This is a genomic window from Anaerobiospirillum sp. NML120448, assembly GCF_023050945.1.
Classification (GTDB): domain Bacteria; phylum Pseudomonadota; class Gammaproteobacteria; order Enterobacterales; family Succinivibrionaceae; genus Anaerobiospirillum.
In genome coordinates, this window is sequence record NZ_JALKIM010000003.1 from 1 (window position 1) to 57,671 (window position 57,671).

A 57,671-nucleotide genomic window follows, 5' to 3' on the forward strand; every position below is an offset into this window, starting at 1 on the left:
ATAATGAGCTATTCCTATATTTAAGCCAAATAATTAGAAAAACCATTTACTTAATTAAGTTTTGCTAATAGATAATTTCATGCAACTTTTGCAAAGTTTACTCCCCAATCATCATCCTCAGCCTCAAAAAATACCAAGGCTCAATCAAACTCCCATCATCCATAACCTACGCTTTTGGCGCTTCGCTTTTGGGGCTTCGCTCTTGGAGCTATGCTCTTGCACCACCAGCCTAAAAATGATCCCGCATCTGCTATGCAGCAAAGCTATAAAGGTACAATCCAACAGTAGGGTAAAGATGTAATACCAGCTTAGCTGTTGCTACAGCAGCTACTAAGCATTAAAGGTTCAATCCAACAGTAGAGCAAAGATGTAATACCAGCTTAACTGTTGCTACAGCAGCTACTAAGCATTAAAGGTACAATCCAAAAGCGTGGTAAAGATGTAAAGTCTGCTTAGCAGTTGCTATAGAGGCTGCAAGTTGCAATCTAAGAGAGCTGCTCAGGCTGTAATGTCTAAATGCTGCAATAAAATATTTATCTTAGGAGTATCTAAACTGAGCTTCATAGGTGGCTAGTGCTGGTAAGGGGGTGTTAGCTTATAGGGTAGTGCAAATTGTTAGGGCTTAGAGCTAATAGTTAAGCTATTGGGCGTAGTAGGGGTGTTGGTAGGTTGGCAGATTGGGTTTGTCATAGGGAGAGGCGGCTGGTGTTGAGGTTGCTGTGGTGGTATTTGGTTCTGGGAGTTTGGGATAAATAATAGAATTTAACAAAATATTGTGTTTTGATATCTAGTAAAAAAGCGGGATTTGTTAAATAGCTAAGATTATTTGTTATAAAAAATAAGGCACTCGTTATGAGTGCCTGTGAAAGGATTATAAGGTTTTAGCAATGTTCTTGATAAATTCTGCTACTTGAGGGCCAATGTCTGGGTGACGTAAAGCAACCTCAATAAAGGTTTGAGTATAGCCAAGCTTATTGCCACAGTCATGGCTATGACCTACAGCCGCATAGGCATGAACATTTTCAATGTTCATAAGCAAATCAATAGTATCAGTAAGTTGGAACTCGCCGCCTGCGCCTAAAGGAGTACGTCTAAATAGTGGCCAAATTTCAGCAGGTAAGACATATCTGCCCACTACAGCATAATCAGAAGGAGCTTCCTCAACCTCTGGCTTTTCAACAATGCTATTGATAGGAAGATCTTCGCCTGGGGCTAACTCCTTGCCACCTACATCAACAATACCATAGGCAAAAACATCCTCGTGAGGGATCTTTTCGACCATAATCTGCGCAACGCCTGTCTCTTCAAAGCGCTTAACCATAGCGGCTAAGTTTTCTTTCTGTAAGTCAGCATGAATAGGATCAAGGATCACATCTGGCAAGAGCACAGCAAAAGGATTTTTGCCCACAATAGGGTAGGCGCACATAATGGCATGAGCCAGACCTTTTGCCTCACCTTGACGAACGTGCATAATGGTTACGTCTTTAGGAATAATGTTTTGTACCTCAGAGAGGAGCTGTCTTTTAACACGCTTCTCTAAAGTAGCTTCCAGCTCAAATGAGGTATCAAAGTGGTTTTCAATGGCGTTTTTAGAGGAGTGGGTTACTAATACAATATTCTTAATACCAGCAGCTACCGCCTCATTAACCACAAATTGGATCAAAGGACGGTCAACTAGCGGCATCATCTCTTTTGGAATAGCCTTAGTAGCTGGAAGTAATCTGGTTCCTAAACCTGCAACTGGGATAATGGCATACTTGATGTTGCCGTAGTTCATGTCAGGCATAAATCCATCCTTTAATTACAAATATCTATCTTCCTACATTATGCCACAATGATATGGCTAATATCATTAAAAAGGCCCTTGAGGGGCCTTTAGTGATTAATGAGAAATAAAAATAAATTTAATTGCTGCGCTCTTTATTGTTATTAGCTGCTGCATCAGAGTTGTTAACAATAGGAGCATTAGCATCAAACTCTGCTGGATTGTTGGTAGTAGCGCTATTTTGAGCAGCGGCTGTTTTAGCCTTATGAACATCCTTAAAAGCTGCTAAAGCCTCAGGATGACGGCGCATAATTACCATAAAGACAAAGAGAGTAAAGGTAACATTAATAATGGTGCTACCAAAGGTCTTATAGTCTACCCAATAAGATTCAGCGGTCTTGGCATCAATATTAAAGATTTGTGGTAAGTGGAATGCAATTACCATGTTAAGCAAGCCAGCAAAAACAAAGTACACCATAAAGTAGGTACCAAGTTTAAACCAGATGTGCTCAGGTATTGGCATTTCACGACCAAATAAGTAAGCAAATGGATTACGATGTAGGATAAATTGGCAGACAAAAATAGTAACAGCTAAAATCCAGTTAACAATACTTGGCTTCCACATAATAATGGCTGGATCTTTTAGCAAAATAGTAGGCAGACCAAAGAGTAATACTGCAATGGTTAAAAAGACCTGCATACGTGAGGCTTTACGCCACAAAATGTATTGAGTTAAAAATGATAGTAAACAGCAGGCGATGATCACGCTGGTGGCTAAAACCAGATCTCCAGACCAACGGTAAGTGACAAAAAAGGCAATTGCAGGTGCAAAATCTAAGATCTTAGCGAGCATTGGTTTTCCAGGGTTTAAAGAAAATTAAAAAAGAAAAATATCGTAGCATTATCGCAAATTATTGCTAAAAAATGCCAATTAAAAGCATTTTTTTTGAGCTAAGCCAAAATATTTAAGCAAAAATTCTCATAGGTTCTAGCACAGTATACTAGCGCTAATTAGTTAGCTAAAGCTTAGGTAATAGCCATGCCTCTTATTTACTGCTCTTTAAATAGAGACAAAATCAAAACCTAGTGAAATTTTCCCAAAGTTCGTTAACAACTATACCTGCCTTGGAGCAGGCATTATCTTTAATGATGTTGTTTTAGACAGTAAACGAACTTTCGGAAACTTTCGCTAGCTGTTTAGTTGCTTGGTTAATCGTAAAGCTTTGTTCCCATGCCTTTGCTGGTGAGCCAGCGTCTCAAACTTCAAACCTAAAAGTAGCCTAGCCATACTATATGGCACTTTTAAGTAGGCAACAGCTTAATCTTAGCTGCCTGTTAATACCTAAAGTTATGTCAATTTTGGACAAAGAGGGCATCCAAGCTGTAGGTGCGGGCGCTAAGCATGCTGTGCGGTGGCTATGCACAGGGCGTATTGTGCTATTCCCTTGGTGCAGGCGCTAAGCACGTAGTGCTAGGAGAGGTGGGTTGAGGCAAGAGGCAAGAGAGAAAAAAGTTCAGGACTAGCAAGTGGTGCTTGGTAGTCCTGAGCGTATGGGATAAAGAGTAGGGTAGCTCTGCTATAGGTATTAGCTCTGCCTCTGCCTCTGCCTCAGCGCCTGGTTCTAGGATAGAACCAGGTGCTGGGGCTAGGGCTGAGCAGAGGCCCTCTCTTTGGCTTGGTTTAGATGAGCATTAGGTTCTTGTAGGTCACTAAGGTGTTCTCTAAGAAGGTCTGGGCGAGGTTAGTGGCACTTTCAATGATTTGGTCTTCGCTGACAGTACCGTCTTGAGAGTTAATAGAAATAACACCTTGTACATTGAGGGTAAGGAGGCCTTCAACAATGTGGAGGTAGTTGCAATTTGGATTGGCAATTACCATTCTTAACATGTAGGCATCCATAGGATCAATGGTTACAAGATCTTGAAGTAAAGGAGAACATAAGTTAATAGTTTCCTTTTCTTGGAAGTTATTGATGGTATTGATGTTAAGCATTAAGCACTGGTTTAAGGTCTCTTCACTAATAGTGCGAGGATCTTGAGCTAAAGAGCAAACGCCTGCAAAGATTAAAGTATTAATAGCTTCAATAATGTCAGTAACATTAAGCTCAGCATTGTGCTGGAGCATGGCATCAATCATAGCGCCGATATTCTTAGGGCTATTATCAGATAAGATAGCTAATAAAGGCTCATAAATACTCTTATCAAGCTCAACTGGGCCTTGATTGCCCTCTAATACATAGTCAAAGCCACTAATATCAATCATAAGAGTGATAAAGTGGGAGGACACTTCTGCTAAGTACTCATTAGGATTTAAAGGTACAGCTCCTTTAATATAAATATCAAAGCGAGAGCGCTGGTTGACCATAAAGTCACGAGTTTCTTCATATAAGTTGGTGCCTAATAAAGGCTCTAAGAAATCACGCTGCTCTTTAGTTAAATTAATGTTATCTAAGTTATCAATACTGTTAGCAGAGCAAACATAGCCTACATCAGCACGCTCTAAGCGCTTAGATACCTCACTAAAGTGATCCATAGACCAATAGGTGTTTAAGCTTTCAGATAAAAATGGCTTTGGATTATGGTTGGCCTCAATTAAGCGATCAGAAAAATCAGGTTGAGAGCACACAAAAATTGCGTTTTTCTCCACTACAGGGAATAAGAACTTGCTTAAGCTCATCATTCTTTCCTGGTCGTTTAAAGAATCAATGTGATGGGTAGTGTCATAGAGCTTAAGTAATTCACGCACTGACTCGTAGTTAATCATACCTACAGTACAGTTGTAGGACATAAATAACACACCACCATCGTTTAAGTGCTTGGAAATAATATCAATTAAGCGCTCTTGATCTTCTTTGGCAATCCAAGACCATACAGCAGGTACGCAGATAAGATCAAACTTTGGCAAATCATCTCGTTGGGCCAATGCTTCCAAATCGTCAGCGCATAAATCAATAGCAATATGGCATTGCTTAGCACGTCTCTTGGCTGAGTTAACTGAAACAGGGTTAAACTCAATGCCTTTCCAATGAGAGCTATTGCAGGCAGTGTGCATGCTTAAAGATAAACCATTACCACAGCCGATAAATAAGGTATTACCCTCTTTAAAATCAGGACAAGCAAAGCCTTTTGAAGATAGTACATAGTGCAAGTAAAGAGGATTTATTTCTTTGCTGCTAGCAAAAGTAGAAGGTAAATCGTACTTGTATTTTTGGTTCCAGTTAGACATGCAACGATCTCTCTATAATGGTAAAACGATTAGAAAAATTCTTTGACTTTAGATGATCTTGAGACTTTTAAATAAAGGTAAATTAAACTTAAGGAAAGTCTGAGCAAACTCATCTAAAGTATCGGTAATGGCTTGGGTATCAAGATCGAGATCTTGATTGTCACTATTTTGTTTCAAGCTTTCTTTCATAAGCTCAATTAGCTGAGGTTTAGTAAGGTTCTCATTGAGCATAAAAGCATGTAATAGTTTTTGAGTTAGGTTGTCGGCAAAAACACCTCCACCAGTAATAGGTGAGGCTAAAACTTCAATACTACTTTGGCTATTGTGTTCAGTTAAGAACAAATTGAGCTTACGACAACTATCAATAGTAGCCTCATCAATCTCTTGAGGATTAATGGCTACATCAAGAATACTGGCAGCAGTGGCATAAACTATTAAATCAGTCAGCTCACTAGTGCTCATAATAGGGTTGCTTTCCTGGCACAGGGCTTGACGCAACTCCTTATAAGAATGCACTTGATAATCTGACATTAGGTCAAGAATAGGCTTAAATGCCTCAAGATTAACTTTAGTATTGTTACCAACTCTACAGTTAACGGTCTTAGGCTCTTTACTGCTTAGATTGTGTATTAGGATAAAGTAGGTATCATCAAGCTGCTCTAATTGCTGCTTAGCACTAAGTTTGACTATACCCTTAGTATAAACATCAGTACGGAAAGATGCCTGACGGAAGTAATCTTTAAGCTGCAGTTGTACACCCAGATCACTTTGCTCTTTAAATAAGGCAATCTCATCAGGGCTAAATTGCAAGTTATCCATGTTCTCTAAAGGCAAGGCCTGACAAACATAGCTTAATTTAGCACTCTCAAGCTTTTTAGCTACCTTAGCAAAACTTTCTAATTGCCATGAATTATTAAGGTACTCATGAGCAATATAGTTGTGATCTCTAGAGTACATTTTGTTTTGGAAGAGGTCGCTAGCGTGAGGATTGTGCTTGATATATTGCGGCTTAAGCTTAATAAGTTCACTTACAAAGTTAAAAGCAGCAGGCAAATTTTGGACATTGGTTAAGTTAGGGGAGCCTTTAGTGTCAATGTAGCTTTTCAATAGAAAGCGTATTGGCTCTATAGTTTCGTTAACAGCAGTGACGTTGTAGGAAATGTAAAGTACACCACCTACTTTGAGTTTTTTCTTGATAAATTCAACAATTACGTCTTGGTTAGACTTGGAGATCCAAGACCAAATGCCATGTAGACAAATATAGTCAAACATAGGCAAGTCATCACGCTTTAAAAACTCATCAAAGGCATCATCACTAAGATTAACCTTAACCTCTCCTTGCTTTGCTAAATGGTTAGCAAAGAGCACTTGGGAAGGCATAAAGTCATTGCCATACCACTGTACTTTAGTAGCAGCACCATGGAGTACTACGCTAAGCCCCTGACCAAAACCTAGTTCACAGGCTGTAGTTTGAGCCCCTAGTTTAGGAAAAGCTAAACCCTGAGATAAAAAGAGTAGGCGCAATAAATAAGGATTGAGCATACCAAAATACTTAGCCTCGTAGCTTGTATCCGTGGTATAGCCCATGCTCCAACTACTCATAGAAAACAATCCTTGCGTTTAGTAGACAAATATTCAAAAGCTGCTATCAGCAAGCTAGCTTATATCTGTAAGCTAGCTTACTTAGGTGTTGGATTAAATTAAACCAACATCAAGGTGCGATAAAGAGGCATCTTAAAGTTCAAGAAATTGGTAGCGTAAATAATGGCTTGCTCTTCAATTTTTGCCTGTTCGCTTTCGTTACTATTCTTATCAATGAGAATATCTTTAATAGCAAACGCTAATACCTCAGGAGTGATGTCTTGAAGCTTAAGGGTTAAGTTCATAAGCACCTTATCAACATCATCAATAGAGATACCACCACCTAAGACAGGTGAGGCTAAAGCCATAATAGACTCGTTTTGATTGCCGTTGAGAATGTACTTATTGAGCTTAATGCAGCGCTCAACCATTTGCTCGTTAATAAATTCTGGATTAGTAGCAGGGAAAATCATACCGCAAGCAGTTGCATATACTACTTGTGAAAAGAGCTCGCCTTCGCTGATTACTGGGGCATTCTTCCCTTTAGTATTAGACTCTGAGCATAAGGTTTCTCTTAGTTCCTTGTAAGAGTGACACTTATTGTCCTTAAAAATGTTTATGATAGGCTCAATGCGCTTTAAATCAATCTTATGATCACGGCCTCTAAATTTACATTGGTAATCATTACCATCAATTGGGCGAGTGCAGATGAAATAAGTATCATCAAGCTCTTTTAACTGTTGCTTGGTGCTAAGCTTTACGGCACCCTTAACGTAGATGTCAGAGCGGAAGCTATTTTCGCTAATAAAATCTAATACCTCGTTGGCAAGTGGGGTATTAACATATTGTTTATAGAGTGCTTTTTGCTCATCAGAAAGGAAGTAGTCAGTAAGATTATCAGGCAAGTGAGCTTGGCAAACGTAGGAAAGCTTAGCTTGTTCAAATTTGGCAGCCACCTGCTCAAAGTTTTGTAAAAGCCAATAACCATTAGCATACTCGTGGCCAACATATTCTTGATCTTGCTTGATAACATTGTTGGTATAGCGATCTAGTGCCCATGGGGTATGCTTAGTGTAGCCAGGTTTAGTGGCAACAAGTTTGTTAACAAAGGCAAGAGCATCTGGAATGCTTTGTACATTGTTCTTGGCTGGATCTCCTAAGTTTTGGATATAGGAGTTAATGATGCAGCGGAAAGGCTCAATGCTAGAGTAAACCTGCTTGTTATTGTAAGAAATATAAAGAATACCGCCTACTTTGAGTTTGTTTTTAACAAATTCAACAATGACATCTTGGTTTTCAGGTGAGATCCATGACCAAATACCATGTAGACAAATATAGTCAAACATAGGTAGGTCATCACGCTTTAAAAACTCATCAAAGGCATCATCGCTAAGATTAGCGTTCACATCACCATGTTTGGCTAATTGCTTAGCATAATTAACCTGAGATGGGTTAAAGTCATTGCCATACCAACTTTCAATAGAAGCTGCGCTATGCAAAATAATGCTTAGGCCATTACCAAAACCTAATTCACAAGCATTAAAGTTTTGATCTATTTTAGGAAAGGCTAAGCCTTGAGAAATGAAGTTAAAACGAATGCGGTGAGGATTTAACTGACCAAAATATAAATAATTATAGTTGGTCTCAGTGTCGTAACCCATATTCCAACTGTGCACAGCTATCTCTCCTAAAAAATGTCTGGCGTTATTATGACTAATAGTAAATTCTGTGCCTCTTAAGTATTTGCTCTTAAAAGGCTAGTTCGTAATTTAGTAAGTTAACAATGTAGATGTTTAAGCCAAAGGGCGCAATTATCTTATGATAAAAACATGATCACCTACTTAAAGTATAGCTTTAGTAAGCAATTATGGTGCCCTTAATGTTAAATGACCATCAATGTGCGATACAAAGGTAAAGAAAATTGCATAAATTCCTGAGCATACTTTTGCGCTAAATCATAAGACTCTTGTGAAGTGATGCTGCTATCAGGATTAGAACTAGTACGTATTTCTAAAATAATATCAGTAATCAGTTCAGTGCTGAGATCTTTACGCTTAAGAGCAATGCTAAGTAGTACCTTATCCAAATCGCTAACAAATACGCCGCCACCTAATACAGGAGATACTAAGGCTCTAATATCTTCATTCTGGTTGCCACCTAATAAGTGGTAGTTGAGCTTTAAGCAGCGCTCTACTAGCTCCTTAGTAATTTGCTCAGGAGGCACAGCTACTTGTAGCATGCCATGGGATACAGCATAGACCATCTTACAAAAGAGCTCTTCCTCTGTAAGAGTGGTGGTGCCATTATCTTGCTCAGAGCATAAGGTAGTTCTTAGCTCTTGGTAAGAGTGGCACTTGTTGTCCTTAAAAATGCCTAAGATAGGCTCAATTTCTTTCAGGTCAACTTTCTTGTCAAAGCCATGAATCATAGCAGTAAAGTTCTCGTGCTTAAGATTCTTATCACAGATAAAGTAGGTAGCATCGAGCTCTTTATCTTGCTGCTTAGTGCTTAGTTTGACTGCGCCTTTTACATAAACATCTGAGCGGAAATTATTGCGGCTAATAAAATCACGCAATTGCTCGTACATAGGGGTGCCAATAAAAGGTTTTAAGGCCTCAAACTGCTTAGGTTCAAGGTAGTAGCTATTTAAATTATTGACCAATTTTGCCTGGCAAACATAGCTAAGCTTGGCCTGCTCAAATTTATGAGCCACCTTATCAAAGTTTTCTAAGAACCAATAATCATTGGTGTACTCATGAGAAACATAGCGCTGGTCTTTTTGGCAAATCAAGTTCTTATAGCTCTCTTGTGCCCAAGGAGCCTTTTTAATATAAGCAGGCTTGGTTGCAAGTAGTTTGTCAATAAAAGCTAAAGCATCAGGCAATTGCTCTTCACTATTCTTATTAGGATCGCCTAAGGTTTGGATATAGGAGTTTAGTATGGTTCTAAATGGTCTTAGATTGTCAAAATAGCCTGTAGTATTGTAAGAAACATACAAAATACCGCCCACTTTGAGCTTATTTTTGACAAATTCAACAATTACATCTTGGTTTTGAGGAGAAATCCATGACCAAATACCATGTAAACAGATATAGTCAAACATAGGTAGGTCGTCACGTCCTAAAAACTCATCAAAGGCATCATCACTAAGATGAACCTTGATTGCTCCATGTTGAGCTAATAAGTCAGCATAGTTTACCTGAGAGGGATTAAAGTCATTGCCATACCATTGAGCCTGAGTGGCTGCTTGGTTCATGATAATGCTCAGGCCATTGCCAAAACCAAGTTCACAGGCTGTAAAGTTATGGTCAATTTTAGGAAAGGCTAAACCTTGAGATAAAAAGTTAAATCTCAGACCATAGGGATTAAGTTGGCTAAAAAAATGGTAGGTATAATTAGTGCCTGTATCGTATCCCATGTTCCAACTATGCACGATTCTCTCCTAAATATGACGACAACCAAAGAAACATAAACTCTTAAGAGGGTAAAAAAGAAGACAAAAAAGCAGCCCTAGTTAATCACGAGTTGCTAGAAACAATTAATACAACCTCTGTAAGCTAAATAATAGCACGTACCAGACTACTACTCATTAGTAAATCATAGGCCTACCTCATAATATTTCCTAAAAAGTAATAAACTCCATAAGTCTAAAGCAGGCTAATAGCCACAGCCCAAGGCCACACCCCTTGAGGCTTAAACCTGGGCCTAGCCCTCTGGGCTTGTGCCCTTAGGCCCTTATATTAGTTTAGGCAAGTCATCCCAAGAGGTAGTGTAACTTGGGGAGAGGGAGTTTTTGTTGGAAAAGGCTTCGGCCTTTTGTGGGCCTTGGGAGGCAATAAAGATGTTTTGCTCGTGGCCTTGGTGGTTGATTTGGTCAATAGCTTTCATTAGTTGATCGGACTTTTCTTGCTCTTGTGGGGTTTTAGCCTTGGTAAAGAGATCACTTTGGAAGCTGCGAGTAGCGGTGAGATTGCCTAAGATTATTCCTGCCTTATTGTATTTATAGCCAGGGGCAAAAATCATTTTTAAAAGCTGGGTGGCTACATACAAAATTTCTCTGGTATCACTGGTTGGAACCTTTAAGTTGGCTGTTTTATCGGCAGCAAATTTTGGATCATTGCCAAAGTAAGAGGTTCTAATAAAGACAGTGATTTGAGAGCAGTACTTATTTTGATTACGTAATTTGTGACAGGCAGAGGCTACAAAGTTAGCCAAGGCCTGGTGAAGCTCATCAAGAGTGGTAAGTCTTTTGGTAAAGGAGCGAGACCACATAATTTGCATAGTGTGGTTGATATCAGACTCATCCTCAATTACATCTAAATCATTGAGCTCTTGTACCGTACGCATCAGGACAATGTTGTATTCTTTTTTAATGGCTTCATAATTTTGCACCGATAGCTGGTAGGCAGTATGAATGCCTTGTTCATTTAAGCGTTCGTTAAGGCGACGGCCTATGCCCCATACCTCTGAGATAGGATTGTTTTTTAGTAAATTAATCCTAGGCATATCTTGCAAAATGGAGTACAAGCCGTAAGTTTCTTGACGATGCTTTTTAGCATGATGGTTAGCCAGCTTAGCTAAGGTCTTGGTATGGGCAATACCAACACCGACATTAATGCCTATGAGGTTAAATACGGCATTGCGCACTAAGATTGCTTTATCTAAAGCTTCTTTTTCGCTGATGTGTTTAAAGCATAAAAAGGCCTCGTCAACCGAGTAAACTTGGGTATCATCGCAAAGATGCTCTAAAACCTCCATAACACGTCTTGAGATATCCAAATACAAAGAGAAGTTGGAGGAAAAAGTTACAATATGATGTCGTCTAATCAGATTTTTAATCTTAAAGACAGCTATGCCCATAGGAATGCCTAAATCTTTCGCCTCTTGAGAGCGAGCGATAACACAACCATCATTATTGGATAGAACTAGGAGCGGGCGACCCTCTAAATCAGGGCGAAATAAGCGTTCGCAACTGCAAAAAAAATTATTGCAATCTACTAATAAATAGACCTTGTCATAGCAATATGTAACAGGATCACGAAACTCAAAGCTCATAAGAACGAAACTTGCCCTACAAAAAAGAAATGCCCAACACTTTAATATGATACGAAAAAAGTAGGGGCTATGGGTTAACTTAGTAGTGCTTATTATGCTAGACAAGCCAATATTGGTATTAAACCAACTTTTATCATACTTGATAGGTCACTGATTGATTGATTATAGCGATGATTAAGATCAAAAGCCTATCATGCCTCAAACGTCTGTCCTTGGCGTAGAGCCATTAAGAGTGGCGCATATAATTAGCCATTTAAAGGGCGAGTTGCTATAATGATAATAAGACACCTTACATCTTTTACTAAGCAAGGACTACACAATGTCCTGAGACTGAGAGCTAATTTAGCTCAAAATTTGTTTGTTTTAGAAGCTTTTATTAGTCGCAAACACTAGGGGAGACAAGCTATTTTAGTGCTGTTGGATTGTGTTGTCCGTCCAAAGTAGCCAAGGCACAAGGTTAAAGTCTTGAGCAGTAATTTAGTTAAAATAGGTGTAAGCCGTTTTATAGTTGTTTTATTAAGCCTAATCAAAGGCTTAGAGCCTTAGTTTCGTAGCTAAAATTATTTTTGTAACAAAGCTACCCTACCAATGCTAGCAGAGGAGAGCGTCATGGCTGACTCACAAAATCGCTCTAAAATTGTTGATGATAAAGGAGCTAACTTTGCCAGTAGTGTGTCTGGCAAGGTCGATACTTGTGAGCGCTCAAAAAATAATATAGACGAGCCATTGCCTGACTTGTTAAAGCCTTCTGCACGCAATGTTTTAAAACATAATGCACAGTCATTGATGATTTTGCATCATACCAAGGCTTTTCAAGGTGCCCAGCATCCGAAAGTAGAGCAAAATATTGAGATTGTTTTAAAAGAAGAACCACTAACCACGCATGCTACCGTAAGTGAGCCTCTTACCCCTAAGAAAGTAGAGCTATCAACTTTAGATCAAGATATTAAAGAAAATATTGCTGAGTCTTGTGATAATTTTGAGTTCGATCCTTTTGCTGAGCACTCTAAAGATGAAATTCAAAATGCTATTGAGCAAGCTCGTATTAATGCCATGAAAAAGCACGAGCTGATTGAAGATAGTGAATTTCAATTTAAGAACAATGCCCAACCTCAAGATCGCAAGGATGCTTTGTTTGAAAATGCCAAAGCTATAGCTGACTTAGCTATGAAAGATGGCATTGATAAGCAGTCTATTGCCCAAAATAACGAAGCTGCTACTAAAGATATTACGTGCCAAGTTGATGACAGTAAGGCTCCAATTAGTATAAGTTCCCAAGGTGCTTACCAATTTAATAGCACCAAGTCGCCTTTTTCCTATATCAAAACCTCTTTAGAGCGTGTTGTGCCTAAAGATCGTTTTTATATTGATTCAGTTCATGGCGACACTAGGGCTGGCTTTACCTCTCATGCTAATAGCTATACAAATAAAGACCTCAGCTCCACCCAAGAAAACCAAGGCTTAGCAACTAAGAGTAAGGACACTGGGGCGGCTTTAGGCGCTAGCGCTGCTGGAGCAGACGCTAGCGTTAGCGTTAGCAGCGCTAGCTCTGGCGTTAGCGCTGGTGCTAATGGCAATAGTGTGGTTGGGGTAACACAGCGCCACTCTGCTTATGATGATGTATTTGGTGGCGATAACCATCATTTGCCTGTAGAGCATCATGACGAGAGACTGGATCCGAGCAAAATTGACACCCCATTTGACCCACTAGCAGCGCTGGTAGATACACCAAAGTCTGATTTAGAGCAGGATGTTAATGAAAGCCAAGTACGCCATGATGATCCTAGCTATTGGGCTCAAGGTGGTGTCGAGGCTCATGAGGAAAGCACTCTGCCAGCTAGTGCCTTTTCTAGTGATGGCCCTGAAGACGGGGTGGTGCTAAACAATAACTCTAGCCAAGTAAAATGCCTTGGCGTGCCTGGCATTAAGCCTAAGAGCCATAATGAGCATAACATTCCATTTAAAATGCATAAACATGTGGATGTTGCTGAGGTTGGCGTTAGTGCTCATGAGCGCTTGGGAGTACAAGGATTAGTTTCCCATCATAGGATAGTAGACAATAGTATGTCCCACTATCGTGGTGGCTATATGCCTTGCTACTTCTTATATGATAATGGTGAAGATCGCTATTTGCTTGATCAGGGTAGTTGCCGTCTCATTGGTATTACTTACACTGGAGATTGGATCCCGAGCTCTTATATTAATAATCAATTGTCCTTAATTGATGAAGAGCAGCTGTTTAGTGTCTTTTTCAATCCATCAGAGGGTAATAAGATCTTTTCCCATGTAAAGATTCAACAAGGCCCTCATAAAGGCGAGCGTCTTTATATTTCAGGCTCTGTGATTCAGCGAGATGATACTGGCATTGCTATGTTGGTTTCAGGTTACTTTACTCAAGTACAATCTAAGTATATGGAGTGCTTGTGTAAGTTTATGAATCACTCCTCTTCTTTTGATATTGATACCTTTACTGGTGAAGTTCAGTACGGCGCTGCATATCATGTCATGCTAGGTTTAGAAGATAATGACTGCATGCCAAGAACAGTAAAACAGTTTGAAGAAAACTTTATTCACCCTGAAGATCTCATGGTATATCGTAAGCAAAACGATATTATCTACAACCCAAATTTAGGTGATTATTACGAAAGTATTTATCGTATTAAACACAGTGGTGGTTATTATATTTGGTGTATCGATAGAGGCTTAGTAATTGAGCGTAAGAGCTCAGGTATGGCATCTCGTATTATTGGTACCACTACCAACATTGATGTGGTGCGCTCTAATTTTGAGCGCTTAAAGCGTTCTATCTACCAAGACCCATTAACTGGCTTACATAATCGCTTCTACCTTAATACTCGTTATAAGTACTTTACTATGGAGGAAAGTCAGCCTTTATCCTTAGTATATGTAGATATTTCTGGTCTTAAGGTTATTAATGATTATTTAGGCCACGCTAAGGGTGATGAGCTGGTTAAGTTATCAGCCCAAATCCTCTCTAATGATGTTTATTTGGATCATGAGGTAGTACGCTTATCTGGTGATGAGTTCTTATTGATCTTTACTAATTGCTCTGACGAGCAGTGTAAGAGCTTTATCAATAAGTTTGCCTGTACCTTAGATGAACGTAATCGCAATCGTGAGTTCCCTTTACCAATTTATTTTGGTTTTGGTATTGCTACTTTAAATGAAATTGATGATGGCGATACTTTCTTGCGCTGTGAGGCTCGTGCTGACGTGCGCTTGCAAGAATATAAGACTGCCCATAGAACACGCATTTATACTGAGTTGCAATCTTTCATTGAAAATGCTCTTGGTCAAAAGGTTGTATTTAATGATAACCGTCGTTTAGAGTACTTAGATAAGGACGAGAACGATCAGCCTGATGTAGTGCCTAGCAATCAGCTTAAGGATGAGGACAAGCAAGAGCGTAAGCTTAATGCCCCAAATACTGAAACTATAGGTTTAGTGCCTTCTTTTGGCTCATCAGGTAAAGTACCGCATTATCAGGGCTCTCCTTATGGAGTTAGATTTAATAGTGTTCACCCATCACTAATTGCTAGTGCAGCCAAAGTAGAGCAATCACTAGAGGCAAGAAATAAACTTGCTGAGCAACAGCTCAAGGCTATGAAGGCTTACGAACTAAAGTTTGCTAAGCATAGTAATATTGATACTATTCAAAATAATAAGGTAGCTAGTGAGTCTTCTTATATCAATAATACTTTCCATAAGCAGTCACCTCTAGCGGCTATGTCTCGCATGCAATATCAGCCAGGACATGCAGAGGCCTCAGCTGAGGTGTTTATGGCGGCTGGCCTACAAAAGATTGAGCTTGATTTTGCTCAAGAGCTAGCCCAGGCTCAAAAACAAATTGATGCTCGTAATGATGCTCAAGAAAAGGTAGGTCTAGTAGATAGTGCTAGTGCTATTAAAGAGCCGCTCAAGGAAAACTCTGCCTTTGACATTAAATCAGAGGGAGCTCAAGGCTCTTATGGCTCAGGTGATGTCTATCAGGTTGCTAAAAGCTCTGTCCCTGATGAGTTGGTCAATAAAAATAGCCTTACTATGTCTTGGGATCAAGATAATGCTAATACCAGCTCTATGAGCGCTCAATCTAAGATTAGTGCTGAGCAAGAGCGCTTATTAATTTTAGCAGCAGAGCAAGCTGCCTTGGATGATATGAGATATGCTCAAAACTCAGTTACCATGCCTGATGACTTAATAGCTGGCTTTGGTTCTTTAGAGGTGGGAGCCTCCGATCTCAACAAAGAGAGTAAGATCTTAGATAAAGCCCATAAGATTGCTAAAGCTGCTCGTCTGCAAGATGGCGATCAAATCGATAATGGCCCTAATCTTAGAGATAGTGCTACGCTAGAAGTTGGTGAGCAGGTTTCCTCTTATGAGGCAAAAAGTGCTTTACATGAGGCCCAAGCCTTCTTAAATAAGCTTCAGGATGCTAAACCCCAATAGCTCTATAAGTTGTAAGCCACAAGCTATAAGCCCCTAAAAAATGCTCATCATTTATGAGCCCAATGATTGTTTATTTAGACAAATTATGAGGTTGCCATGAACAATAGTCAGAATACAAAGCCAAACTTACTTGATGGCAGGCAGGTTCCTGGCTATTGGATTTTTAGGGGTGACACTAGAGAGTTTATGCTGGATGAAAACTGCGCTGCTAGTTTCGGCATAAATAAAATCAATGTTTGGATTTCTCAAGATGAAATCTTAGAGCACATTACTCTGCGTAATATGGAGCGCTTCTTTAGAGTAATGGACACTCATGATTTAGGTAGCATTATTTTTGAGGATGTTTTAATTACTCGTGGCCCTAATGCAGGAAAGGCCTATGTGATTAATGGATCGGTGTTAGCACGTTTTTCTGATGGTAAAGTAAAACATGCTACAGGCTATATGGTTAATGCTCAAAGTACCTTCTCTGAGTTTATTGCTCGTGAAATTGCTGGAGATGATTTCTTTTCCTGGGATTTTGAAACCAACCGTTTTAGATTTTCAGCAAACTATTGCCATTTATTAGGCTATGATGAACAGGAATTTCCTCAAACTTGGGAACAGTGGGCTAATATTGTTCATCCTGACGATAGAGATATGATGGCTGTAGAGCGCCATATTATGGAATCTCCTCGTTATGGCGATAGTTTTGAATTTTGCCTGCGTTTACGTCATTATGATGGCCACTATATTTGGACTATAGGTAGGGGTATTGTTTTAGCCCGTAATGAGCAGGGCTATGCCCTCAGTTTGATTGGTAGCTTTTCTGATATTAATCTGGTGCAAGATAATTTCGATAATATCAAGCAAATGCTCTATACCGATACTCTAACAGGTCTGAAAAACCGCTCTTATTTCCAAAACAATAGCGCTAAGTGGCAAGATGAAAAGGTTAAGCCTATAGGTGTAATTTATGCTGACGTTACAGGCTTAAAAATCACTAACGATGTATTAGGCCATGCCGATGGTGATATTTTGCTCCTGACCGTAACAGAGGCTTTAACCACTGTTATTACCCGTCCATGCGATATTATGCGTTTAGCTGGTGACGAGTTTGTGGTTATTATGACCAATTGTGACGAGCATGAATGTAAGGCCTTAATGCAAGAGTTGATTGACTATATAGACCGCCATAACAGTTCACAAAATGTGATGCCAACATTTGTGGGCTTTGGCTGTGCTTGGCTGGGCGAATTAGAACAAGACACCTTACATGCTACTATTGAGCGTGCTGATGTGCGTATGCAGGCTTATAAAGATGCCCATCGTAAAGAAAACTATGCTCAGCTAAAAGTTTATTTAGAAAAACGTAAGGGTCGCCCTGTTTCTATGCGTGATGGCCGCCGCTTAGAGTACTATTCTCAACAAGAGCGCGATCAAATGCACAAATCAACCCAAGAGACAGAGCAAAAAGAGGTCGAGGTTTCACCAACCTCAGCTCTAGAGCAAGCTCAAGACTTGAAGTTTAACCCATCTCAACTCCCAGACTACAACAAAGAGCTCTCTGCTGCGCAAGCTCAAGCAATTACTAAAACCAACAGCGCCACAGAAGCTAAAACAAGCCCAGATCCTGCCACTGTCGTTACCCACAGTGCTAAGGACGCTGCCTCTGTGTTTAGCGCAGCTCTATCACCAGCTCAAGCTAACAGGCCGTCCCAAGAGCCAGAACAGCTGCCAGCGCAGGAGCAGGCGCAAGCTCAAGCGCAGGCGCAAGCTCAGGAGCCTAAGAGCAGTGCAAGCTCAAACTCAGAGCAAGAGGCTAATACTACTGGCCTAAGCGCTCCAAGCATTGATATCAACAATGTCTTTAAAAAGCCGTATTAGAAGTTACCAAAGGCTGAAAAAAGCTATTAGTACTTTATAAGGCCCAATACCATTGGGTCTTATTAGGTAAAAATAGTATCTTTAGCAAAGATCATGGCAAGCTCTTAGTGCCATAGCTGCCTATTACTATTGCGGCAAGCTGTTGTTTCACCACGGCGATAAAAAAACGACATCCATCTAACTAACAACATTTGCAAATAAGTTTATTTGGCGCATATTTCTACAGTATCATATAAGCGTATATATAAAGGAAAGGTGATGTAGTAGGTTCAATTACTAGATCACATGCAATTTGCGCATCAAGATTTGTGCCTCGTGAATTATTGGTCATGAGCACTCTTTTTCGATGCTAGCAAACATAGCCCCCATGATAGGTATAAGACTATTAGTTTAACTATTAGTTAACAGTAGGGGGCTAGTGTATATAGAGGAAATAAATGTTGTTTATTGGAAAACAAAGAGTGCATCTCTTTAAGGATGCGCTATGAGTACTATTTGCCCTATTGAACGGTCGCAGCCTAAAGTTTTGGTGCTAGGCGCAAGTGCTGAGTTTGTACCATTTTTAGATAGGCTTATGGAAGAAGGCTTATCGGTAGTTTGTTTTGATAAAAATATTGCGCTACCTAATGATTACGTTGAGCTGCACAAAGACCAGCTTACTTGCTATCCTATTGATTTTTCTGATACGCAAAAAGTAATAGAGATAGTGGCTAAAGAACATATCTCTCATTCTATCGCTCTTCCAGTAGGGCGTGCTCTAGTTCACTTAGGAACCATTAATGAGCAATGCCATATTGCTGGCCCTTCTTTTAAAGCAATTGATACTTTAACTGATAAAAACAAATTTCATGAATTTTGTAGTCAGTATAAGCTCAATGATTGCCCTTATGTATTGCTAGAAGATTGCTCAATTGAGCAAAGAAAAGCAAAACTTGACCTTATAGAAAAAACTTTAGGCTATCCCATGATTATCAAGCCAACCTATGGCTCAGGATCATTAGGCGCAGCATTGATTAATAATCGCCAGGAGCTTTTAGCCTACCAGGCTCCAGAGCGCTTTATTAACGACACTTTGTTAGTAGAAAAATATATTGATGGCACTGAATACAATATTAATACCTTTGTAGATGACAAGGGGGTGTGCCATATTTTAGCTCTCTTCCAAAAAGATATTACTAAACCGCCTTATCGCCAGGAAACAGCGTATTACGTAGATGACTATTCCAAAGATGGTCTTAAGCTCTTAGAGCTCTTTAATGAAGTGGCTAAATTACTGAATTTAAAGTCATGTTTCTTATCAGCAGATGCCTTTGTAGGAAAGGATAATAAGCCTTATATTATTGATATTTCCCCTCGTTTAACAGGCAACAATGTTTTACAACTTATTTGCTACTTAGGAAACAATCCTTTAGCTGTGTATAAGCGCTGCGTAGTGGATAAAAAAGAACTGGTGCTTAATAAGACTATTAAGCCAGCTTGTGTACGCTTCTTTGATTTTGATAAAGAAATAATCTATGGCCGCAACCAAGAGCAAGCTAAAGATAATGATTTTGGTAAGCTAAGTGCTGTCTTTAATGAGCAAGAGCAAAAATTGGTAGTAGATTATGAAAATAATCTAGTATTAGGGCAAAGCTATGGCACTATGACCTGTGGCCATGACATATATCGAGGCTTTATCTTTGTAAGTTGTGATAATTTAGCCCAGGCTGATGAGCTAAGCCGACGCTATGTAAAGTCACTCGAGCGTGGCAATTAGCAATAACCACCCCAAAAAACAAAATGCGACATTCTCACAGTAAGATATGTCGCATTCTTTTAATACTACAGCTTAGTTGCGTGATTTAACAGTAAATCAGCCATCAACTTTACTTGTTCATCGGTAGCATTAAGACATGGAACATAAGTAAAGCTCTCTCCTCCATGATTTAAAAACTGCTCTTTCAAATTAATATCTAAATCATAAAGGGTTTCTAAACAGTCGGTGCTAAAGCCTGGTGCTAGTACCACTAGCTTATTAACGCCTTTAGCTTGAATATCATCAACATGATCCTCGAGGTATGGCTTAAGCCAAGGCATTGGGCCCATCTTGCTTTGGAAAGCTACCGAGTAACGCTCTTTTGGTAAACCTAATTCTTTTACAATAGCGTTGGTAGTAGCGCTAGTTTCATTGACATAAGGATCACCCATTGTAATGTAGCTTTGAGGCAAGCTATGGTAAGTAATAAGTAAGTGGGTGCGCTCGTCTTCTAAATGGCTCTTAGCCATTTGAGCTACAGCCTTAATGTAAATGTCATTAGTTGGGTAGCTATGAACAATAGATAAATTGGCCTGAGGATTGGTATTCTTTAAATCCAATAACTCTAGGCGAGGACGCTTAGAGGTAGTATCAGAGTATTGAGGAAAAAGCGGAATAACAGTGATCTTGTTAATGCCCTGATTTAAAAAGTTTTCAGCAATAGCACTAAGACCCTCACCTGTATAAGCATAAGCAGGAACAACTGTATACTCAGAGCTAGGGTCAGAGGCTAGCTCGTCGTTATCTTTAGGGGATTGAGGTAAGTTTTCCAGATATGCTTTGAGCTTAGAGCATAAAAGCTCCATATCAGCTAAATAAGGGTTTTTGCCATCAACAAAAATTTTTTGGTAACGGTCAACTAATCGAGCTGGACGAGAGCGCAAAATCATGGTCTGTAAAATAGGCTGCCATAAGAATCTAGGAAGTTTTACTACTAACTTATCAGATAAGAAGCGGTTTAAAAAATCCCTGGTACAGGCAGGAGTTAAGGTATCAGGTGATCCTATGGTATATAAAATTACAGCATGCTTACTCACAAATGCACTCCTTGACCGAAATTAACATAATAGCTGACTACTAAAACAAAACGCCCTCATTGTGCAGCTTATGGTTAATTAAAACAAGTTTTGTAATAGTTTGTAATGTACTTAATTGAGCTTAATCACGCTTTTACCTATCAAACTAGCCCTAGTGGTTAGGCTAAAGTCAAAAAAGCCCACTTATCCTGATACAGTTAAATGGGCTTAGGGAGTAGTAATTTTGTAAACTTAAATCTTAATTTGCTCGCTTAGAGCATTAACTAGCTTAGGCTTACGTCCTTTAAGCTCACCATTAATGGTGAGATTTACAATATTATCCTGATAAAAATCATAAATCAGTCTTAAGTGCTCTGGTCGCCAGTCATTACTCATCCAAACTTTTCCTGAGCTCTTTTGAACAATACCTTGAGGTAGATGGTTGTAGTCTAGATCTTGGAGGAAAGATACTAGTTTTTTGGTATAAAACTGTACGGTACGACCAGCTACCATGTGTAAAGTATCATCTTTAGTCAAATCATAGCCTGTCTGGTAAATTACTGAGCCACCATCAATAAAGTCAGTAGTCTCATGTAAAGTCATACCAGTCATTTCAACTTCCAACATATAGCTTGGCCAAAAATGAGTGGCCACGCCTCTATAGTCAGGAGAGAAGCCTCCATGGGTATTCCAAAAGCGACAAGTGGCTACACTGGCCATTAGTTCGGCGCTAAGCTTATGACAGCCATAAGATAGAACTAAGCTTGGCTTTTGAGCTTGTAAAAAGGCAATAACCTTATCAGAGTTAAGCTCACTTTGCTCTACAGTTAAGGTAGGGATAGAGCTTACCTTGCTACAAGTGCCAAAGAAGTGCTCCTCAGCCTCGGCACGAGCCTTAAAGTGATGATTGGTAAGGGTGGCCAGGTGTGCATCCAACACGCCAAAATCATCAGCAGTCTGAATAAAAGGGGCTCGTTTTTCGTAAATAATGCCGCAAACTTTGCCACTGTTACAAAGCTCATGAGCAAAGTATAAGTGACGTGGATGGTCTCCAGTAATGATAACAACAGACATGAGGGCAATTCCTTAAATGATGCAGTATTAACTGTAAGACTCTCATATTATTAGCTAACAATGTTTTAGCAATTTAGTTTAAGCTTAAGTTGATGGTCTTAATACGCCACCCTTATCAAGATGTTCAATCAACTCAATAAGATCGAGGGGGCTTACTTGAGCAAAAATAGCTAATTCATCGATAGTAAACGATCCATCGCTCATATTAAGCAGAGTGAGTAAGGTTTCGAAACTATTAATACGGCTATTACGAGCAGCTCTTACCTTAGGACAATTAATATCAGGATATAAACCACGTTTGCCTAATTGTGGCTCACAATAAACGCTAATACATGGTTTTTCATCATGTCTCTCTAAATATTGCAAACATCGGAAAATACCTAAGGCTGAATCTACAATACTATCTAAAGAGAAAATACTTTGGTTGTCATTAGAAGTATGGTACTCATAATAGCTAGCATATTGGGTACGGGTTACTTGTACCATAGGTAGATTTAGTAAAGCTGAGCAATATTGGCGCTCATCAGAGCCAGAGGTTGGACTAAAACGACGAAGAGAAATGCGATCTTTACAAGAATTTGCCAAGGTTGCCAGAGAATTATCAATATCGTAGCTGTAGTTAAATTGATACTGACTACCATGAGGTACTACACTGTCTAAATCATGATAATTAGGGCACCAAAGGACGTCATACATCCTATCACTTTGAGCATACAAGGATAGTTTTTGCTCATCAGAGATATTTTTATCAAAAAGCTCAGGACAAATATAGCTTTCATTTGATTGATTGTTTTCACACGACTTAATCTCTGTACTAGTAGCTTTTTGTAAACTCTTGGTGAGTTCTTTTGCCTTAATGGAGCCCTTATTGGTATTAACTTGAGTATTAAGGTGCTGCTTATTGTCCTTTAATTGCTCAAGATAGGCCTTAAATTCATCAATCATACTCTGTCTGGTCATTTTAAAGGACAGAGGAAGCTCTAAGAAGTTATGCTCATAGCTCTTAGAAATAGCATCTACTAATTCAAAATAAGGTTGTTCTAAATTAATAGGCTGGATATTCTTGGCAATAGCATCAAGATTTTGGGTGTGAGTATTATAAGGAGAGGCAATGCAGGTAAGTACCATGCCATAAGAGAGCTTGTCTTTAAGCTCTTGAGCATGTGCAGAAAGGTAGCAAATAGCACCAATGGTTTCTGGATTAATTACAAAGCGATAGGTGTATTTGCGATTAGGCATGGCCTTTAGTAAGTGGTACAAAAATACTTGTCCAATAGGCCCTGACAGCTCATTATTCATCATGTTTGGATGGCATAAATAAGCTGATATCTGTACTATCTTATCGCTTTGTCCTGGTAGATCACATACACCAATCTTTACAGCACCTTGATCACTCTTAATAGTATCAATTTCAACTATATAGCGATCGTCACAGAGCTGCTCTCTTTGGTTGTGGCTTAAGCAAAAGCCCCATCTCTTATTGTAATAAGAGAAAACATAAGGAATAGCACTAGGATTTTTAGGGTCAGAGTAAAGATGCTTTTGTAACTCGTCTAAACTTACCTCGCCTTTAAAAGGCTCAGAATAGTTAACGACATGCATTGGGTTAACATCAGTATCAAGAATGATATTGCCCTGTAAATCTTTTAAAGTAGCTCGATTTAGCGTCCAATATTGAGGTACTGTCCAATCAAAAACTTGGCTGCCACAAGGATACTCCTCAATCTTAAAAGGAATATAACGCTGCAAAATAGCTAATGATTGCTCGTAGCCTACGCCAGTAAGCGAACGGCATAAAGGGAAAAGCTCATCAAATAGAGCTTGAGGATTAAGACAGGACATCACTTTGTTCATGAGTTTAAATTGAGGCTAGTGAAAGAACTAATACACATTAATCAAGATACATATTGCCTACCATATTATACTAATTGCCTCAAAAATGATTAGCTGCCATAAACTATGGCTAATCTGCCTGATAGATTTTTACGATGTATTTGTGATTGTCTTTGTAAAAGAAGGCAGGGTAGTTATCGTTATCCACAACACGTAAAAGGTTAAACTGCTCATTAATACTCTTGTTGATATCAAGCTCACTATCTTGAGCATTGCGCTTGCGATAAAAGCTCTCTATGCCTGACTGCTCAGTAGCTGTAATGTTTGGATAGCTATTAATAAATTCTTGGCATAAATCGATACAGGTTTGTGCCTGTATGGCTCTAATCTCATCATTGAGCTCATAGCCAGTCAATTTAACTGTCTTTTTCAAATAGAAAGGTCCGTTATCGGCACTTGCATCAGCTTCAAAAAGAGTAAAGACTATCTCGTTCTTTCCCTCTAAAATTTGCCAAGCAATAGGAGCCCAGCCTTTACCTTGAGGTAAATCAGCTGCATGCACTACGATATTGTGCTTATGCTTGGATAGAAATTCTTGACTAATGATGCGGTGATAAGAAAGAATGAACACAGTATCGAAGTCATTTGGGATGTCTTCATGCTTGAAAAACAAAGGGATATTGGCATCAGAGGAAAACTTCTCTGCATAGCTAATAAACCACTGGTTAGGAGAGGTTAATAAGCAAAACTTCATATAAAAACTTAAATCTTTAGGGCAAGTACAAAGACAAGGAATTTAATCGAAAGCAAATACAATTAAAAACTTAATAAGACTATAAAAACTAAGAAGGCCCCCACATAATTTATGTAAGAGCCTATGTATATAGAGGTAATCGGTTATAAATCAGCGTTTAAACTGATTTTTAAGTCTTACTGATTCTTACAATTAGCCTAACATTGAGAGAGCTAATTGTGGACGGCTGTTAGCCTGCATTAACATGGAAGTAGCAGCTTGCTGAATGATTGACTGCTGGCTTAAGTTTGCAGATTCCTCAGCAAAGTCAGCGTCACGAATACGGCTGCGAGCGTCAGACTGGTTAGCAGCTACGTTAGACTGGTTGCGGATTGAGGACTCAAGACGATTCTGGATGGCACCTAAGCCTGAGCGTTGGTTATCAACTTTAGCGATCATTGCATCCATAAGATCAATTACTGCTTTAGCCTTAGAAGCTGCACCTAAAACAACTTTACCAGCTGAGAAGCCAATATTTGCATTACCTGCAATAGCTGCTGATACGATCTTACTGAATGTAAAAACTCCAACACTAAATGAAATTTCATCCTTATTGTTAGCACCAACCTGAATGTTCATTTTGCCACCTTTTGAACCATTAGCTTGAGTGCCGTAAATAGTGTCAGCGCTTGATGCACCATTAAGAACAGTCTTTCCACCAAACTTTGTTTGTTGTGCAATACGGGTAATTTCAGCTTGAAGAGATTGTGCTTCTGCATTTAATGCATCACGATCTTCTTTAGTATTGGTGCCGTTAGCAGATTGTACAGCTAAAGTACGAATCTTTTGAAGCATATTTGAGGTCTCATCAAGAGCACCTTCAATGGTCTGAGCTAAAGCAATACCATCATTAGTGTTACGGTTACCTTGATTTAAACCGTTGATTTGAGTGGTTAAACGGTCAGCAATTTGTAAGCCTGCTGCGTCGTCTTTAGCAGAGTTAATACGCATGCCAGAGCTTAAACGCTGGTAAGTAGTGGTTAATTGGTTCTGAACGTTATTTAAATAGCGGCGGCCATTTAGGGAAGAAACGTTAGTATTTACATAAACTGCCATAATTATGCCTTCTTATTAACTTTATATAGTTGGTTTTAAAAGGCATGAACTAAAATAGGTTCATGCCTTCTATCCAAAATTAATTTGGATATTTAATTAAATTAGCCAAGCATTGAAAGGGCTAATTGTGGACGGCTGTTAGCCTGCATTAACATAGAGGTAGCAGCTTGCTGAATGATTGACTGCTGGCTTAAGTTTGCAGACTCTTCAGCAAAGTCAGCATCACGAATACGGCTGCGAGCGTCAGACTGGTTAGCAGCTACATTAGCTTGGTTACGGATAGAGGACTCAAGACGATTCTGGATGGCACCTAAGCCTGAACGTTGTGAATCAACATCAGCAATCATCTTGTCCATCATGTCAATAACATCTTTAGCAGCACTGGCAGTGCTAAGAACAACAGCACCTGCATCGAAACCGTCGCCGCCATCAGCGCCAGCTCTTTCTGCAATAACACTAAATTTCATGTTATTTACAGTAAATGAAATTTCATCTCCATTATTAGCGCCAACTTGTAAGGTAACAGAGCCTTTTTCATGTGTAGCACCTTGAGCTGCTGTATTGTAAATAGAGCCAGCAGTAGCGCCAATTAACATATGTTTGCCACCGAACTTGGTATCTTCAGCAATACGAGTAATTTCTTGTACTAATGAATTAGCTTCCTTGCTTAGAGCACCACGGTCATCAGCAGTATTGGTGCCGTTTGCTGCTTGAACAGCTAAGGTACGAATTTTTTGGAGCATATTAGAGGTTTCATCAAGAGCACCTTCGACGGTCTGAGCAAGGGCGATACCATCGTTTGAATTACGGTTACCTTGATTTAAACCATTGATTTGAGTGGTTAAACGATCAGCAATTTGTAAGCCTGCTGCGTCGTCTTTAGCAGAGTTAATACGCATGCCAGAGCTTAAGCGCTGGTAAGTAGTGGTTAATTGGTTCTGAACGTTATTTAAATAGCGGCGGCCATTTAAGGATGAAACGTTAGTATTTACATAAACTGCCATAATATTCGCCTCTTATGTGCATAGTAGAATAAAGACATGAGCAAAATGATTAAAACAAACTACAATCTCATGCCTTCAAATAACAGCAATAACTGCTAGAAGAGATTTGCTAAACAAATCTTTATATAAGAACTAAGGCAGTGCTAAATCCGAAGAAGAAGTATGTTTAGAACTTTTTAAAGATTTAAACGTTAGCTATAAATTAAATAATAAGAATAAATAAGGCCCCCACATAATTTATGTAAGAGCCTAGGTATATAGAGGTAATCGGTATAAAATCAGCGTTTAAACTGATTTTTTAAGTTCATCTGACTCTTACAATTAGCCTAACATTGAGAGAGCTAATTGTGGACGGCTGTTAGCCTGCATTAACATAGAGGTAGCAGCTTGCTGAATGATAGACTGCTGGCTTAAGTTTGCAGACTCCTCAGCAAAGTCAGCGTCACGAATACGGCTGCGAGCGTCAGACTGATTAGCAGCAACGTTGGACTGGTTACGGATAGATGACTCAAGACGATTCTGGATAGCACCTAAGCCTGAACGCTGATTATCAACCTTTGCAATCATAGCATCCATAAGGGTGATTACTTCTTTAGCACCAGAGGCGGTATCAAGATTCAATGAATTTACATTTTGGTTAACGCCCTTTGTACCTGTAGTGCCTTTAACCTGATCATAAATTCCCTTGAATGTAAAATAGCCTACATCAAAAGAAATTTCATCCTTATTATTAGCGCCAACTTGAAGTGTCATTTTGGCACCTTTAGATGCCTTATCAGCCTGAGAGCCATAAATGGTATCTGCACTGGTTGCGCCATTGAGAATGGTCTTGCCACCAAACTTAGTTTGCTCAGCAATACGAGTAATTTCAGATAATAATTGGTTGCCTTCGCTTTGAAGTGCGGTGCGATCTTCTTTAGTATTGGTACCGTTAGCAGACTGTACAGCTAAAGTACGAATCTTCTGAAGCATGTTGGTGGTCTCATCAAGAGCGCCTTCGATGGTCTGAGCTAAAGCAATACCATCATTAGTATTACGGTTACCTTGATTTAAACCATTGATTTGAGTGGTTAAACGGTCAGCGATTTGTAAGCCAGCTGCGTCGTCTTTAGCAGAGTTAATACGCATGCCAGAGCTTAAGCGCTGGTAAGTAGTAGTTAACTGGTTCTGAACGTTGTTTAAATAGCGGCGGCCATTTAAGGAAGAAACGTTAGTATTTACATAAACTGCCATAATTATGCCCTTCTTATTAACTTTATATAGTTGGTTTTAAAAGGCATGAACTCAAATAGGTTCATGCCTTCTATCCAAAATTAATTTGGATATTTAATTAAATTAGCCAAGCATTGAAAGGGCTAATTGTGGACGGCTGTTAGCCTGCATGAGCATAGAGGTTGCAGCTTGCTGAATGATTGACTGCTGGCTTAAGTTTGCAGACTCTTCAGCGAAATCAGCATCACGAATACGGCTACGTGCATCAGACTGGTTAGCGGCAACATTAGCTTGATTGCGGATAGAAGACTCAAGACGATTCTGGATGGCACCTAAGCCTGAACGCTGGTTATCAACATAAGAAATCATCTTATCCATGAGATCGATAACAGCCTTTGCACCAGAAGCAGTCTGTAATTGAAGTCCGTTAGCAGCAGTGAAAGCTGTTTTGTTGGTTTTATCAACAGCACTTAAAATCGCAGAGAATCTGAAGTTTGAAACGTCAAAGGAGATTTCATCCTTATTGTTAGCACCAACTTGTAAAGTAATCTTTCCTGCAGTGTGAGTTGCGCCTTGTGCTGCTGTGTTGAAAATAGAGCCAGCTGTTGCACCAACTAAAACAGTCTTGCCACCAAACTTTGTCTGGTTTGCAATACGAGTGATTTCGGTCATTAAAGAAGTGCCTTCAGCCTTTAAAGCTTCACGATCTTCTTTGGTATTGGTGCCGTTAGCAGACTGTACAGCTAAAGTACGAATCTTCTGAAGCATGTTGGTGGTCTCATCAAGAGCACCTTCAATGGTCTGAGCTAAAGCAATACCATCATTAGTGTTACGGTTACCTTGATTTAAACCATTGATTTGAGTGGTTAAACGGTCTGCGATTTGTAAGCCAGCTGCGTCATCTTTTGCAGAGTTAATACGCATGCCAGAGCTTAAGCGCTGGTAAGTAGTGGTTAACTGGTTCTGAACGTTGTTTAAATAGCGGCGGCCATTTAAGGAAGAAACGTTAGTATTTACATAAACTGCCATAATTATGCCCTTCTTATTAACTTTATATAGTTGGTTTTAAAAGGGCATGAACTCAAATAGGTTCATGCCTTCTATCCAAAATTAATTTGGATATTTAATTAAATTAGCCAAGCATTGAAAGGGCTAATTGTGGACGGCTGTTAGCCTGCATTAACATAGAGGTAGCAGCTTGCTGAATGATAGACTGTTGGCTTAAGTTTGCAGACTCTTCAGCGAAATCAGCATCACGAATACGTGCACGTGCATCAGACTGGTTAGCAGCTACGTTAGACTGGTTGCGGATTGAGGACTCAAGACGATTTTGGATGGCACCTAAGCCTGAACGCTGGCTATCTACCTTTGCAATCATTGCGTCCATAAGGTCAATAGCAGCTTTTGCGCCTGATGCGGTGCTTAATAAAACAGCAGTAGCGTTAGCTGCCTTGGTAGCATTACCACCGCCAGCACCCTTAACTTGACCTAAAATGTCTTTAAAGGTAAATGCAGCAACATCAAAAGAAATTTCATCTTTGTTGTTGGCACCTACTTGAATAGTCATCTTAGCGCCTTTGCTTCTATCAGCTGTAGCAACTTGAGAGCCATAAATGGTATTTGCACTGGTTGCACCATTTAATACAGTCTTGCCACCAAACTTGGTTTGCTCAGCAATACGGGTAATTTCAGCAACTAAAGCAGTGCCTTCTTTTGCTAAAGCAACACGATCATCTGAGGTGTTGGTGCCGTTAGCAGATTGTACAGCCAAGGTGCGGATCTTTTGGAGCATATTGGTGGTCTCATCAAGAGCACCTTCGATGGTCTGAGCTAAAGCAATACCATCATTAGTATTACGGTTACCTTGATTTAAACCATTGATTTGAGTGGTTAAACGGTCAGCAATTTGTAAACCAGCTGCGTCGTCCTTTGCAGAGTTAATACGCATGCCAGAAGATAAGCGCTGGTAAGTAGTAGTGAGTTGGTTCTGGACGTTATTTAAATAGCGGCGGCCATTTAAGGAAGAAACGTTGGTATTTACGTAAACTGCCATAATTATACCCTTCTTATTAACTTTATATAGTTGTTTAAAGGCAAGAACAATTAACAGCTAATGCCTTTTATTAACTCACCAGCTTGAGGGGGGGGGTATTTGCTTAAGCAAAACTTACAGCAGAAATAAAATTTGCTGATTACCACTCAAAATCTCTTGCGGTGATTTTTTGTGCTTACATAAATTTTATCGCCACTATTGTCATAGTTTTTTTTTTTTTTTCAAAAACCGTGCCAATAAGATATATAAGCCATTTATGAGTGATCTCTAGATATTGAAAACTGTATCTATTCCTACTGATTAAATATTTTTTTATAAAAATTGGTTTTTTGTAGACAGTTTCCGCTTTACTCATCAAAACTTTTCCTGAGCTATTTTGAACAATACCTTTAGAGAGATTGTTATAGTCTAGCTCTTTGAGGAAAGAGACTAGTTTTTTGGTATAAAACTGTACGGTACGACCAGCAACCATGTGTAAAGTATCATCTTTACATACTTCTCTATGAGCTTTCAGATCTTGGTACATAATCAAAAAGGCCTCATATTAATAAGGCCTTTAGATAGTTTTTAGAGTACGTTTTTAGCTTGCATCTACATGCTCTTTGATGTGAAAAAGAGTATGAGTTTTAGCAGGGCTCGCTGGGCCTTATATATGCTCAAGATAATCTTGCAACTTGTTAAAAGACTCTATTTGCTCTTTAGTAAATTTTTGCCTAAAGAAGTTCTTAATATAGATCATTTGAACCTCACGCTCACCGCCTGCGTTTTCCATACTGGAAGCCAAGCCTAAGGCAACTTGTGCAATTAACTGTTGTTGATCAATGGACAATTTGTTGAGGTCAATATCAAATTGATCACGCAAAACATCATGAAGCCAATTAGCAAACACAGAGTTATCTTTATCTTTAATCCAACTTGGTTTGCGTCTAAACCAGCTTGGGGTGCGATTTTCCTCTATGCATAATCTTCTTATATTAGATAAATCATGCTTCTTAGAAGTAGGATTACTATTAGAGAGCTTAAAGATTTCCTCTTCACTTGGAGCATAAGCCTCTAAGTTTTGCTTAGGTCTAAAAGTAGTGGTGTTGTAGCCTTTGCTAGAGCGAATATCATTGCTAATGTCCTCATACAAAGAGCTTGATGGCTTATTAGCAGTAAATACTCGAGGGGCAGTCTTTGGTGGAGTATCTAAATCATTACTCTTATGCTGTATATCATTGTATTGACGTTGATTTAAATACTTATATGGCTTTTGTGGGCTACGAGTAATGGACAGTCCACTATTAGCATACTTATCATACTGCTCACTTAAGCCTAAATTAGTTAAGCTACCTTTCTTATTAGCAGAAATATTGCGCCTTAATACAACAACAGTATTTCTGTTGTTGTTATTGCCACTGCCACTGCCACTGCTAATGCTATTAGCACTAGAATGCATATTTCTTGCTAAAGAATTGCTATTACCATGAGCTGAGCTTGCCCCTAAATTAGAAACGGATCTATAGCCAGAACCAGAACCATAGCCAGAGCCAGAGTTTGAGCTTTGCCTAATGCTTGATGAGGAACTTTCAGTAAGATAGCTTTCTGGCTGATGGCTTGTTTGAGAGGCTATAGTTTGCGCACTCTCTAAACTACTATTAGCATTTAATGTCTGAGAGTTTGGTTTTAAGCCGCTGTCAGGATTACTGATAGAGCTTTGACTTGAGCTTTGCTCCATAGCCTTAGTTTGTTCGTGCTCTGGTTTAGTAGCAGTCTCAAGCGGCATGTCTGGCTCGAATCTATCCTTAATGTCTTGGTTAGATTGATCTCTATTGTCAGATGCTGTAGTTGACGCACTCTCTAAACTGCTATTAGCATTTATTGCCTGAGAGCTTGGTTTTAAGTCGCTGTCAGGCTTACTGATAGAGCTTTGACTTGAGCTTTGCTCCATAGCCTTAGTTTGTTCGTGCTCTGGTTTAGTAGCAGTCTCAAGCGGCATGTCAGGCTCTGATCTATCCTTAATGTCTTGGTTAGATTGATCTCTATTGTCAGAAGCCATAGTTTGCGTACTCTCTAAACTGCTATTAGCATTTAATGCCTGAGAGTTTGGTTTTAAGTCGCTGTCTGGATTGCTAATGGAGCTTTGACTTGAGCTTTGCTCCATAGCCTTATTTTGTTCATGCTCTGGTTTAGTAGCAGTCTCAAGAGACATGTCTGGCTCTAATCTATCCTTAATGTCTTGGTTAGATTGATCACTGCTTAACTCATAGCTTTCTTGTGAAGCTGGTTCGTTATTTTGATTTGCAATGGCATCACTTTCTAACTCGTTCTCAGAATCAAAACTTTCAGACAAGGTTAAGTTGATATAGTCTTCAATAGTCTCAAAGCCATCATAAAAGCAACAAATTAGCATGGCCTCTAAAGCAAATATCTTTTGCTCCTGCAAATTTCCTTGTGCTAAGAACATGGCAAAGGAAAAGTAGTTAACAACTTGTTGTTTAAGACTATCTTTTAAATATAGCTCTTTTGCATCTTCATAAAGATGGTATTCATTGAGTTTATCGTGGACGAATTGAATGAACTTAGCTTTACTCTCTTCATCAAGCATATGCTCGCTCAAAGACACAATGGAACTAAGATTAGTTTTAAGAAGTTCCATAGCCTTGGCTTTTTGTAAAGAGTAGTGTTGTAAATCCTCAATATAGTTGTGTTGCTCGGCTGTAAATTGCTTAAATGCATTATAAACAACCTTATTAACGCTACTATCTCTAATGTTAAGGCGATTAACCGTTTCTTGCGCATAATCATAGTCTTGCTCAGGGTAATTATAAGAAGAACTACCAATATCAGAGCTATTTGAGTGCTGTGTATTTGATGCTTGATTGTCATTTAAGCCATCAGACTCTTTAATCTCATTTAAGTAAGACTTAATGACAGCTGTTGATGAATAGGCATCATCAAAACACTTAAAGTACAGACAACCAATAATGGCCTCTAACGTGAAAATCTGCTGCTCATAGCGGTTTGGATTAATATGAGAGATAGCCCATGAAAAAGCATAAATGGTTTGCAACAATATCTCATCTTGCTTTTCAATTTTTTGAGCAGCCTCATAGAGTTTGTTCTGCTTTAGACCATCACGAACAAAGTCCTCTAAGGGTTTTTTAATATTTTCACTCATGTTGGATAAGCCAACTCGACTTAGGGATCTGATGTTCTTTTCTAAATACTCCAAAGCCTCTAATGCTGATTTATTAAAGTAGCTAACATCAAGTAATCTAAAGTTATTGCGATTGCTTGATAAATTCTCATAAGCACTCTTAATACGTTCTTCTTCATTTTGACGAACGATAATAGACTCTTGAGTTTGAGTTTGAGCTGAGCGTTGCTCTTGCTCTTGAGCCTTGGCTAGGGACTGAGCTCGGGCATGCTCTTGCTCTTGGTATAAAGTAGAGCTTGTATCTTGTGTATTAGCAAAGCTTTGAGAGCCATCTTTTTCTTTATAGTGGCTTTCTAATGACCAATCGCTAATTACTGGTTCGTTTACTGTGTCAGATAGTGCCTTGGCAGGAGATTGTTTTGGCGTTGCACTAACACTATCTTTTGCTGTTGTAGGGCTGATTCTTTGAGTTGCTAGTTCTTTGTTGCCAGAAACAATATCTTTCTTGGTGTCAGAGCTTAAGCTGTCATCAAGCTTATTTTGGTTTGTGCTTTGAGTGTTTAAAGTTGTAGCTGGTGTTTGCTGGGTAGGTAAATTGCTATTTTCTTTATTGCCGTTATTATGAGCTGTAGATTGTGACTGTAACTTGGCAGAATCAACTTCTGATTTTAACGATATTTCATCGTAATTAGAGCAGCTTAAAGCAAGGTTTCTATTATTTACCTGCAAGTCTTCTGTATAGTATTCGCTTCTAAACTCAAAAATGCTCAGGATATTTATCTGATTATCTAATATTTCAGCGATCTTGTTTGAGCAGTAACCTTCTACATTATGCTTAAAAGCGCTTTTTTTAGCTAAAAGACACACAATAGCACAGGCAAAATTGTATTGTTCTCTAATGGAGCCTTTTTTATACTCAATTGCTTTAGCAGCGGCATTTGCGGCTAAACAAACAAAGTGCATATTGTTAGGATTAATTAGCCTTGTCTTAAGACAATTATTGGTTAATAGAGCCTTAAAGACAGTGCTATAAAAGATCGTTTGTTCTACCTTATCTTTAGCAAAAGATGGGCTTTGTTGGGCATTAAAATAAGAAGGGACTTCAATAGCAGATTGATAATACAGCGCATACTCTGGGATGGATGAGTAAAGATCTTGTAACTTATAAAGGTTTGGCTTAAAAAAGCGATAGATACGCCATACAATAATTAATAAGACAAAAGTTATCCCAAGAAATGCAACCATTTAACTGCTTACTCCAAACGCCTGTTTCAGAAATAATAATAATAATAATTATAGCATATAGATATTAAGCATAGGGACGGAAACGTACTAATTACGGGATTATCCTCACAATGAAATAAGTATTTTTTTAATGTAATCACAAAATTTTGAGTTGTGACAACTTGGTTTTAGAGATTGGTTGAAAAGATCAAAGCTTTGCTCAAGATGTTAACAAAAACGTGAAACTTTATTTTGAATGATAGAGGCTTAAATCGTATTAGAGTCTGGTTTTTAGTCGACATGGGAAAAGCATTGAAATGAGCAATACTATGAGGTGCGGGCGTTTAAAGTTTTGATTTATAGGTGCTGGGGGATTTAGGGGGTGATGATAGATAGCTTAAGGATAGTGTGGAAGATCGCACAATTTTTACATGGTTAGTATAAAAATGATATAATGTACATTTTGCAAAAGTATAGAATCCAACCTGATTTTTAAAAGAGTTTATTGCATTTAGAAGTGCTTTGGTTGGGTGTTTTGCTTTTATAACTTGCTCATTAAAAAGTGCTTAAGGCAGATGAGCGGGCGTTGTAATTGGGGCTGTAGGCATATTATAAGTCTATTAGCTTAAGCTGATTATGTTTGGTTTGGTAAGGGGCTGTTAAGGTCGTCTTTTTTAAGGAGAATGATGCGATTTTCCTCTTGTTATAAGTAACAAGGTGATGTCTCGCAAATTGATTTATGGATATCGATTATCGTTTCTTTGTCTCCCACAGAGCGAATAATGCTGCGTGGAATTTGCTCTGTGCTAATAATGCACCAGTGATTTTAACTTTTGTGCATGAGGCTTATATTAAGCAGTCTCGTACTAGTGCCCCTGAGTCTGAGTTAGTAGAGATTTTAAAGGACATTATTTTCACTATTAATGGTGGATATCTCAATGTTGAGAGTAGTTCTTTAGATAACAGTAATTTCTACCAAGAATATTTGGAAGAATCGGGTGCTGATGTCGATAGCGTGCCACAAGAGGCTAGTGCAGGTAGCGAGGGTTTCGATGGTAGCGCTAATGGTGCTATGCAAAGTGCTATGTTATCAGCCCAAAAGATAGCTGAGCGTAAGAAGAAAGAAGAAGAGCGTTTAAATAGCGCAGAGCTTAAAGACGATCCAATTTACTACTTACGCCAATGGTCATCAGAGTCGCTACGCTACTTTTACTGTGAGTATGATGGTCAAACAGGTACTGAGCCTTTATACAAAATTACTCCAGAACTACAAAAAGCCTATTCTTTTGTAGTGAGCATGAATGAGTACTCTAATAACTTTGTGCCAACAGAGTCCCGCTTTAAAGAAATTTTAGAGATTTTAAAAGAAGTTCATATGAGTACTGAGGGCAATGCCCAAATGTACTTGGACGATTTATTAGCACAAAGAGCTGCTTTAGATGAAAAGATTGAAAAGGCCAAAAAGGGCGAAGTTATCAGTCTTTCTGACTCACAAATTCGTGAGCGTTTCTTACAGTTCCAGCACGATGCCATTGAGCTTTTAGACGATTTTAGGCAGGTAGATGCTAACTTGTGTAATCTTGATAAGGAGATTATGCAAGACATCTTAAACTGGACAGGCCCTAGAGGCGAGTTGTTAGATAAGTACTTTGATCAAAATGAATACATTGAAAACACTGATCAAGGTCGCTCAGTAAAGGCATTCTCTCGTTTATTGCTGTCATCCTCTGATGATGAGCTAATTATGACGAGAATTGACAACTTAATTAACCATAAAGCTGTTGCCTCTTTGCACAAGGACGAGCGTATTCATAATATCCATGATTCATGGCTAAATGCTCGTTTAAACATTGAGCGCATTATGGGTGCCTCAACTAAGCGTATTAAGAGCTTCTTACAGCCTGCTAATTTAGATGCTAATCGTTTCTTAAAAGAGCGTATTAAATCCATCACCCAAAAGGTTTCCGATTTAACCAAAGAAGATGGTTTAGAGGTATTGCCGCCAGAGTTATTTGAGCTTGAAATACCAAGAGCAGAAATTAATTTGCCATATGATCGCCCATTGGCCTCAGTATCAGATCGTTTAGAGTTTAATACTGAAATTAAAAAGGACGAATTTAAGGCTGATGACCATAAGCTCTTTGATCAAGTAGTGGTTAACCCAGAGTTGTTAGCTAGCCGTATTAGTGAGTTTATGGATAACGCTGACGAGGTCGATTTATACGACATTGTGCAAAAGTATCCTTTAGATCATGGTATTACCGAGCTTACAACCTATGTGAAGTTAGCTATGCTGGGATTTGACCTTATCGAAGATCCTGATCGCTACGATCTCTATCGCTGGGAGGCATTAGACCCTGATGGCAATAGAGTAGCTCGTGTTGCAAAGTTAAAACATCTTACTTTAAAGCGCCGCTAATGGTGTATTTCTCTGATTTTGGGAAGCTATATGTCAATCTATGATGAAAATGGTGCTAATAACAATCAGCACAATGGACAAAATTATCCTGAGCTCTTAGGTCAGCTAGAAACAAATAAGGGCGGTGAACATGGCTATGCAGATGGCTTTACTTTAAGTCCTGCCTCCTCATATGAGGATGATATGGCTGGTGAGTATAGCGATGAAGACCAGTCTGTAGAGGCGGTTGAGTCTGCTGAGGCAGCTGCTGCTGCTAATGCTAGCAGTGCTAAAAATACCACACGTTTAGTGAAGCCTGGTGCTTTAGTAGTATTTTTATTAAAGAACTACATTGATCGTGAAGACGATAAGGTTTTATTTGAGTCCTTAATCCGTCAAGAGCGTGAAGTTGAGGAATTCTGCCGTCGTCTATTCTTACGTTTAGTAGTAGACCAGGACGCAGGATATGCTTATGTACGTTCCTTAACTGATGAAGAATTGCCTACTGATGCAGGCCAAAGACCTCCTCAGCTATTAAGCAAGCGACCATTACCGTTTTATGAGAGCTTTATGCTTATCATCTTACGCCAAAGACTATTAGAGTTTGATATGTCAGGACAATTTGGTCGTTTAGTATTAGAGCGCTCTGAGATTATTTCTTTAGTAAAAACCTTTGTACATAACATTACCAATGAGAAGCGTTTAGACGATAGCTTAAACAAGGCCATTGATAACTTATGTTCTTTAGGTTTATTAGGTAAGAACAATTCTGGTAACAGTGCCAGAAAGGAAAATAAGCTCTTAGATCGTATTGAGATTAAGCGCATTATTAGTGTGATTGTTACCCCTGAAATTCTCAAGCAAGCTGATGACTTGTTAGACAGCTATGTTAAGCACATTCAAGATGGTGGTCGTGCTAAGAATCGCCTTACTACCGAAAATGATGCTTCTTATGACTTTGGCTCTTTAGAGGACTAGTACAGGTTTTATTTATGCAAGATCAATCTTTAATTGGTGATGAGCCTATGGCTAAGTCTAATATGGGGGCATTAGAGCTTGATTTTAGCTCTAATGAAGCAATTGAGATTCAAAAGGCAAATGAATCCCATACCACTAGCGAAGGCGGTGATGGTGCTAGCGATAGTGCTAGTGCTAGTGCCAGCGCTGGTGCCGATGCTACTAAGATGGTAGAGCAGGAGAATGCTCAGGAGCAGGGTGTTGCGGATGCAGCTGATGCAGCAGGGGCCGCTGTGGCTGCTGGGGCCACTGAGGCCGCAGTAGTTGCTGCAGGGGCAGCTGAGCAAAAGGGCAGTGAACAGATGGTTGAGGTTGGAAGTGATAGCTTGCTTGAGATTGCAGATGGGCAAGATGTACTTTCTTTATCTCAAGAGGAAATTGAGCGCTTTGCACGTCGCCCTGTTAATGTCGATGGCTTTAGATTAGAGCGTGTTGATGTTTATAACTGGGGTAGCTTTAATAATAACGTTAAGACTGTATATTTTGGTGGTCAAAATGTACTTATGACTGGTGATAACGGCGCTGGTAAGTCTTCTATTATTGATGCTATCACTGTATTGTTATATGACGTAAAGAAGATTACTTTTAACCAGGCAGCAGGTGCTGAGAAGGGTGAACGTAATCTGGCATCTTATGTGTTAGGTCTTTATAAGAACGACAATAGCTCTGGCGTTAAGACTGAGCTGGGTTTACGTTCTAAAGATAAAGCAGTATTAACCATTATCATGGCATCTTTCTACAACCAAAAGTTAGATGAGCATGTAGTGTTAATTCAGTGCTTGGTCATGATGAAGCCTAAGACCAGCCCTTCACGTTATTACTTTATTGCCAATAAAGACTTTAACTTACAGCAAGATATCTTGCCTGTTAAGGATATTCGTGAGCTTGGTGCAAAGCTTAAGAAGCTCGGTGCTACTCGTTTTGACCAATTTGGTGAGTACTATAGCCAGATGCAGCGCCTCTTTGGTATTGAGAATACCAAAGTTTTAGACCTGTTCTATAAGACCATTTCCATGAAGTCAATTAGCAATATTTCTGACTTCGTACGCAAGCAAATGCTTGAGGACTTTAATGGTGATGAGTTAGTAGAGCAATTAGTTGAGCGCTTTAATGACCTTGATGCCTCCTACAAGAGCGTAGAGGAGGCTAAAAAGCAGGTTGAAGCTCTAGAGCCTATTTGCCAAAAGGGTGAAGAGTATAAGAGCATCCAATCTCAAATTGAGTTTTTACAAAAGTGTGATGCGGGTGCTCCTCCATACCTTTACAAGAAAAAGTCTGAGTTCTTACAAGTAGAGATTGAGAAGAGCCAAGAGCGTATTGCCCAGCTTAACAGTGAGACTCAAACTATCAATGCTGATCTTGAGCGCCTTGATAATCAAATTATTGAGGCTAAATCAGAATTAGAGCAGCAAGGTGGTCACCGCTTAGATAGCTTAAATCAGGATTTAAAGCAATATCAGGCTGATAGAGACCGTATCCATAACGCTTATGAGAAGTTTAGCCGCTTATTAGCTCAGGTAGGTATGCCTCCTGTTGATACTCAACAGAAGTTTAGTAAGTTACATACTGATCTTAATGCTCTGCATAACAATTTAGATGAAAAGTTAAATAGCTTTGAGAATCATACTGCTGAAAGAACAGTGGAGCTCGATAAGCTAACTAGCCGTCTTAATGAGTTAGGCACTGAGATTAGCTCTTTAGTTAATAGAAAAAACAATATCCCTGCACGTTATATTGATATTCGTAAAGAGATTGTTTCCCATATTGGCTGTAAAGAGAGTGACTTGCCTTTTGCTGGTGAGTTAATGCAAATCAAGGCCGAGGAAAAGGCGAAGTGGGAATTAGCTATTGAAAAGGTCTTACATAGCTTTGCTATTTCCATGTTGGTACCTGAGCAATACTATCGTGCTGTAACTGAGTATGTTAATAAGCACGATTTAGGCATGCGCTTGGTATTCTTCCGTATTAAAGAGAATGACTTTAATAACAAGAATACTATCAACACTTCCTTGGGTTCTCAGTTTGCCGGTCAGCTTAATGGCTTTGGCCGTCGCAGTGGTTCTGAAACTTTACCAAGAAAGATCGAGATTAAAAACGATCCTACTTTCCAAAATTATTTAAGACAGTTTTTAGAGCGCTCTTATAACTTTGTTTGTACCGAAGATCTTGATGAGTACCGTCAAGAGCGTATGGCTTTAACCCCATCAGGTATGAACAAGACTGGCGGACGTAACGAAAAGGACGATAGACGTAGCCGTACAGGCAATGATTATGTCTTAGGTTGGACTAACGAAGATAAGATTAAGTTATTAAAGAGCGAATTTAGCGCACTTAATAATCAGCATATTACTGCCAAAGAGGCTCTTAAGAACTTAAGACAGGAACGTGCTACTATCTCTAATCAGATTACTGTCATCAAGAACTTACAAGATTATCAGTCTTACAACCAGATTGATTATCAAAGCATTGATGAGCGTATTGCCCGTGTTAGGGATGAAATTGCTGAGTTGCAACGTACCAATGATGTATTTGCTACCTTGCAAAAGCGCTTAGAGCAATACAACCAAGATCGTATTATCTTACGTGAGCGCCTCCAGACTAATTCTAAAGAGTTAGGTCAGGTGCAATCTCGTAATGAGACCAATGTGCGTGAATTTCAAAACGCCATGGACTTATCTGAGCCTGTTAAGTTCTTAAGCGACAACATTAAGCACGGTGTTGAAAAGTTAATTGAAAATGCCTTAAGACGTCTTCGTCACTCTACCTTAGAGTATGAGTATATTGACGTAGTTATGTCTGAGGTACAAAACAACTTAAAGCAAGAAATTGGTAAGCTTAAGTCCAATGAGTCTAGCATTGCTCAAGAGCTGGTTAATATGCAAAGCCGCTTTAGCCAGACCTTTGTTGTGGCTGCTAGAAATCTTGATGCTTCTCGTGCTGCTGCCTGGGAGGACTTTAAGGTCTTCTTAGATAAGTTAATGACTGATGATTTACCACGCTTTGTTGATGCTTTTAAGGACAAGCTCAATCGTGAGACCATTGATCAGCTCGGTACTTTAAATGCAGCTTTAATTACTCATTGCCGCAAGATCAAAGAGCGTATTGCTGATATTAATATCATCATGAAGGATGTGGACTTCAATGTGGATCGTTATATCCAAATGGAGGCCCGTGAAAATCCTGATGTAGAAATTAAGCAATTTAGAATTGACCTACGTAACTGCACTAGCACCTCTAATGCTGACGGTAGCTTAGAAAATGCTGAAAGCCGATTCTATCAGGTTAAAGCCTTGATTGACCGCTTTAAGGGTGAAGTTAACGGTGCTGACATTGATCGCCGCTGGAGAAATAAGGTTACCGATGTTAAGCAGTGGTTCGATTTTGCAGCCTCTGAGCATAGCCGCATAGATGATAGTCAAACTGATTACTATGAGGATTCAGGTGGTAAGTCTGGTGGTCAGAAAGAAAAGCTTGCTTATACAGTATTAGCTTCTTCTATTGCTTATCAGTATCGCTCTAAAGCCCGTCAAAAGGGTGGTCTATTAGTTAATAGCGCACTTGATAGTGGCATGAGCGTAGATGAAGTACATGGACAGCAAGATAATTCTTCATTATCTTATAACTACGCTGATCGCTCTTACCGCTTTGTAGTTATCGATGAGGCCTTTGGTCGTGGTTCTCCACAGTCTGTAGACTATGCTTTAACTTTATTTAGTAAGTTTAATTTGCAGCTGTTAATTGCTACCCCAATGCAAAAGCTCGATATTATTGAGAAGTATGTTAACCATGTAGCTTTTGTTTATCGTGATGAAGAAAGTCACGAGTCTACAGTAGTTAACTATGAGCTCGATGATTACATTATTAAGCGTAAGCTTAAAGAGCAGGTAGCAAAAGCTCCGTTCATGAGTGCTAATGCTAAGTCTCAAGGCGATGCTATTAGTGCTTTAAGTGCCGAGGAGGCAGATGAGCTCTATCAGAAGCTGGATGAGCGCATTTTAAATGAGCAAGGCAAGTTTGCAGGCCCTCGAGCCACACCAGATATTAGTGATGATGCTAAAGCCATTATTACTAAGAGTGCTACTAAGGCCAAGGGTAAAGACCAAGCTAAAGGCCAGTCAGACAGCCAAGAAAATAGCTCTGAGTTGACTCAACAGTCAATGTTAGGTTCACTCTTTAGCGATGACGATATGGTAGAGGCACAACCTCAAACTCAGTCTAAGTTAAAGGATGCTCAGGGTCATTATTTTGATGCTGAGGCTTATGCTACTAAGATTAAAGAACAGCGCAAGATTAGTGAGCAACAGCGTACTGAGGCCGCTTTATCTAAACTTGATTTCTTAGAGTCATTACATCAAGAAGCTCTAGTGGAAGATGAAAATGACGTGGTGGTAGGCGTAGTTAGTGACGAGGAAGTTGAAGTTGCTAATGTAAGTAAGCCAAAACGCTCTAAGAAAAAGAGTGAAGAGGAAGAAGAGCCTAAATATGCCCATTCTCTTGAGGACTTAATGGTCATCGAAGAAGATGAGTAGGCTCATTAAATAATAAGCAATAGGCACCTAATAAGTATTGTTAGGTGCCTAAATTTTAATAAAGCTACTAATGAGCAGCGGTTCAATAAGCAATTTGGCAGCTCTTAGCCAAACCAACTCAAGTTACAAAGCTAGCCAAGCCAATTAAGAGCAAGCTGTTTCCAGCACTAACAAGCTCTGCAATCTACGCCATGCTCTGCAAAGCCAAGCTCAGTCAAGCTTTGCCATGCTTCTCCTAGCCAAGCGCATTAAAGCTAAGTTTCACTTAGAGAGTGCAAGCAAGGTTAAAGCTTATTAAAGCCATTCAAGCTAAGCTAATCTTAGCTTAGCTGAGAAATGCTTACGCTAAGGTGGCTAGGGCTGGTTGTCTGGGCAGGGCTTAGCTGAGCAGGGAAAGTAAAGGGGCTTGATTGGTTGGCTGGGGATAGCACAAAACTTGGGAGTAAGTTTGCTTATTTGTTTATTGACTGACTGGCTGGCTATCTGACTGGCTATGGTGCTGTAGGGCTTAGTTAAGTAATGCCGATCTAGCTCTAACAAAGTAAAGCAAGGAATGGCTAAAATTAGCTCTTGTCTAAACCAAAGTTACATATAGGGCTAACTCTTAGTTTTAGTTAAGATCGGGGCATTAGGGGCTAAATAGTGAACATAAATAGCTCTTGGTTAAATGTTTGGTCTTAGTGGCTAATATTAGGTTTTAGTTAAGTAGATGGATGGAGTGCCCCTAATCAGGGCGCTAAGAGCCAAAATGTAGCAAAGTAGAGATTTTTCCTATAATCAATGGTTAAAACTGATATTTTACTTGTTTACAGTTTTATTGCTCCATTAATAGGAACACTCGTAAGCTACGATGGTAATGGTGATTAATATGTTTAAGCGATTTATTGGAGCAAGCGCTCTGTGTGCTACTTTGTTAGTGTCAGCACTTAATATTCCTAGCGCTCAGGCAGCTCATGGCAATTACAATCCTATGATGCCAAGACAGCTTAGTGCTCAGGCAGCATCTGCTGATTATACTTATGGCTATAGTATTCTCTCAGGCCATGCTATTGATACTTTAGAGGGCCCTAATCGCTATATGTGGTACTTAAATTACGATATTTTAGACCACTATGTATTGCGTCCTGTAGCTCATGGTTATGCTATGTTGCCTCGTGGGGTGCAAGATTCCATGGGTAATTTCTTTAATAATCTTTCTGAGATTAATAACGTGCCTAATAATATGTTAGTAGGCCGTTTTGCAGACTCTGGTACCTCTTTAGCCCGCTTAGTGATTAACAGTACTATAGGCATATTAGGATTTTTTGATGTCGCCTCTCATATTGGCCTTAAGTACACTCCTATGGCTATGACTACAGTATTAGGCAAAGGCAAGGTTGAGCAGGGCCCATTTATAATGGTGCCTTTTTATGGTCCAACTACAGCACGTGATATCCATGGTGATACTATTGATGGTTTACCTTTCTACGCTCTTTCTTGGCCTGTAACTGTAGGTAAATTTGTCCTTGAGGGTGTTCATAACCGTGCTCAACTAATTGATCAAGAATCAGTAGTTGATAATGCTGTGGATCCATATATTCAAACACGTGATGTGTATTTAATGTATGGAGAAAACAAGGTTAATCCTATTGCCGAAGGCGAGGTCGAAAGTAGCGACGACTTTGATGAAAGCCTGTTAGATGAAATTGACGGCTAATAATTACTAATGCCCCCTAAGAGAACGCTCTTAGGGGCTTTATTTATCTGTTAGATCCTAAAAGTTGAGGAGAGCTCTTAGTGGGAGCTACTAATCAAAAAGATAAAAATGTCCTATCCAAAGTTCAATTAGACGAGCTAAGAGGACAAATTGATGCTATTGATGATGAAATTGCTTGTCTTATTCAAGCAAGAATGGCCTTGGTGAGTTCAGCTGCTTCTTTAAAGTCAGTATCTGGCGAGGGAGCGGTAAGTCCTGTGCGTGAAAAAAGTATTTTAGAGCATGGTGCCTTTCTCGAGCAAAAATACCACTTGCCAGCTTCTTTAATGCAAGACTTACAAAGACGTATTTTACGTGAGTCTTATGTACAAAAAGGCTCAGGTGCTTATGCTCAGGCTCATATTTACCCTGCAACAGTTAGCTCCGACCAAGTAATGGTTTTTGATAAGGCCCATACTGAGCATAATTTTAAAGTTTGTATCGTCGGTGGCAAAGGCGCTATGGGTCGCTTTTTTGCCCGTTATTTAGCTGCTGCCTCTTATGAAGTCAGTATAGTAGATGTGGATGACTATACTGTAGATTTGGATGGGCAAAGTGTTAGTGATATTAAGCTTTCTAAAGCTGCTTACTACTTATCTCAAGCCCAATGGTGCATAGTTAGTGTGCCTATTGATGTTACTGTAGCTGTTATCAATAAAGTAGCACCTTTACTTAAGACTGATTGTGTCTTAAGCGATCTTACCTCAGTTAAAAGTGACATTATGCAAGCCATGTTAGGCTGTCATAAGGGCCCTGTAATGGGCTTGCACCCAATGTTTGGCCCTGATACTTTTTCTTTGGTAAAGCAGGTAGTAGTAGCTGTTTTAGGTAGAGACAATGAGCGCTGTGCTTTTATTGTGGAGCAATTAAAGCTCTTTGGTGCTCGAGTAGTAGAATGCTCAGCTCAAGAGCATGATGATGCCATGAGAGTTATTCAGGCATTGCGTCACTTTACTACCATTGCCTATGGTAACTTTTTAAAAGAAAGTTTTGGTGCTAAAAAGGACAATTCCTTTATTGAAAGACTATTAGAGCTAAGCTCTCCTATTTATCGTCTAGAGTTGATGATGGTAGGCCGTCTGTTTGCCCAAGATCCACGCTTATATTGTGAAATTATTAGCTCTTCACCAAAGAATTTTGAGTTAATTGAGCGTTATGTTACTTGTGCTCAACAATGTTTAGATAAGCTCAAAAATGATGACAAAGTAGGCTTTGTGCAAGACTTTAACGATACCACCCAATTTTTTGGAGAGTTTGCTAAACTCTTTTTACAAGAAAGTGGTGCCATCTTAGCTTTGGTACAAGATACTTATCATATTTAGCCCAAGCCATAAGATCGATTTTTACCCATGCCCATGCCCATGCCCCTGGCATGGCCTTGCACAGCCCATGGCTCATGCCATGGTCTTGGCCCAGCATCTGCGGTCAGCAGCCCCTGGCCCTGGCTCATGGCCACGGCCACGGCTCTGGTCATGGCTCTGGCCCAGAGCCCCTTGGCTGGACATGGGCTTAGGTTAAAGCTTGGGTAAAAAAGAGTTATGCTGTTGAATGAGCACTATTAGGGAAGATTAATATAGGGGACTGTTGATATCTCAAGATAGAGGCATCAGCTTTGGGGATTTAGCTTAATCATTGTGTTAAGATTTGTTGGGTTTTTTCTTTAGAATTTAGCTTTTGCAAAGGAAGTTGCCATGTTTAATTTGGCTTTGCTAAAAAAGATTTTATTTTGGTCTCTAGTAATTTTAGCGGTATGCTCACTGCTCCTGGTAGCACAAATTAAGGTCGCAACTTATCTTTATGACAGCAAATTAGATAGTGTGTTGGATAAGATTGAGCGCAAAGTGCCTGGACTATCTTTGCAATACACTCCAGGTGAGGATAGCTTTACTGCTCGTCAGGGTAGATTGTTTTATCAATTGCCATTAAAGAAGGGTAATAACTTAGGCGTAGATGCTATCTCAGGTGCCGTCGATGTACGCTTATTGTTTGGCCCATTACGTATCTCAGGAGCCATGTCTAGTGTAGCTGGAGTAGGTAATTTAGAGCATATTTTAGCTCAATATAATGTAGAGCCTATTGCCTTTACAGGTGCTTTTAAGGCTACAGCTGTTAGTCCTAAAATTGAAGGCAGTGTTAAAACCGACTCCTTTTTAATGCCTACTGCTACAGGTCTTTGTAAGTTAGGACAAAATGCCTTAAGTTTTCATGCTACTTCCACAGAAGATGTAGATATAGCATTTAGCTCAGCTGGTGTGGTTTGTGAGGGTGCGGAGCGCTATAACGACAAACCTAATTATCGCTTAGATTTATTAGGCTTAGATGTTAAGTTCTTGCCACGTATTATTGATAAAAAGCCCCACTTTGAAAGCTTAATTGTTAATCTTAAGCAATTAGATTTTAAGTTTTCCACTCTCTATGCTATTGGCTTTAGTCCTGATGACGAGGTAAGAGATCCATCGCTGCAAGATGCTATTTCTTTTTCTAATATTTCTACCATGATTACTTTATCTCAGCCTGATAGTGAAGGTATGGCTAAGCTATCTTTTGATAATAGTGGTAATTATGGTTTTGCTTTCCCTTACATTCGTTATGATGTGGTACAGCCTTTTTATAGCTTAGATAACTTTAAGCTATCAGGATCTTTAGAGCGTATTTCCATTCCTAATCTTTATAATGCCTCTAAAAATATCTTAAAGGGAGCTGGAGAGGAGTTTGAAACTAATAAGGTCTTTAAAGAAATTTTAAAGGGCTTTACTGATACTATTGCTATTACTATTGATAACTTTGGCTACAGCCATAAAAATCAAAGTTTTGTTATTAATGGTAAAACCTATTTAGCTTTTGATGAACATAGTCCTAAGCCAAAGATTTCACGCTTTGATTCAGAATATAACATCGAGGCTGACAAAGTCTTAGTTGAGGAGATTGCAGGTGAGGATTACTCCAAGCCGTTAATGGCAGCTTTATCCTCAGGACAGATTACTGAGAAAAATGGCAAGTACTTCTCGCTCATTAAGCTTGAGGGCAAGCAAGTTAGCATGAATAATATTCCTGTTAACGACCTAGTATCTCAAGATGACATGCTTTATGAAGAAGAGCAAAAAGCCTTACGTGAGCAGCAGGCTCAACAAAAGGCCGATGAAGCAGCATTAAAGGCCGAAATTGAAGCTGCCGCCCGTGCTCAGGACAACTTACCATCATTAGTTGAGGGCAACCTGAACTCAGAGTCCCAAGATCACACCCCAAGCTCCGATTAAAGGCTAGCGCCACGCCACTATTTGGACTGCAAAGAGCATGCGTGGCCAGCAAGCGCCGCCTACTTGCCTGCTGCGGCAATCTAGAGCTGCCTGCTAGTGCCGTCTTCTTGCCTGAGGCCATATAGCTATGGGGCTACACTTGCTGCAGCCAGCCAGGTAGGTCGCAAGATGGTAGCCTTGGTATGGTTGCAATATGGCCATATGGCGGCAATATGGCGGCCATATAGCTAGATGGCCAGATGGCTTTACTGTTGAGTGGCGTGATGTGAGGGCAATTGGGAATTACGGCTAAGCAGGTTTGCTTAGCCTTATAAGAATATGAAAAAGGGAAGCTTATGCTTCCCTTATGGCTATTAGCTATTTCTTATGTTTTTAAGATTGAGAATGAAACTTTGTTTCTTCTTAAAGGAAATAAACATAAAGACAAACATTACTAGCACTAAGATACCAGCAGTAAGCATTTGACCTACTAAAGGTGATGGGATCACTCCTTGTTGAGTGAGGCTCATAATGCATGGAATAGCAATAAATAAGAAGCAAATTAAGAGTACACGAATATAGCGTACCATGGCCTCGTTAGGGCTATTGCGACGAGCAACTTTAGTTGGAATAGTTAGTCCTTGACCTGGCTCTTGCTTATATTTAGGGCCATCAATAATGGCAGGACGAGCAGTATAACGGAATAAAGCTGCTTTAACGCCTGGTCTGGTTACCACTTCAAGCTTTAAATCTAATAAGCCATTAGCATGGCACTCAATAGCTTTTTCAATTAAGGCAGCACGGCATTCACGCTCAAAGCCACCCTCAGCTGCGATTAAGTAATTACGATCTTCTTTAATAATTTCATGCTCAGGAAAAGCGTTCTTAGTAGTAAGAGCAACTTTTTCATTATGCAGGTTTAAAGCTTCAATCTTAGTTAAGTTAGCATTGCCAGGACTAAAGAATGATGGCTTTTTCATAGCATCAAACTCACAGTCAGCGCCTACAGCTAGCGCCTCATCATTAGCAAAGCCCTCTAATGAGCTACGATAGGTTTCAGATAATTCGCTGTTATAAAGATCGCAATAGCCTTTATCTTTATTAATAGCAATGATAGTGCCTTTCATGAAAAAACTCCTTTTTGAATAATAAGATTATAGCATGCACCTATCTTAGGTGAGTGAGTATGCAAAAAGCAGCCTCTTATTGAAAGCTGTTTGAGGCCAATAGTATAGCCATAAATTCGATTTTATCAGCAAAACAGGCATAATCAGGTACCTCCATGAGCGCAACACTAGCGCATGCTAGCGCTAGCTCTTGGCAGCGCTAGTGCAAGCGTCAGCTCTGGCATTGGCCTTAGCATGGCCAATACATGGCCACGGTCATGGCTTATATTGGGTGCTTGAATGCAGGTGACAAAGCCTGGGAAGGTAGGCAAGTGTTTTTTAGGGGTAAGTAAAATAGTGAGTGTTGATGGTAGAGTAGGGGGAGATAAAACAGTATTCTTGAGATTGTAGTGGTAGGGGCTTTATAATTTTTTTATCTTTACTGAGGCATTAGTTTACATAGTTAACAAGGGCACTCAAAGCGCATTTTATGGGAATTGCTGGGCATTTAGTATTATGAGATTACTATCCTTATTTTCTGGCTGTGGTGGTATGGACATAGGTTTTGAGGGAGGTTTTTGGTGCCTCAAAAAAGCTATTAACTCAGATATGCACAAGGAGTGGATCACTCAAGATAATGGTGCTTGGGTAAAGCTTGCTAAAACTAACTTTGAGACTGTCTTTGCTAATGATATTAATCCCTATGCCAAAGCAGCATGGGTCTCTTACTTTGAGCCTTTTAGAGCAAATGCAAATGAAATTTACCATTTGAATAGTATAGTTGACTTGGTAAAGAGCTATCAGCAAGGACAATTTAGCTTTCCTGATAATATTGATATGGTTACTGGCGGCTTCCCTTGTCAGGACTTTTCATTAGCTGGTAAAAGACGTGGCTTTAACTCTCATAAAAGTCATTTAGGTGGGTTGTTAGATAAGGATGAGCCTACAGAGGAGAGCCGTGGTAAGCTTTATATGTGGCTAAGGGAAGTGATTTCCATTACTCAGCCTAAAATGTTTATAGCTGAAAATGTCAAAGGACTAACCAATCTTGATAATGTTAAAGATATTATTGAGCATGACTTTGCCAGTGCAGCTAATGGTGGCTATCTTATTGTGCCCTCAAAAGTTTTATATGCCCCTGACTATGGCGTTCCCCAATCTCGTGAGCGTGTATTCTTTATAGGCTTTAAAAAAAGTGCCTTAACTAAAGAGGCTCTTTATGCCCTTAGTCAAGAAAGCATTGATCCTAAATATGATCCTTATCCTCTTAAAACTCATAGTGCTAAGGGTGATGTAAATTTTAATCACCTGGAGTCTATAGTAACTTGTAAAGATGCCTTTATTGACTTAAAGGAACCAGATTGCAGTGATGATCCTAGCCAACAAAAATACTCTAAGGCAAAATTTATGGGTAGCCACTGCCAAGGTCAGACTGAGGTTAAATTACATGATGTGGGGCCTACTATCAGATCAGAGCATCATGGCAATATTGAGTATCGACGCTTAAGTAGTGAGCATGGTGGTACTAATAGTCAGGAGCTGTTAGCTGGTTTACCTGAGCGACGACTGACTGTGAGGGAATGTGCTCGTATACAAACCTTTCCTAATGATTACCAATTTATTTTAGGCAAAACTACTACCAATGTAGCCGTATCAGCTAGCAATGCTTACAAAATTATTGGCAATGCTGTGCCTTGTGTCTTAGCCTATAATCTGGCTAAAAATCTAGAGGCTAAATGGCCTTTATACTTTAAGGTTTAGTTATCAAGATAGTGGCAAAAACCACTGGGCTTGTCCAATGGCTCAATGGCTCAAGGATCCAAGGGAGGTGTTAGCATAGCAAGCTATTAGTCAAACTCATATCTTGGCTTTTGCTAGCCTCATGGCTCGCACTGCTGAGTTTGTGTGTACCATTCTTAAGCCCAGGACTTAGTCCTTAGCCAGGCTAAAGCTAAGGCCATGGCCCAGGGCAAAGCCAAGGCTTTAGACTGGGGCTTGCCTGGGCTTGGGTTTGGTGGGCTAAAATTTGGTTAATTTGTGATCAATAATAATCAGACCTATCTTTTAGCTAAGGAATTTTTAGTACACTTAGCAATATCCATTGTTTCCATATATTTATGAGGTTGGTATGCGTATTTTGCTGTTCATTGCCATGCAGGTAGCCGTGCTCGTGGTAGTTGGCATTGTCGGCTCAATTCTAATGGCTGTATTTGGCATTAAACTATCTCCAGGAGCTTATTCTGGATTATTCGTAATGTGTGCCATTTTTGGCTGTGTAGGCTCAATGATTTCTTTGTTCATGTCAAAGACCATGTGTAAAACTGCCTATGGTGTAGAGATCATTACCCAGCCTCGCAACAATGCTGAAGCTTTCTTATTAAATGAGGTTGCTTCTATGGCTCAACGTGCAGGTATTGGAATGCCTGAGGTTGGTATTTACCATTCAGCTGAGCCTAATGCTTTTGCTACAGGCGCTTCTAAGGACAATGCTTTAGTAGCTGTTTCTACAGGCTTATTAAACAATATGTCCCAAGATGAAGTAAGAGGCGTATTAGGTCATGAAATTTCCCATATTTCTAATGGCGATATGGTAACGATGACTCTGTTGCAAGGTGTGTTAAATACCTTTGTTTACTTCTTCTCCTATATTGCTGCTCAGGCCGTATCTGGCTTTATGAGCCGTTCTGATAGTGAAGAGGGTTCAAGCGGTGGCAACTTCTTTGTCTTCTATTTAGTTAATAGCTTATTCCAAATTCTCTTTGGTATCGGTGCTACTTTAATCTCAATGTGGTTCTCACGTTATCGTGAGTATCGTGCTGATGCTGGTTCTGCTGACTTAGAGGGTACCCAGCGTATGATTGGTGCTTTGCAGGCTTTACAAAGAATGAAGTCTATAACTGTACAAAAAGAAGGTCAGTTCTCTGCTTTATGCATCAATGGTGGTGTGAGCGTATCTGAGCTCTTTATGAGCCACCCTCCACTTGAAAAGCGTATCGCTGCTTTAAGAGCACGTGGTCGCTAATTAGTAGTTAAGAATTTTCAAATTTTTAGGGCAGCTCTGGGAGTTGCCCTTTTTTTATGGAAAAATGGCTTAAATACAGGCTTTTGTGCATGAAAATTTATTTCATTTATAGGGATAAATGTGTTGTTGAGTATAAAAGGGTAAAGAGCCCAAAAGAGCGGTAGTGGTATTTTAGCATCTAGCAAAGACATGCTTGCAATAGCCATTTTTAACTATGATCACGATCATAGTAAACTAAGATCTAAGTGTGATAGGGGCTTAGGTGCATTGTTCTTAAAGAGAAAATAATTTTCGACTAAATTCACACTTTGACTAATTAGTCTGTGTCTTTTGCTATTAAGTGTAATAATCTGATAAAGCTGTCTTGTTAGTACTAACCAAAAAACACTTCTAAGTAAGTAATACTAACATTGACTCTAACATGCTTACCTAAGCTGAAATTTTGTAGTTGATGGTATTAGAAATTTACTAAGGAAGATAGGTTAGATAGGGTAATGCTTGGATATATCTGATTGCTAAATTGGATCAATATATAGTAACAATTACCTGTACAAACACACTGCTTATTAATAATTTAGTCTCCCCTTTAGATTTGGTCGTTAATAGTTTTAGTTGGTTAGTTTGTAATATTAGTCCCATTTAGATCAGTAATAAGTCTTAGCAATTAAACAAGAAAGCTGTAATTAAATTTGAGGACAAGTCTGTGAAGAATTTAAAACTTAGCGCAACTGCCATTGCTTTGGGCGCAGCTTTAACTACTTTTGGTTCTGCTGCTTTTGCTGCAGGTAATGATAAGGCTACCGCTACCAATGTAGCTTTTGCTGACTTTACACCAGTGGAGTACACCACTAAAGATAAGCCAAACGTAATCGTAATTACTATGGACGATTTAGGTTATGGCCAGTTACCTTACGACGAGAGCTCTTTTGATCCAAAGACCATGGAGAACCGTGAGCAGGTAGCAACCTTTAAGATTACTCCTGAAAAAGCTATTGAGGCTGCTAGAAATTCAACTCCAACCTTACGTACCTTAATGGATGATGGTGTACGCCTCACCCAAGGCTATGTAGCTCACGCTATGTCAGGCCCTTCACGTGCTGCTATCATGACTGCTCGTCAGCCATCTCGTTTTGGTGTATATGGTAATACTGACTCTCAAGACGGTATTCCTACCTCCGAGACCTTCTTACCTGAATTATTCCAAAATTATGGCTACTACACAGCTTGCGTAGGTAAGTGGCACTTATCCAAGATCACTAATATTCCTGTTCCAGAAGATCAACAAACCCGTGATTATCACGATAACTTCGTAACCTATGGTGATGAGCCTGGTCAGCCTCAAAACCGTGGCTTTACCTATTTCTTCGGTTTCCACCCTGCAGGAACTGCTTATTACAACAGCCCAGCATTGTTTGAAAACCGTGAGCACGTAAAGGCTGAGGGCTATATCTCCGATCAGCTTACTGATGCTGCTATCAAGGCTGTAAACCGTGCTAAGGCAACTGAGCAACCATTTATGCTCTATCTTGCCTATAGCGCACCTCACTTACCAAATGACGTAGCTGCTCCAGATGTTTATCAGTCCAAGTTTAATACTGGCTCTCAAACAGCTGACAACTACTATGCTTCTGTTTACTCTGTTGACCAGGGCGTAAAGCGCTTATTAGAGCAATTAGATGCTAATGGTCAGTTAGACAATACTTTAATTTTCTTCACCTCTGATAATGGTGCGGTAATTGACGGCCCATTACCATTAAATGGTGCTCAGGCTGGTTATAAGTCCTTAACCTACCCAGGTGGTGTTCATACTCCAATGTTCATGTACTGGAAGGGTAAGTTAAAGACTGGTAATTACGATAAGCTCGTTTCTGCTATGGACTTCTACCCAACTGCTTTAGATGCTGCTGGTATTCCTGTACCAGAGAGCTTAAAGCTTGATGGTGTTTCCTTATTACCTTACGTAAATGGCAAGGACAAGGGCAATCCTCACGATTCCTTAGTTTGGTTAACCTCTTTCTCACACTGGTTCGATGTACGTAATATTCCATTCTGGGATAATTACCATAAGTATGTTCGCTTCGAGTCAGACTACTATCCACACAATCCAAACACTGAAAACTTAAGTGAGTTTACTTATACCGTTCGTACCAATGAGTATCAGTTAATCTACACTGCTGAGGATAATGCAACTCGTCTTTACGACTTACGTGATCTTCAGATGAAGAATGACTTAACCTTTGATAAGCCACAGGTAGTTGAGCAGTTAAAGAAGATTGCCCGTGATCGCTTAAATGAGTCTAAGCCACCTCTCATGCCAATCAACCAACCTAAGTATCAGAAGATTGTTGATGCTTTAAACAAATAAGTTTTACTAAGCTTATTTAATGGAGGTAGGGTTTAACTCCTACCATACCAAAGCCGAGCAGCTGTTGAGCCTGAGCCTAATGGTTGCTCGGTTTTTTGTGGTCACAACTAAGTTTTCAAAGCTAAATTTATTATTTAGTAAGTTTAGCTTTAAAGGCTTTAGTATTTGGATAATTATTTCTCGCTCTCTTTTAGATGCTTCCTGAGCGTCTGTTTAGAGTGATATGAAAAAAGGCAAGGATTAGCACCATGCACTTTACTATTAAACCTGTTTCTTTTACTTGTAATCTTGATTGCGACTACTGTTTTTATCTGCCAAAAGGACAAGAGCAGGGAATGCTCACTAAGGGCATAATGTCTGATGAGGTGCTTGAGGCCTTTATTGTTCGCTATATTAAAGAGTGTCCTACTGACCATGTATATTTTACCTGGCAAGGTGGTGAGCCTTTAATGGCAGGACGTAAGTTCTTTGAAAAAGCTTTTGCCCTGCAAAGTCAGTATGCCAATGGCAAAGTGATTGAAAATGCTATTCAGACCAATGCCACTTTGATTAATGATGATTGGTGCGAGCTGTTTAAAAAGCATAAGGTATTGCTAGGAGTGTCTATCGATGGTCCTGAGCATTTGCATGATAAGTATCGTAAAAATAAACATCAGCAAGGCTCCCATAAGGATGTGATAGCTGGCATTGAACTGCTTAAAAAACATCAAATCCCTTTTAATACCTTAACTTGTATTAATGAAAGCAATTATGAGCACCCTCTTGAGGTTTATCATTATCTAAAAGAGTTAGGCTCAACCTTTATGCAATTTTCCGAGGTAGTAGAAACTACTCCTGAGAATACTGATTTTGACCACATTGCTCCTAACTATGAAGTTAAACCATTTTCTTTAACTCCTAAAGCCTATGGCACCTTTATGGGCGCTATTTTTAAAGAGTGGATAGCTAAAGATATTGGCAAAATCGTAATTCGCCAATTTGAGAGCCTCATTTCTCAAGTCTTAGGTATGGGCCATCATTCTTGCGTATGGGAAAATTGTTGTCCTGATAATTTCGTGCTAGAGGCTAATGGCGATATTTACGAGTGCGATCAGGCTGTATATCCTAAATATAAGTTAGCCAATATCCTGGATATTGAAAAGGCAGCTAACTTAGGAGTCATTCCTTGTTCAGTCAATGGTCAAAAAGCAGCTAATGAAGAGAATAGCATTAGCAGCATCAAGGCACTAAAGGCCTCTCGTTTAAGCGCTCATAAATTGCAATTATGTGATGACTGTAAGCAATGTACTTATTTAGTTTTATGTAATGGTGGTTGTATTAAACATCGTATCGACTTACAAAACGGAGTAAGTAAGAGCTATTTCTGCGAAGGCTATAAAGAGCTATTTAAGATTATGGTGCCATATCTTAATACCATGGTGTATTTGGAGAACAATAAGACACCATATATAGCCATCAAGAGCTTAGTCCCTCAAATCGAGGCTTCCCTAAAAGAAAATCCTCTCTAAAAGCAAAACTTTGCTAAGCAATCCCCAAGCACCGCCAAGGACACTGCCTTGGCGATGCTATGTCCATGGCTAATACTAAAGCCCAAGCCAAGGGCAAGGGCTATACCATGGCTACGGCTATAGTCTAGGGTAAGGCAAGGCTTGTCCAGGCCAGGGCTAGACAGGCCATGGTCTTGCTTTTCCTTGGGCTGGGCTAAAGGCATGATTGAGCCATGATTGGTAGTCGCTGCTTTAAATGGATAGGGTAGGGCTATTGCTAAAGTATTGTGGCAGGGTGGCAGGTTGATTGGCTTGTGTGTTGGTATGGCTAAAAAAAAAGCGCCCTGTATAGGGCGCTTGAAAACACACAGATAAAAAAGGTTAAAGCTAGCGTATGCTGCGGGGCAGCAGGTGCTAGCTGTTGCAGCTAATGAGACTGCTAATGAGGCAGATGATACCGCTGCTGCTGGGGCTAACTAGTGCTAGCTGCGGTTAGCTGGGGCTAGTTTGCTTGGTAGTATAGTTTCTATACTAAAGATATAAGCGCATATTTCAGCTCAATAGCCAGGTGCTCCAACGCCAAAACTAGCTTGGATGTCTTGATAATTGGTAGAGATTAAGGCAGGGATAGGCTGGGAAATGAGCACTAGTAGTGATAGAGCTATCTTTTCAAACAATTAAGTGTCTTAGCATGGGACAAAAGCAGCTATTAAAGGGCTATAGTTTGAAAGATAAGTGTTGCTTAGGTAGAAATAAAAGAAAGGGGCATATAGCCCCTTTCCTTTTTTACTCTAAAAAGAGTATTTGCATTAATTTAGAAAATCTAAATTATTTGCCAGAGTCAACGATGGAACGGATTAACTCTAATACCTTGTTGGAGTAACCAATCTCGTTGTCGTACCAAGATACTAACTTAACGAAATTGTCAGTTAAAGCAATACCAGCCTTCTCGTCGAAGATAGAGGTGTGGGTGTTGCCTAAGAAGTCAGAAGAAACAACTTCATCAGCGGTGTAAGCTAATACACCCTTCATAGCACCCTCGGAAGCCTCCTTTAAGCACTCACAGATCTCGGAGTACTTAGCAGCCTTCTTTAAGGTTACAGTTAAGTCAACAACGGAAACGTCAGCGGTAGGAACACGGAATGCCATACCAGTTAACTTGCCGCTTAACTCAGGAATAACCTTACCTACAGCCTTGGCAGCGCCAGTTGAGGATGGGATGATGTTCTGAGAAGCACCGCGGCCACCACGCCAATCCTTTAATGAAGGACCGTCAACAGTACGTTGGGTTGCAGTGGTGGAGTGAACAGTGGTCATTAAGCCTAAGTCGATACCGAAGTTGTCGTTAACAACCTTAGCTAATGGGGCCAAGCAGTTGGTGGTGCAAGAAGCGTTAGAAACGATGTCCTGACCAGCATAGGTCTGATCGTTTACACCAACTACGAACATTGGGGTGGAGTCCTTTGAAGGAGCGGACATAACGACGCGCTTAGCACCAGCCTCGATGTGCTTACGTGCCTTCTCGTCAGTTAAGAATAAACCAGTAGACTCAACAACATACTCTGCACCGATGTCACCCCACTTTAATTGAGCAGGATCACGCTCAGCGGTTACGCGAACTACGTTGCCATTTACAACCAAGTTGCCGTCTTGTACGTCAACGGTGCCCTTGAAAGCGCCGTGCATGGTGTCGTACTTGAGCATGTAAGCCATGTACTCAGGTGGTAATAAATCATTGATACCTACAACCTGAATGCCGAGCTCTGGGCGGTAGATGGAAGCGCGGAAAACGAAACGACCGATACGGCCAAAGCCATTAATACCAACTTTAATAGTCATAAAAATATAAAGTCCTATCTGTGTGGTTACTAGTTATTAAGTGATTTAAATATACTCTACTTATTGAGAAATTCAAGCAAGAACTTGTTAAGTACAATCACTTTTAAACAAATATTTTTAAAAAATGCACTTGGCGCACAAAATTAACATGCTAAGAAAGTGCATATCTATCAATTTTATTGAGGGTTTAGCTAATTATTTAAAATTTTTTTGCTATCTTTGCAAAATCAATTGTCGGATCACTTTTAGTACAAAAGATGGTAGTAAAACCATAATATTTAATGAATAAGGGCTACGCTATTGCAAAAAAGCGACAATTTTTTTCACGCCACAACAAATCATTATTAAAAAAGTGTACAGCGCACATTAACTTGAACTTGCATCCCAATGAAGTTAGGAAGGAGGGTATGTAAGTAAGTAGGTAAGTAGGAAGGTAAGTAGGTTGGTTGGTAGAGTAATGGGTGAGGGATGATAGTTCGTTAGATAGGTGGCTTGCACTTATATAGATAGTAGTTGAGTATTTTGAGCATTGAATGATGTTAGTTTGCAATTTTTAAGGCAAGATGAGTTACGTCATGGATTTACTTGGGTATAAGAACGCTAATTTGTTTGATAGCTGCCTAAATTATGAATTTTTCTATGAGGCTTATTCTAGATAATAGGGTAGAGTATTTATAAAAATAGCTTTAGAATTTGCTTGAAAAACAATTTTTGGCAGCCATGCCTCAAGGCAAAGCCCTAAAAAAGCCTTTAGGGAATATCCTGAGCTCATATTATT

The 57,671-nt window shown here is 39.6% G+C and carries 33 protein-coding genes; 13 read left to right on the plus strand and 20 right to left on the minus strand.

Features of this window, described 5'->3' with window-relative positions:
* Positions 1-871: 871 nt before the first annotated feature.
* The 7 genes from galU to MXE38_RS01070 all read right to left on the minus strand — a co-directional run bounded on the left by galU (position 872) and on the right by MXE38_RS01070 (position 11,627).
* Entirely contained in the window at positions 872-1,786 is a 915-nt protein-coding gene (gene galU / locus MXE38_RS01040; RefSeq protein ID WP_246910166.1) for a UTP--glucose-1-phosphate uridylyltransferase GalU, read from the minus strand.
* A 118-nt stretch (positions 1,787-1,904) separates the two neighbouring features.
* Positions 1,905-2,618 (minus strand): septation protein IspZ, encoded by a 714-nt coding sequence (locus MXE38_RS01045; protein ID WP_246910168.1) that lies wholly within the window; start codon positions 2,616-2,618, stop codon positions 1,905-1,907.
* An 828-nt stretch (positions 2,619-3,446) separates the two neighbouring features.
* Positions 3,447-4,991: a class I SAM-dependent methyltransferase gene (locus tag MXE38_RS01050; RefSeq protein WP_246910170.1), complete on the minus strand. Its 1,545-nt coding sequence runs from the start codon at positions 4,989-4,991 to the stop codon at positions 3,447-3,449.
* Positions 4,992-5,039: 48 nt separating this feature from the next.
* Complete coding sequence (locus MXE38_RS01055; RefSeq protein ID WP_246910172.1) at positions 5,040-6,593, minus strand: methyltransferase regulatory domain-containing protein; 1,554 nt, start codon at positions 6,591-6,593, stop codon at positions 5,040-5,042.
* A 98-nt stretch (positions 6,594-6,691) separates the two neighbouring features.
* On the minus strand, positions 6,692-8,248 hold the full coding sequence (locus tag MXE38_RS01060) for a class I SAM-dependent methyltransferase (RefSeq protein WP_246910174.1): 1,557 nt from the start codon (positions 8,246-8,248) through the stop codon (positions 6,692-6,694).
* Positions 8,249-8,454: 206 nt separating this feature from the next.
* Entirely contained in the window at positions 8,455-10,005 is a 1,551-nt protein-coding gene (locus tag MXE38_RS01065; protein ID WP_246910176.1) for a class I SAM-dependent methyltransferase, read from the minus strand.
* A gap of 302 nt (positions 10,006-10,307) precedes the next feature.
* Positions 10,308-11,627, minus strand: coding sequence for a Y-family DNA polymerase (locus MXE38_RS01070; protein WP_246910178.1), 1,320 nt, complete (start codon positions 11,625-11,627; stop codon positions 10,308-10,310).
* A gap of 609 nt (positions 11,628-12,236) precedes the next feature.
* Here MXE38_RS01070 and MXE38_RS01075 point away from each other — a divergent pair.
* The 3 genes from MXE38_RS01075 (at position 12,237) to MXE38_RS01085 (ending at position 19,716) form a co-directional block, all read left to right on the plus strand.
* Positions 12,237-16,094, plus strand: coding sequence for a sensor domain-containing diguanylate cyclase (locus MXE38_RS01075; RefSeq protein ID WP_246910180.1), 3,858 nt, complete (start codon positions 12,237-12,239; stop codon positions 16,092-16,094).
* A 96-nt stretch (positions 16,095-16,190) separates the two neighbouring features.
* Positions 16,191-17,960 carry a diguanylate cyclase gene (locus tag MXE38_RS01080; protein WP_246910182.1) on the plus strand — a complete coding sequence of 590 codons (1,770 nt, stop codon included), beginning with the start codon at positions 16,191-16,193 and terminating at the stop codon, positions 17,958-17,960.
* Positions 17,961-18,444: 484 nt separating this feature from the next.
* Entirely contained in the window at positions 18,445-19,716 is a 1,272-nt protein-coding gene (locus MXE38_RS01085) for an ATP-grasp domain-containing protein (protein WP_246910184.1), read from the plus strand.
* 65 nt (positions 19,717-19,781) lie between these two features.
* Here MXE38_RS01085 and hemH read toward each other — a convergent pair whose 3' ends face one another.
* The 11 genes from hemH to MXE38_RS01140 form a co-directional block, all read right to left on the minus strand.
* Positions 19,782-20,792, minus strand: coding sequence for a ferrochelatase (gene hemH / locus MXE38_RS01090; RefSeq protein WP_246910186.1), 1,011 nt, complete (start codon positions 20,790-20,792; stop codon positions 19,782-19,784).
* A 231-nt stretch (positions 20,793-21,023) separates the two neighbouring features.
* The gene (locus MXE38_RS01095) at positions 21,024-21,845 is read right to left on the minus strand and encodes a formyl transferase (protein WP_246910188.1); all 822 of its coding nucleotides are present in this window, start codon (positions 21,843-21,845) and stop codon (positions 21,024-21,026) included.
* 84 nt (positions 21,846-21,929) lie between these two features.
* Positions 21,930-23,699, minus strand: a complete 1,770-nt coding sequence (locus MXE38_RS01100) for a DUF4910 domain-containing protein (RefSeq protein WP_246910190.1) — start codon at positions 23,697-23,699, stop codon at positions 21,930-21,932.
* A gap of 109 nt (positions 23,700-23,808) precedes the next feature.
* Positions 23,809-24,432 (minus strand): formyltransferase family protein, encoded by a 624-nt coding sequence (locus tag MXE38_RS01105; RefSeq protein ID WP_246910192.1) that lies wholly within the window; start codon positions 24,430-24,432, stop codon positions 23,809-23,811.
* Positions 24,433-24,624: 192 nt separating this feature from the next.
* Positions 24,625-25,527: a flagellin gene (locus MXE38_RS01110; protein WP_246910195.1), complete on the minus strand. Its 903-nt coding sequence runs from the start codon at positions 25,525-25,527 to the stop codon at positions 24,625-24,627.
* 101 nt (positions 25,528-25,628) lie between these two features.
* Positions 25,629-26,531 (minus strand): flagellin, encoded by a 903-nt coding sequence (locus tag MXE38_RS01115; protein WP_246910197.1) that lies wholly within the window; start codon positions 26,529-26,531, stop codon positions 25,629-25,631.
* 321 nt (positions 26,532-26,852) lie between these two features.
* On the minus strand, positions 26,853-27,764 hold the full coding sequence (locus tag MXE38_RS01120) for a flagellin (RefSeq protein ID WP_246910199.1): 912 nt from the start codon (positions 27,762-27,764) through the stop codon (positions 26,853-26,855).
* Positions 27,765-27,866: 102 nt separating this feature from the next.
* Positions 27,867-28,772, minus strand: a complete 906-nt coding sequence (locus MXE38_RS01125) for a flagellin (RefSeq protein ID WP_246910202.1) — start codon at positions 28,770-28,772, stop codon at positions 27,867-27,869.
* Between the two features lie 103 nt (positions 28,773-28,875).
* Complete coding sequence (locus tag MXE38_RS01130; RefSeq protein ID WP_246910205.1) at positions 28,876-29,796, minus strand: flagellin; 921 nt, start codon at positions 29,794-29,796, stop codon at positions 28,876-28,878.
* Between the two features lie 175 nt (positions 29,797-29,971).
* On the minus strand, positions 29,972-30,322 hold the full coding sequence (locus MXE38_RS01135) for a hypothetical protein (RefSeq protein ID WP_246910207.1): 351 nt from the start codon (positions 30,320-30,322) through the stop codon (positions 29,972-29,974).
* Between the two features lie 120 nt (positions 30,323-30,442).
* On the minus strand, positions 30,443-34,180 hold the full coding sequence (locus tag MXE38_RS01140) for a hypothetical protein (RefSeq protein ID WP_246910209.1): 3,738 nt from the start codon (positions 34,178-34,180) through the stop codon (positions 30,443-30,445).
* Between the two features lie 718 nt (positions 34,181-34,898).
* On the opposite strand from MXE38_RS01140, the gene MXE38_RS01145 reads away from it, so the two are divergent.
* From MXE38_RS01145 to MXE38_RS01170, 6 genes are all read left to right on the plus strand, one after another.
* Positions 34,899-36,578 carry a DUF3375 family protein gene (locus tag MXE38_RS01145; protein WP_246910211.1) on the plus strand — a complete coding sequence of 560 codons (1,680 nt, stop codon included), beginning with the start codon at positions 34,899-34,901 and terminating at the stop codon, positions 36,576-36,578.
* Positions 36,579-36,608: 30 nt separating this feature from the next.
* On the plus strand, positions 36,609-37,535 hold the full coding sequence (locus MXE38_RS01150; RefSeq protein WP_246910214.1) for a DUF4194 domain-containing protein: 927 nt from the start codon (positions 36,609-36,611) through the stop codon (positions 37,533-37,535).
* Between the two features lie 14 nt (positions 37,536-37,549).
* Positions 37,550-42,103: an SbcC/MukB-like Walker B domain-containing protein gene (locus tag MXE38_RS01155; RefSeq protein ID WP_246910217.1), complete on the plus strand. Its 4,554-nt coding sequence runs from the start codon at positions 37,550-37,552 to the stop codon at positions 42,101-42,103.
* An 868-nt stretch (positions 42,104-42,971) separates the two neighbouring features.
* Positions 42,972-43,799: a VacJ family lipoprotein gene (locus tag MXE38_RS01160; RefSeq protein WP_246910220.1), complete on the plus strand. Its 828-nt coding sequence runs from the start codon at positions 42,972-42,974 to the stop codon at positions 43,797-43,799.
* A gap of 80 nt (positions 43,800-43,879) precedes the next feature.
* A complete protein-coding gene (gene tyrA / locus MXE38_RS01165; RefSeq protein ID WP_246910224.1) occupies positions 43,880-45,160 on the plus strand; it encodes a bifunctional chorismate mutase/prephenate dehydrogenase in 1,281 nt (426 codons plus the stop codon).
* 369 nt (positions 45,161-45,529) lie between these two features.
* Entirely contained in the window at positions 45,530-47,095 is a 1,566-nt protein-coding gene (locus tag MXE38_RS01170) for a cell envelope integrity protein TolA (RefSeq protein WP_246910226.1), read from the plus strand.
* 353 nt (positions 47,096-47,448) lie between these two features.
* Here MXE38_RS01170 and MXE38_RS01175 read toward each other — a convergent pair whose 3' ends face one another.
* Positions 47,449-48,201, minus strand: a complete 753-nt coding sequence (locus MXE38_RS01175; protein ID WP_246910229.1) for a hypothetical protein — start codon at positions 48,199-48,201, stop codon at positions 47,449-47,451.
* A gap of 495 nt (positions 48,202-48,696) precedes the next feature.
* Between MXE38_RS01175 and dcm the strand changes: the two genes are divergently transcribed.
* The 4 genes from dcm to MXE38_RS01195 all read left to right on the plus strand — a co-directional run bounded on the left by dcm (position 48,697) and on the right by MXE38_RS01195 (position 55,075).
* Complete coding sequence (gene dcm, locus MXE38_RS01180) at positions 48,697-49,941, plus strand: DNA (cytosine-5-)-methyltransferase (RefSeq protein ID WP_246910233.1); 1,245 nt, start codon at positions 48,697-48,699, stop codon at positions 49,939-49,941.
* Between the two features lie 367 nt (positions 49,942-50,308).
* Positions 50,309-51,202 (plus strand): protease HtpX, encoded by an 894-nt coding sequence (gene htpX / locus MXE38_RS01185; RefSeq protein WP_246910307.1) that lies wholly within the window; start codon positions 50,309-50,311, stop codon positions 51,200-51,202.
* Between the two features lie 703 nt (positions 51,203-51,905).
* Positions 51,906-53,567, plus strand: a complete 1,662-nt coding sequence (locus MXE38_RS01190) for a sulfatase (RefSeq protein ID WP_246910235.1) — start codon at positions 51,906-51,908, stop codon at positions 53,565-53,567.
* 248 nt (positions 53,568-53,815) lie between these two features.
* On the plus strand, positions 53,816-55,075 hold the full coding sequence (locus MXE38_RS01195) for an anaerobic sulfatase maturase (protein WP_246910237.1): 1,260 nt from the start codon (positions 53,816-53,818) through the stop codon (positions 55,073-55,075).
* Between the two features lie 807 nt (positions 55,076-55,882).
* Here MXE38_RS01195 and gap read toward each other — a convergent pair.
* Positions 55,883-56,893 carry a type I glyceraldehyde-3-phosphate dehydrogenase gene (gene gap / locus MXE38_RS01200; protein ID WP_246910239.1) on the minus strand — a complete coding sequence of 337 codons (1,011 nt, stop codon included), beginning with the start codon at positions 56,891-56,893 and terminating at the stop codon, positions 55,883-55,885.
* Positions 56,894-57,671: the final 778 nt, after the last annotated feature.

Excerpts from the sequence above, each read along its gene's own strand:
- galU (WP_246910166.1), bottom strand. The coding sequence starts at position 1,786 with ATGCCTGACATGAACTACGGCAACATCAAGTATGCCATTATCCCAGTT.
- MXE38_RS01045 (WP_246910168.1), bottom strand. The coding sequence starts at position 2,618 with ATGCTCGCTAAGATCTTAGATTTTGCACCTGCAATTGCCTTTTTTGTC.
- MXE38_RS01050 (WP_246910170.1), bottom strand. The coding sequence starts at position 4,991 with ATGTCTAACTGGAACCAAAAATACAAGTACGATTTACCTTCTACTTTT.
- MXE38_RS01055 (WP_246910172.1), bottom strand. The coding sequence starts at position 6,593 with ATGAGTAGTTGGAGCATGGGCTATACCACGGATACAAGCTACGAGGCT.
- MXE38_RS01070 (WP_246910178.1), bottom strand. The coding sequence starts at position 11,627 with ATGAGCTTTGAGTTTCGTGATCCTGTTACATATTGCTATGACAAGGTC.
- MXE38_RS01075 (WP_246910180.1), top strand. The coding sequence starts at position 12,237 with ATGGCTGACTCACAAAATCGCTCTAAAATTGTTGATGATAAAGGAGCT.
- MXE38_RS01080 (WP_246910182.1), top strand. The coding sequence starts at position 16,191 with ATGAACAATAGTCAGAATACAAAGCCAAACTTACTTGATGGCAGGCAG.
- MXE38_RS01085 (WP_246910184.1), top strand. The coding sequence starts at position 18,445 with ATGAGTACTATTTGCCCTATTGAACGGTCGCAGCCTAAAGTTTTGGTG.
- MXE38_RS01095 (WP_246910188.1), bottom strand. The coding sequence starts at position 21,845 with ATGTCTGTTGTTATCATTACTGGAGACCATCCACGTCACTTATACTTT.
- MXE38_RS01100 (WP_246910190.1), bottom strand. The coding sequence starts at position 23,699 with ATGAACAAAGTGATGTCCTGTCTTAATCCTCAAGCTCTATTTGATGAG.
- MXE38_RS01105 (WP_246910192.1), bottom strand. The coding sequence starts at position 24,432 with ATGAAGTTTTGCTTATTAACCTCTCCTAACCAGTGGTTTATTAGCTAT.
- MXE38_RS01110 (WP_246910195.1), bottom strand. The coding sequence starts at position 25,527 with ATGGCAGTTTATGTAAATACTAACGTTTCTTCCCTAAATGGCCGCCGC.
- MXE38_RS01115 (WP_246910197.1), bottom strand. The coding sequence starts at position 26,531 with ATGGCAGTTTATGTAAATACTAACGTTTCATCCTTAAATGGCCGCCGC.
- MXE38_RS01120 (WP_246910199.1), bottom strand. The coding sequence starts at position 27,764 with ATGGCAGTTTATGTAAATACTAACGTTTCTTCCTTAAATGGCCGCCGC.
- MXE38_RS01125 (WP_246910202.1), bottom strand. The coding sequence starts at position 28,772 with ATGGCAGTTTATGTAAATACTAACGTTTCTTCCTTAAATGGCCGCCGC.
- MXE38_RS01130 (WP_246910205.1), bottom strand. The coding sequence starts at position 29,796 with ATGGCAGTTTACGTAAATACCAACGTTTCTTCCTTAAATGGCCGCCGC.
- MXE38_RS01135 (WP_246910207.1), bottom strand. The coding sequence starts at position 30,322 with ATGTACCAAGATCTGAAAGCTCATAGAGAAGTATGTAAAGATGATACT.
- MXE38_RS01140 (WP_246910209.1), bottom strand. The coding sequence starts at position 34,180 with ATGGTTGCATTTCTTGGGATAACTTTTGTCTTATTAATTATTGTATGG.
- MXE38_RS01145 (WP_246910211.1), top strand. The coding sequence starts at position 34,899 with ATGGATATCGATTATCGTTTCTTTGTCTCCCACAGAGCGAATAATGCT.
- MXE38_RS01150 (WP_246910214.1), top strand. The coding sequence starts at position 36,609 with ATGTCAATCTATGATGAAAATGGTGCTAATAACAATCAGCACAATGGA.
- MXE38_RS01155 (WP_246910217.1), top strand. The coding sequence starts at position 37,550 with ATGCAAGATCAATCTTTAATTGGTGATGAGCCTATGGCTAAGTCTAAT.
- MXE38_RS01160 (WP_246910220.1), top strand. The coding sequence starts at position 42,972 with ATGTTTAAGCGATTTATTGGAGCAAGCGCTCTGTGTGCTACTTTGTTA.
- MXE38_RS01170 (WP_246910226.1), top strand. The coding sequence starts at position 45,530 with ATGTTTAATTTGGCTTTGCTAAAAAAGATTTTATTTTGGTCTCTAGTA.
- MXE38_RS01175 (WP_246910229.1), bottom strand. The coding sequence starts at position 48,201 with ATGAAAGGCACTATCATTGCTATTAATAAAGATAAAGGCTATTGCGAT.
- dcm (WP_246910233.1), top strand. The coding sequence starts at position 48,697 with ATGAGATTACTATCCTTATTTTCTGGCTGTGGTGGTATGGACATAGGT.
- htpX (WP_246910307.1), top strand. The coding sequence starts at position 50,309 with ATGCGTATTTTGCTGTTCATTGCCATGCAGGTAGCCGTGCTCGTGGTA.
- MXE38_RS01195 (WP_246910237.1), top strand. The coding sequence starts at position 53,816 with ATGCACTTTACTATTAAACCTGTTTCTTTTACTTGTAATCTTGATTGC.
- gap (WP_246910239.1), bottom strand. The coding sequence starts at position 56,893 with ATGACTATTAAAGTTGGTATTAATGGCTTTGGCCGTATCGGTCGTTTC.